Source organism: Streptomyces thermodiastaticus, assembly GCF_014656135.1.
In the GTDB taxonomy this organism is placed as follows: domain Bacteria; phylum Actinomycetota; class Actinomycetes; order Streptomycetales; family Streptomycetaceae; genus Streptomyces; species Streptomyces thermodiastaticus.
Genome location: NZ_BNBV01000002.1, coordinates 285621 through 343291, shown reverse-complemented (window position 1 = coordinate 343291; position 57671 = coordinate 285621). Strand labels below are relative to the sequence as shown.

Annotated in this window: 37 protein-coding genes (2 of these 37 cut by a window edge); 25 read left to right on the top strand and 12 right to left on the bottom strand. The window is 71.1% G+C overall.

Annotation, left to right across the window (positions count from 1 at the left end):
• Positions 1 to 347 carry the 5' portion of a type I-E CRISPR-associated protein Cse2/CasB gene (gene casB, locus IE286_RS03435; RefSeq protein ID WP_189795071.1) on the bottom strand. The gene continues 505 nt to the left of window position 1, outside the view, so the window shows 347 of its 852 coding nt (coding positions 1–347); its start codon is at positions 345 to 347; its stop codon lies beyond the left edge, outside the window.
• Positions 344 to 5125 carry a type I-E CRISPR-associated protein Cse1/CasA gene (gene casA, locus IE286_RS27565; protein ID WP_189795070.1) on the bottom strand — a complete coding sequence of 1594 codons (4782 nt, stop codon included), beginning with the start codon at positions 5123 to 5125 and terminating at the stop codon, positions 344 to 346. Before casA ends, casB begins: the two co-directional genes overlap by 4 nt.
• Positions 5126 to 5510: 385 nt before the next feature.
• Between casA and IE286_RS03425 the strand changes: the two genes are divergently transcribed.
• The 11 genes from IE286_RS03425 to IE286_RS03375 all read left to right on the top strand — a co-directional run bounded on the left by IE286_RS03425 (position 5511) and on the right by IE286_RS03375 (position 21216).
• Positions 5511 to 6785, top strand: a complete 1275-nt coding sequence (locus tag IE286_RS03425; RefSeq protein ID WP_189795069.1) for an MFS transporter — start codon at positions 5511 to 5513, stop codon at positions 6783 to 6785.
• Between the two features lie 513 nt (positions 6786 to 7298).
• Entirely contained in the window at positions 7299 to 8171 is an 873-nt protein-coding gene (locus IE286_RS03420; RefSeq protein ID WP_189795068.1) for an IclR family transcriptional regulator, read from the top strand.
• A 376-nt stretch (positions 8172 to 8547) separates the two neighbouring features.
• Positions 8548 to 12372, top strand: coding sequence for a non-ribosomal peptide synthetase family protein (locus IE286_RS03415; RefSeq protein ID WP_229861930.1), 3825 nt, complete (start codon positions 8548 to 8550; stop codon positions 12370 to 12372).
• A gap of 109 nt (positions 12373 to 12481) precedes the next feature.
• Positions 12482 to 12715, top strand: coding sequence for a tautomerase family protein (locus IE286_RS03410; protein WP_189795066.1), 234 nt, complete (start codon positions 12482 to 12484; stop codon positions 12713 to 12715).
• A 63-nt stretch (positions 12716 to 12778) separates the two neighbouring features.
• Positions 12779 to 13525, top strand: a complete 747-nt coding sequence (locus tag IE286_RS03405; protein WP_189795065.1) for a maleate cis-trans isomerase family protein — start codon at positions 12779 to 12781, stop codon at positions 13523 to 13525.
• A gap of 120 nt (positions 13526 to 13645) precedes the next feature.
• On the top strand, positions 13646 to 14869 hold the full coding sequence (locus tag IE286_RS03400; RefSeq protein ID WP_189795064.1) for an MFS transporter: 1224 nt from the start codon (positions 13646 to 13648) through the stop codon (positions 14867 to 14869).
• A gap of 114 nt (positions 14870 to 14983) precedes the next feature.
• On the top strand, positions 14984 to 15562 hold the full coding sequence (locus IE286_RS03395) for a TetR/AcrR family transcriptional regulator (RefSeq protein WP_189795063.1): 579 nt from the start codon (positions 14984 to 14986) through the stop codon (positions 15560 to 15562).
• Between the two features lie 94 nt (positions 15563 to 15656).
• A complete protein-coding gene (locus IE286_RS03390; RefSeq protein WP_189795062.1) occupies positions 15657 to 16859 on the top strand; it encodes a Cmx/CmrA family chloramphenicol efflux MFS transporter in 1203 nt (400 codons plus the stop codon).
• Between the two features lie 78 nt (positions 16860 to 16937).
• Positions 16938 to 17819: an NAD(P)-dependent oxidoreductase gene (locus IE286_RS03385; protein WP_229861929.1), complete on the top strand. Its 882-nt coding sequence runs from the start codon at positions 16938 to 16940 to the stop codon at positions 17817 to 17819.
• 134 nt (positions 17820 to 17953) lie between these two features.
• Entirely contained in the window at positions 17954 to 19486 is a 1533-nt protein-coding gene (locus tag IE286_RS03380) for an FAD-dependent monooxygenase (protein ID WP_189795061.1), read from the top strand.
• A 71-nt stretch (positions 19487 to 19557) separates the two neighbouring features.
• On the top strand, positions 19558 to 21216 hold the full coding sequence (locus IE286_RS03375; RefSeq protein WP_189795060.1) for an FAD-binding oxidoreductase: 1659 nt from the start codon (positions 19558 to 19560) through the stop codon (positions 21214 to 21216).
• A gap of 83 nt (positions 21217 to 21299) precedes the next feature.
• Here the strand turns inward: IE286_RS03375 and IE286_RS03370 are convergent, their stop codons facing one another.
• Complete coding sequence (locus IE286_RS03370) at positions 21300 to 22829, bottom strand: helix-turn-helix domain-containing protein (protein ID WP_189795059.1); 1530 nt, start codon at positions 22827 to 22829, stop codon at positions 21300 to 21302.
• A gap of 678 nt (positions 22830 to 23507) precedes the next feature.
• Between IE286_RS03370 and IE286_RS03365 the strand changes: the two genes are divergently transcribed.
• Positions 23508 to 26324, top strand: a complete 2817-nt coding sequence (locus tag IE286_RS03365) for an aconitate hydratase (protein WP_189795058.1) — start codon at positions 23508 to 23510, stop codon at positions 26322 to 26324.
• Between the two features lie 395 nt (positions 26325 to 26719).
• Here IE286_RS03365 and IE286_RS03360 read toward each other — a convergent pair whose 3' ends face one another.
• On the bottom strand, positions 26720 to 30523 hold the full coding sequence (locus IE286_RS03360) for a GH92 family glycosyl hydrolase (RefSeq protein WP_189795057.1): 3804 nt from the start codon (positions 30521 to 30523) through the stop codon (positions 26720 to 26722).
• A gap of 463 nt (positions 30524 to 30986) precedes the next feature.
• Here IE286_RS03360 and ngcE point away from each other — a divergent pair, with 463 nt between their 5' ends.
• The 9 genes from ngcE (at position 30987) to IE286_RS03315 (ending at position 43249) form a co-directional block, all read left to right on the top strand.
• Positions 30987 to 32432: an N-acetylglucosamine/diacetylchitobiose ABC transporter substrate-binding protein gene (ngcE, locus tag IE286_RS03355; RefSeq protein WP_189795056.1), complete on the top strand. Its 1446-nt coding sequence runs from the start codon at positions 30987 to 30989 to the stop codon at positions 32430 to 32432.
• A 79-nt stretch (positions 32433 to 32511) separates the two neighbouring features.
• Entirely contained in the window at positions 32512 to 33438 is a 927-nt protein-coding gene (locus IE286_RS03350) for a carbohydrate ABC transporter permease (protein ID WP_189795055.1), read from the top strand.
• Between the two features lies 1 nt (position 33439).
• A complete protein-coding gene (locus tag IE286_RS03345) occupies positions 33440 to 34363 on the top strand; it encodes a carbohydrate ABC transporter permease (RefSeq protein ID WP_189795054.1) in 924 nt (307 codons plus the stop codon).
• A gap of 289 nt (positions 34364 to 34652) precedes the next feature.
• Complete coding sequence (locus IE286_RS03340) at positions 34653 to 35864, top strand: ROK family transcriptional regulator (RefSeq protein ID WP_189795053.1); 1212 nt, start codon at positions 34653 to 34655, stop codon at positions 35862 to 35864.
• 134 nt (positions 35865 to 35998) lie between these two features.
• Positions 35999 to 37108, top strand: a complete 1110-nt coding sequence (locus tag IE286_RS03335) for an ABC transporter substrate-binding protein (RefSeq protein WP_189795116.1) — start codon at positions 35999 to 36001, stop codon at positions 37106 to 37108.
• 196 nt (positions 37109 to 37304) lie between these two features.
• Entirely contained in the window at positions 37305 to 38096 is a 792-nt protein-coding gene (locus IE286_RS03330; RefSeq protein ID WP_189795052.1) for an ATP-binding cassette domain-containing protein, read from the top strand.
• The gene (locus IE286_RS03325; protein WP_189795051.1) at positions 38093 to 39385 is read left to right on the top strand and encodes a sugar ABC transporter permease; all 1293 of its coding nucleotides are present in this window, start codon (positions 38093 to 38095) and stop codon (positions 39383 to 39385) included. The genes IE286_RS03330 and IE286_RS03325 overlap by 4 nt, the downstream gene beginning before the upstream one ends.
• A gap of 206 nt (positions 39386 to 39591) precedes the next feature.
• Positions 39592 to 41544 (top strand): 1-deoxy-D-xylulose-5-phosphate synthase, encoded by a 1953-nt coding sequence (gene dxs / locus IE286_RS03320; protein ID WP_189795050.1) that lies wholly within the window; start codon positions 39592 to 39594, stop codon positions 41542 to 41544.
• Positions 41545 to 41737: 193 nt separating this feature from the next.
• Positions 41738 to 43249, top strand: a complete 1512-nt coding sequence (locus tag IE286_RS03315) for an amino acid permease (protein WP_189795049.1) — start codon at positions 41738 to 41740, stop codon at positions 43247 to 43249.
• A 103-nt stretch (positions 43250 to 43352) separates the two neighbouring features.
• On the opposite strand, the gene IE286_RS03310 is transcribed toward IE286_RS03315, so the two are convergent.
• A complete protein-coding gene (locus tag IE286_RS03310) occupies positions 43353 to 43724 on the bottom strand; it encodes a PIN domain-containing protein (RefSeq protein ID WP_189795048.1) in 372 nt (123 codons plus the stop codon).
• 127 nt (positions 43725 to 43851) lie between these two features.
• On the opposite strand from IE286_RS03310, the gene IE286_RS03305 reads away from it, so the two are divergent.
• Positions 43852 to 44871 carry a PLL family lectin gene (locus IE286_RS03305; protein ID WP_189795047.1) on the top strand — a complete coding sequence of 340 codons (1020 nt, stop codon included), beginning with the start codon at positions 43852 to 43854 and terminating at the stop codon, positions 44869 to 44871.
• Positions 44872 to 45134: 263 nt separating this feature from the next.
• On the opposite strand, the gene IE286_RS03300 is transcribed toward IE286_RS03305, so the two are convergent.
• From IE286_RS03300 to IE286_RS03280, 5 genes are all read right to left on the bottom strand, one after another.
• Entirely contained in the window at positions 45135 to 47264 is a 2130-nt protein-coding gene (locus IE286_RS03300; RefSeq protein WP_189795046.1) for a 3-hydroxyacyl-CoA dehydrogenase NAD-binding domain-containing protein, read from the bottom strand.
• Positions 47261 to 48478 (bottom strand): thiolase family protein, encoded by a 1218-nt coding sequence (locus tag IE286_RS03295; protein WP_189795045.1) that lies wholly within the window; start codon positions 48476 to 48478, stop codon positions 47261 to 47263. Before IE286_RS03295 ends, IE286_RS03300 begins: the two co-directional genes overlap by 4 nt.
• Before the next feature lie 353 nt (positions 48479 to 48831).
• On the bottom strand, positions 48832 to 50121 hold the full coding sequence (locus IE286_RS03290; RefSeq protein ID WP_189795044.1) for a ribonuclease D: 1290 nt from the start codon (positions 50119 to 50121) through the stop codon (positions 48832 to 48834).
• Positions 50122 to 50425: 304 nt separating this feature from the next.
• Complete coding sequence (locus IE286_RS03285; protein WP_189795043.1) at positions 50426 to 51082, bottom strand: response regulator transcription factor; 657 nt, start codon at positions 51080 to 51082, stop codon at positions 50426 to 50428.
• Positions 51083 to 51639: 557 nt separating this feature from the next.
• Positions 51640 to 52326: a DUF3000 domain-containing protein gene (locus IE286_RS03280; RefSeq protein WP_189795042.1), complete on the bottom strand. Its 687-nt coding sequence runs from the start codon at positions 52324 to 52326 to the stop codon at positions 51640 to 51642.
• A gap of 124 nt (positions 52327 to 52450) precedes the next feature.
• On the opposite strand from IE286_RS03280, the gene hemE reads away from it, so the two are divergent.
• A complete protein-coding gene (hemE, locus tag IE286_RS03275; RefSeq protein WP_189795041.1) occupies positions 52451 to 53521 on the top strand; it encodes a uroporphyrinogen decarboxylase in 1071 nt (356 codons plus the stop codon).
• Positions 53522 to 53557: 36 nt separating this feature from the next.
• Here hemE and IE286_RS03270 read toward each other — a convergent pair whose 3' ends face one another.
• Complete coding sequence (locus tag IE286_RS03270) at positions 53558 to 54385, bottom strand: rhomboid family intramembrane serine protease (protein WP_189795040.1); 828 nt, start codon at positions 54383 to 54385, stop codon at positions 53558 to 53560.
• A 147-nt stretch (positions 54386 to 54532) separates the two neighbouring features.
• Positions 54533 to 55963 (bottom strand): FAD-dependent oxidoreductase, encoded by a 1431-nt coding sequence (locus tag IE286_RS03265; RefSeq protein ID WP_189795039.1) that lies wholly within the window; start codon positions 55961 to 55963, stop codon positions 54533 to 54535.
• A 187-nt stretch (positions 55964 to 56150) separates the two neighbouring features.
• Between IE286_RS03265 and hemG the strand changes: the two genes are divergently transcribed.
• Together hemG and hemQ are read left to right on the top strand one after the other, a co-directional pair.
• Positions 56151 to 57620 carry a protoporphyrinogen oxidase gene (gene hemG, locus IE286_RS03260; RefSeq protein WP_189795038.1) on the top strand — a complete coding sequence of 490 codons (1470 nt, stop codon included), beginning with the start codon at positions 56151 to 56153 and terminating at the stop codon, positions 57618 to 57620.
• A 4-nt stretch (positions 57621 to 57624) separates the two neighbouring features.
• Positions 57625 to 57671: the beginning of a hydrogen peroxide-dependent heme synthase gene (gene hemQ, locus IE286_RS03255; protein WP_189795037.1), read on the top strand. It continues 685 nt past the right edge of the window; only the first 47 of its 732 coding nucleotides appear in the window; the start codon lies at positions 57625 to 57627; its stop codon lies beyond the right edge, outside the window.

The following is a 57671-nucleotide window of genomic DNA, read 5'->3' as shown; positions in this document are numbered from 1 at the left end:
TCGCGTTCCTCCCGCCGCTCCTGCTCCATCCGGTGACGGGACGACAGGTACCGCGACGGGGCGCTGCTGTCGCCCTCTTCCTGCTCGCGCTCCTCCCGCAGCCGGGCGAGATCGTCCAGGTAGTCCAGACCCCAGCTGGAGGGTGAGGCGAAGACGTCCTGGCCGGCCGCGCGCCGCAGCTGCGCGACCGCGGCGACCGCGGCGGCGTCGTCGCGGCGGTAGCCGCTCTGCAGCCGGCCGACCGTCGACCGGGCGACCCTGCGGGGCAGGGAGTGGCGGCGGTTGTCGTCGCCGTTCTGCTGCGGCACGGCGTGAGCGGGTTCGGTGTGGGGTGTCGTTGTCGTCATCGTGCGCTCTCCGCGCGGTCGGGAACGGCGAGTCGAGGACCTGCCTGGGCCGGCACCGGGAGGGTGGCAGCCCGGCTCTGCGGCGGTCCCAGGACGTGGTACAGGCGGGCGCTGAACACATGCTCGGCGCGGCCGGCGTCCATCAGCTGACGGCCCTTCTCGGGGACGTCGATCATGCGCCCCTCGTCCGCGGCGGGGCCCGCGGAGTCGAGCAGGTGCCGGCCGATCCGTTCGAGATGGCCGCGGACCGTCGCCCGCCACTGCCGCTGGGCCGTCTGCAGGTCCGGGAAGCCCAGCAGGTTGCGCAGCCAGGCCCGGTAGGGGCCGTCCAGGGCGCCGAAGCCCAGATCACGGGCGGTGGCGGCGGAGGCTGCCGGGTCCCTCCCCGCGGCGCGCGCCAGATTGCCGGCGAGGTGGCCCAGGGCCTCCACGGCCTCCTCGGCGTCGCTGACCGCGTCGACGGCGGCAGCGCCGTACTCCTGGTTGACCTCGTGCAGGGTGATCACCGGGAGGAGCACCGAGTCGTCCACGATCTCGTCGATCACGGACTGTTGCGTGCCGTAGACCGCACCCACCAGGCGCAGCCTGACCAGTTTCCCGGGGTCGATCTCACTGGTCGTGGTCAGTTGGGTGAACCACCGGACGACACCGGACCGCAGCGTCTTGGCAGGCTCGCCCGGTGCGCCGCGGTTCACCGCCCGGCCGCTGGCCGGAAGCAGGGCTGCGAGCCCACGCCAGGCTGCCTTGCTCGGGTCGTGCTGTTGCGGCATGTAGACCGGGGTGCGTCCCTGCTTCTTCTCCTGCGCCCGGCTGCGTCGCCAGCTCGTCATCGGCTCCAGCGTCCACGGTGCCTCCAGGGCCAGCGGGTCGCCGTAACCGAGCACCACTCCGGTGACCGCACCGTCCTCGGTGTGCAGCCGGATCCTGCGGGACTGCCAGGTGTACAGATCGCGCAGCCCCGCGGGCCGGGCCCGGCCCCTGCCGTCGCGCTCACCGGGACCCAGGGGGACGGGGCGCCGCCAGACAGGCATGTCCGTTCCAGCGGATGCGTCCCGTTCCGCCCCTGTCTCCTCCAAGGCGATCAGGTTGAGCAGCAGGGTCGATCGCAGCGTCGCACCTTCGGCGAAGACACCGCCGAGGGTGCCCAGGGAACCCACCCCCAGCGGGTAGACCTTGCCCGCCTTGCCGCGTGTGTCGCCGGCCATGGCGGACTTGATGCCGGAGGTGTCGAAGGCGTGGGCGTGCAGCAGCCACCGGGCGGCCTCCGCATACGTCAGTCTCTCAACGCCGGGCCGCCGCATGGCGAAGAAGGGTTCCCCCACCGGCACATCGGCCACGATCCGGGCGAGCGGCGCCACCTCTCCCTTGTCCGTGCGCAGGCCCGCGACCTGGTAGAACGGCCGCTCGGGATGGAAGAGATCGAACCGGTCCCGGTGACGCTCCAGGTATGCGGCAACCGGAGCGAACGGCTGGGGTGACAGCCACAGGTCTTCCCAGTCCTCGATCGTGGCCGGACCGTCCAGCGCGTCGTACAGGACCGCCAGTAACACCCGCAGCAGCGCGATCTCCTGGGTGGGCACGTCCCCCACCAGCCGCCGCAGCCCGTCCGCCTGGTCGAACAGGGCGAGGAGGGAGACCTCCTCCACTGTTCCGTCCGCGCGCTGCACCGGCAGCCACGGCATCTCCACCAGGTTGAACGACGGCGGCTCGCCCGGCCCGGAACCGCGCGCGCTCACCACGCCGGCCTCGGCAGTTGCCGTACGGCCCGTGACGGCGGCAGCGGCGCCGGCCGCACTCTCACCTTGCTCACTCTTACCCCCCTTGTGCTGGTGGTCCTCTCGTAACGCCTGCGCGCTTCCCCCCGCTGCGTCACCCCCGGCCGCGGGCACGCCAGGACCCGTCACCCGCAGGCCGTCGGTTCGGCTGTAGGTGATCTGAAAGCCTGCCAGACGGCACTGACAATCGGGGTCGAGCACGAGGATCAGCTCGCCTGCCAGCCAGGGGCAGTCCCGCGCCTGCCAGGCAGGGACCATGAACTGCTCCAGCTCGGCGATCGTCTGGTCGATCAACCACGGTGAGCTGAAACGCCCCGGCAGCGTCAGGGCGCTCGCGGCCACCGCCTCGGCGGCGCGCCGGGACGGGGCGAAGTCGGTCGGCAGCTCCAGCCCGCCCCGGCCGTCCGCGCGGCCGTCGTCCAGCCACGGCACCGTGGTCAGCCGCCCGTCGGCCTGGCGCTGCACGATCAGCACCTCCAGGGTCTCGGCGCTGTCCCGCACCTGAGCCCGTCCCGTGGAGGTGTCGTCCGCGTCCCCGACCGACGCCTCCAGCCAGCCGTACACCGGCCGCCCCGGCCGCCCGACCCTGTCGAGGAGGAAGGCGCCCGCCTTCTCCCGTTGCCCATCGAGCAGTTCCTCGTGCGCGTCCCGCAGTTCGCTCAGCCGCTCGGCCCACGCCTGCGGGCCTACGGGCTGATCGCCGTAGACCTGCTGCACCAGCGGACTGATGCCGTCCGGCAGGTGCAGGGCGGCACCGTCGAGATACGGCTGCAGTACGGCGATCGACCGCAGCAGAACGTACTCGCTCCGGTACACCGCACAGGTCCCCTTGACCGGCTGCGGAGGCGCGGCGGACCAGTCCACCCCGGTGATCAGGCAGCGGGGCCGGGCCAGCGGAGCAGGCCGGGGGCGCCGATGGCGGTGCAGGCGTCCCATCCTCTGCAGCACCAGGTCCACCGGAGCCAGATCCGTCACCAGCAGATCGAAGTCGATGTCGAGCGACTGCTCCGCGACCTGGCTGGCCACGACCACATGACGCGCGGGACGCTCCCGCCCGTCCGGTCCGAACCGGCGCAGCAGCCAGGCATCCTTCGCGGCCCGGTCCGCGGCGAGGAAACGCGAGTGCGCCACGGTGACCACGTCCTCGCCCAGGCGCTGCCGCAACGCGTCCGCGGTCTGCAGGACCCGGTCCACGGTATTGCGGACGACCAGCGCGCAGCCCCCGTCCGCCAGCTCCCGCTCCAGACGGTCCGCCAGTGCTTCCAGGTCGTCGTCCAGCCGCTCCAGCACCACTTGCGTCCGCCGGCCGGAGGCAGCCGGCGGACGTGCCGAGAGAACCGGCCGGCTCGGACAGGCGGCAGTGATCAGGGGGTAGGCGTCGCTCCCCGTCTCCACTTCCTTCGCCGCCTCGGCACCGGCGTACGCGGCCACCAGTGCCCGGCGCCGCTCCTGCGGCAGCGTGGCCGACAGCAGCACCACCGGAACCCGGTACGCCGCCAGCCACTCCAGCACACGGTCGAGGTAACGGCCCATATAGGCGTCGTAGGCGTGCACCTCGTCGATCACCACGACCTTGCCGGCCACTGCCAGATGCCGCAGCGCCAGGTGACGGCTCTTCAGCCCGGCGAACAGCACCTGGTCGACGGTCGCCACCGCGAAGGACGCCAGCAACTGCTTCTTGCGGCCGCGCAACCACTGGTGGGCGTGCAGGGCGGACGGCTTGACGTCCGCGTCCCCTTGCCGCTGCCGCTGATCCGCGTCGACACCGAGGAGGGACGGTTGCCTGCGGCGCAGCAGCCCGGCCCAGACCTCGTTGAGCGCCGCCTTGGCGTGAGCCAGAACGACCGTACGCCGACGGTCCTCCTTCAGGCCGGCCGGGAGTCGTTCCAGCCACCGCAGCAGGCGAGGGAACATGGCGTCCCCCGTGGCACGTGTGGGCAGAGCCACCAGCAGCCCGCCGGCACCGGACCGTGCGGCCAGAATCTCCGCCGCGGCCAGCGCCGCCTCGGTCTTCCCCTCGCCCATGGGCGCTTCGACGATCAGCAGCCCCGGCTCGGGCATGGAGCGTGCCATCTCCACGGCCTCGGACTGCACCGGCCGGATCACCGCGTCCGCGAGCCCGGGGAAGCGGTGCGCGAACAGGTCGGCCGGGGAGTCTTCGGGCTCCTCGGGATTCCACGGCTCCGGCAGATCCAGGTCGTCCCAGGCGGCACGAAGCCTGCGCCGCTCGCCCACCGGGCCGGCCGGCTGCCAGCTCTGCGGGTCGTACGGGAACAGCTCGGGCGCGCTGGCGATCCAGTCCGCGAGGATCACCACCGCCGTCAGAACCACCTGTACCGTCTGCGGAAGCCGGACCGTCCCCCACTCGGGCAGCCGGCTCGCGGCCCCGGTCGCCTCGGCACAGGCGTCCATCAACTCGTACTGGACCTGACGCCACAGGCTCTCGCCGGCTCCCGGATGCCGCAGCAGACGGGGGCGCAACTGCAGGTCGTGCATCTGCCCGTGATCCGGCGGAACCCCGTGATGGCCGCCCGCGACCACAGCGAACTGCCCCGACACCCGCCCGCGCAGACCGAAGCGGCCGTCCATCCACTCCTGCAGCAGCAACTGCCCGGCCAGCCCGTGCGGAGCGAGCCGCCGGTCCTCGCCGTACTCACGGAGCGTGGGCATGCCGAGACCGGCATCCCTCATCGGACCCGCCAGGGACTCCACTTGGCAGGCGAAGGCAGGCGTGGCTTTGCCGATGTCATGGACGGCGGCGAGAAAGCGCACCAGGACGCGGGCGTCCTCCTCACCGCCCGGCAGGACCTCACTCACCAGCCCGCGGACAGACCGCGGCAGCCAGCGCTCCCACAGCAGCCCGGCCACGGCACCGCTGTCCGCCATGTGCCGCCACAAGGGCAGCCAACTGTCCGTCTTCCGGTCGTGCTTCGCCCACACCCGCCGCGCCGCCGCCGACAGCCGGTCGACCGGTAACAGAACGGGGTCCAGCCATGAACTCATGTCCCTATGACACACGCTTTCCTCTTCCTGCGGGGACGAAGCGGCAAATGGGTCCCGACCTGCGGGATGGCGTGGTAGTGGGCGGTCGGTGCGGTCGGTGCGAGGGGAGCGCGGAGCGCTCACCGCGGCGGACCCCGGGTGAGCGCTCCGCAGTACTTGCGCGTCAGGCCAAGCGGCAGCGGCATGCACCGCGCGGCCGCAGCAGCAGTACGACCGTCACGATGACCACCAGAACCCACACCCACGGTGCAGGTGCGGAGGGAACATCCCGCCGCGCGCTACGCTCGCTGCCGACATCGCCGTCATTCACCGCCCTGGGCCACCAGTCGGCGCAGCCGAATCCCCCGGCCCGCCTCCTGTACGTCGGAGAGATCGGTTCACGGAAGTGACTATTGCCCCTCAGGAAGCGACTGCTCGGTCGACCCGCAGCGGAAGGTGGCTGCTCACCTACTTCTGCACCAGCAGTGTCGCCGAGACCGTGCAAGCGGTCAGCATCATGTGGGCCTCCTACCGCCTGAGCCACAACGCGCTGGTCACCGGGGCGATGAACGCCGCGGCCTATCTGCCGGGCGTCGTCCTGGGGCTGCTCATCCGCAAGAGGGCCGACAACGGGGACCCGGCCCACCGGCTGTCCCTGACGAACTGGGTGCTCTTCGCCGGGTCCGCCTTGCTCACCCTGGTGTGGATGGCCGGCTCGCCTCCGGGACCCGCGCTGGGTGCCTTCGCCGTCGTGCAGTGCAGCTTGAGCTTCGTGAAGACGATGAACAAGGCCCACGCCGGCCGCTTCATCCGTCAGGGATACCCGGCCTCGGAGGCCATACGGCTGCGGCAGCGCTCCACGTCGCTGGGGCAGGTGGGCGGGGCGGTCGGCGGCGGGGCGGCCGGTGTGCTGCTGGGGATCGGGGCAGTGGGCTGGTGCTTCGCCACCGCTGCCCTGCTCTACCTGGCGGGACTCGTGGCGGTACGCCTCGCCACCCCCTCGACGCCGCGCGACGAGGAGAAGCCGACGGCGGCCGCGGAGCCGGCGACGAAGGACACCGGTCAGGCCGCTGCGCCGGAGATGCGCAAGCCGATGCAGAGCCCCTCGGACGGCTCACGGGTGCTGCGCGCCATCCTGCTGTACTCGTTCCCCAGCAGCGGCTCGCTTCCGTTCCTCTCCACCGTCGCCGTTCCCTTGGCGCAGACGGTGGCGCCCGGATCCGGTGACTTCTACGCGGTGCTCAGCGTGGCCGCCATGAGCGGCGGATTCCTGGCGGGTACGGCACTGACGAGCAGGCGGCTGTCGTCCGGCCTCGTCCTGCGGGCCGCCTTTCCCGTCGCTGCGGCGCTGGCCGCCGGGACCGCGCTCACCCGCTGGCCGGCTGCCGTCGTTGTGCTCTTCCTCGTGCTCAACGCCGTCCTCACCGCGCATGTGATGGTGATGCAGGTGCTGACCAACCAGGCGCCGCCCGAGGACCAGGTGGGTCGCTTCGCGGTGGTGCGCAACGCCGTGGCGGGGACGGCCAAGTTCACCGCCTCGCTCCTGGCCGGCTGGCTGGTGGAGTCCCTCGGCCTCGTCGGCGCCTGGATCGCGCTCGCCGTCGTCCTGGCAGCGGCCGGGCTCCGGTGGCGGAGCCTGGGACGGAGCAGGGAGATGGAGACACTGGTCGGTGCGAACTGAGACGGCGTCGACGGCCTCGCAGGGACGCACGCGCCGTCGGGAGCTGTTGCGTGCCGACGTGCTTCAGCAGGGCAGCCCACCCTGGTCCCGACCGCGCGCTGCCCAGGCGCCGACCCGCGTCGGTGCCGAGCCGCCGCAGCGGATCGTCGCGGACCAGGCCGTATACGAGCCGTACGCGTCACTGCGGCACCCCGCTTACTGCGGGGCAGGGCACGTATGACAACGCCGTATGGACACCGCACGACATCTGCGTGGGATGTGACGGCTTTCATGGTGTGCCGCCCTGTTCTCGGGTAGGAAGAGCAGGTGGTGTGTTCACGCACGGTCATGTCTTGGCGAGACAAAGCGCAGCTTGTGTCTTGACATGCTGGTGACCCAGTGAAAAGCGCCGACCGAACGGGGGAGGGAAGCCGTCGTGCGCGCCATCAATTCCTCTGGTCCTCCAGTGGGCCGGCCGATGCCGGCCACCTCCGGCCAGCTGTCCCCACTGCTTCCAGAGAGGACTCCTGTTTCATGACCAGCACTCCCATCTACGACACGACCAGGCCGGCGGAGATCCCGGCTCGCGCCGGCCGTGTCACGCCGCCCCGGCGAGCCGTCCGGCGCGGCGGCGGAACCAGTCATGCCGAGCGGGTCTTCCGGGTCCAGCAGGCCTTCGCCGAACTCGGCGGCGGACCGCAAGGACTGGCCGAACTCTCCCGCGCCGCGGGCATCGACGACTCCGCCGTCCATCGCATCCTGCGTTCCGGCGTGGCGCACGGCACCTTTCAGCAGGTGGGGCGAGGACGGTACCGGCTCGGCCCGCAGGCGGCGATGCTCGGGCTTGGCGCCCTGGAACGGGCGGTGAGCGATGACGCGCTGCGCGGGATCCTGGAGCGGCTGCGGCTGAGTATCGACGGCAGTCTCGTCTTCCTCTACGGGCTGAGCTCCTTCGCCGGCATGCAGCGCCAGTGCATCGAGATGGCCGTCGGCACGTCCGACCTGTCCGAGCTCGGGTTCGGCCCGCGTGAACTGGTCTTCTCGCACCGCTCCTTACGCATCGGGGCGTCCGGACGGGCCATCCTCGCCCATCTGCCGGAGTCCGTGCAGCGTCGGGTGGCCGCGGAACCGGTCCCCGCGGGCATGGGGCCCGGCGCCTTCCACGACAGCCACCGGATGCTCGCCTCGCTGGCGGAGATCCGTGCCCACGGCTATGCGCTCGGGCTCGAAGAGTGCGTGGCGGGCTGGGACTCCATCGCGGTCCCGGTGTTCTGGGGTGGCCTCGTCGTCGGCGCGGTCACCGTCATCGCCCCGGGCGCGCTCACGCCCACCGAGCGTGCTCCGCACATCGCCGCCACCCGGAAGGCCGCGCAGGAGGTACGGCGTCTGGTCGCCCTCGACGACTGAGCCGCGTCTGCCCGACGGTCGTGCGACCACCGTCCCGCCGTCTCGCACCTCAAAGCGCCGGCCGGAACCCTGTACCGCGGTTCCGGCCGGCGCTGTTCGGCATGCCCGTTCAGCGGCCGGTGGAACGGTACTTTCCGTTCGTTCAGACTCTCCTTTTCTCGCCTGACGGGAATGAGGTCCTTGTCACAGAGGATTTGACGCCGAGTTTTCTCTTGGTGCGAGAAAGTGCAGGCCAGGGGCGCATTGCCAAGAGTTGACACAAGAATTTGCCGCTTGTTTGATAGGGGCTCCGGGGTTCTTCTGGGCAGTCTGGCGCGATCGATCGAATTCCGTCCAGGTCTGTTCAGCACTTCGTCCGAAAGCAATGGGGGATGCTTTGACCAGTGCGCCGTCGCTTTCCCGGATACACGACATACGCCCGACCACCTGCCTGACCGGCCTGCTCGACCAGCAGGTGCAGGCCCGGCCCGACGAGGTCGCCGTCGTCTGCGGCGATGTGCGACTCACCTATCGCGAACTGCGCAGCGCCTCCGGCGAACTGGCGGCGCACCTGCACGCCCTCGGCGTCGCCGCCGACGACTGCGTGGGCCTGTACGTCGAGCCCTCCGCGGACCTGGTGACCGGCGTGTGGGGCATCCTGCGCGCGGGCGCCGCCTACCTGCCGCTGTCGCCGGAGTATCCCGAGGACCGGCTCCGCTACATGCTGGACGACAGCCGCGCCCGGGTCCTGCTGACCCAGGAGCACCTGCGGCACCGGCTGGCCGGACTCGTGCCCGCCGGCACCCGCATCGTCACCCTCGCCGACGCCCGGGGCGCCGCGGGCCCGGTGCCCGCGGGTCCGCGGCCGGACTCACTGGCGTACGTCATCTACACCTCCGGCAGCACCGGCCGGCCCAAGGGTGTGATGATCGAACACCGCAGCATCGTGTCCCAGATGCGCTGGATGCAGGCCTGCGGTCACCTCGACGCCGGTGTGACCGTCATCCAGAAGACACCCATGAGCTTCGACGCCGCCCAGTGGGAGATCCTCGCCTGCGCCCAGGGCGCCCGTGTGGTGGTGGGCGCGCCCGGCATCTACCGCGATCCCGAGGCGCTCATCGACACCATCGTCGCGCACGACGTGACCGTGCTCCAGGGTGTCCCCACCCTGCTCCAGGCCCTGCTGGACACCGAACGCCTGGCCTCCTGCACCTGCCTGCGCAAGGTGTTCTCCGGCGGTGAGGCGCTGTCCCGGCCGCTGGCCCGCGCCCTGTGCGAGGCGCTGCCGTGGGCGAACCTGATCAACCTGTACGGGCCGACCGAGTGCACCATCAACGCCACCGCTCACCTGGTGGACCCCGGCGAACTGGGGGAGGGCGCCGGCGCGGTGCCGATCGGTGTGCCCGTCGACAACACCCAGTGCTACATCCTCGACGAGCAGCTCGCCCCCGTCGACATCGGCGAGGCCGGCGAACTCTACATAGGCGGCGTGCAGCTGGCGCGTGGCTACCTGAACCGCCCGGAGCAGACGGAGGAACGCTTCGTCCCCTCTCCGTTCATCCCGACCGAGCGGCTCTACCGCACCGGCGACCTCGCCCACTGGAACCCCGACGGCTCCATCCAGTTCGTCGGGCGCGCCGACAACCAGGTCAAACTGCGCGGCTACCGGGTGGAGCTGGACGAGATCGCCCTCGCGATCGAGGAGCACACCTGGGTCCGGCGGGCCGCGGCCGTGGTCACCGACGACGAGCGCACCGGATTCCAGAACCTCGTCGCCTGCGTCGAGCTGAACCCCAAGGAAGCCGCCCTGATGGACCAGGGCAACCATGGCGCCCACCACCAGTCGAAGGCCAGCCGCCTGCAGGTGCGTGCCCAGCTGTCCAACCCCGGCCTGCGCCCGCCGGAGCAGACCCGGGGCCTGCCGGTGCTCGCTCTGCCGGGCCGCCAGGAGACCGCACGGCAGCGCCGCGAGGTCTTCGCCCGCAAGACGTACCGCTTCTACGAGGGCGGCCCCGTCCGCCGTGACGAGCTGGCCGCCCTGCTCGCGCCCCGCCCGGCCGGCACGCTCCGGCGCGACCCGGCCGACCTGACCTTCGACCAGCTCGGGGAAGTGCTGCGGTGGTTCGGCCAGTACCACAGTGACGAGCGCCTGCTGCCCAAGTACGCCTACGCCTCGCCGGGAGCCCTGTACGCCACCCAGCTGTACCTGGAGACCGGTGGCGTGGCCGGACTCGGCGCCGGCGTGTACTACTACCACCCCGCCGACCACACGCTGCTGCGCGTCACCGACCGCACCGGCACCCCGGCCGGGCGCCTGCTGGTCCACTTCAGCGGCCGGAGGCAGGCCATCGAGCCGGTGTACAAGAACAACATCGTCGAGGTGCTGGAGTTCGAGACCGGTCACATGGTGGGCGTCTTCCAGGAGATCCTCCCCGAGTACGGCCTCACCATCCGGCCGCTGACCCACGATCCGCGGGTCAAGGACCGTCTGGCGGTCGCCGACGAGGACCACTGCCTCGGCACCTTCGAGATCCGCGGCAACGACGGAACACCGGATGCCGACCCGACCGAGCTGTTCGTGCAGGCCCATCCCGGCCGTGTCGACGGCCTGCCGGCGGGCCAGTACCGCTGGCGCGACGGCGACTTCGAGCGGATCTCCGACGAGCTGGTCGAGTCCAGGCACGTCATCGCCATCAACCAGGCGGTGTACGCACGAGCGGGCTTCGGCATCACCGCCGTCAGCCGTGCCGCGGAGCCCTGGCTCGAGTACGTCGTACTGGGCACCAAGCTGCACCATCTCCAGCGCAACGGCCTGGGATTCGGGTTCATGTCCTCCGGCTACAGCTCCAAGACCGGGCACCCGCTGCCCGCCGCCCGCCGGATCGACGACATCCTCACCACGGCCGGCCTCACCACCGGCGCCTCGTACTTCTTCCTCGGCGGCAAGGTCTCCGAGGAGCAGATCCGCAGCGAGGGCATGCACGAGGACAGCGTCCACATGAAGGGCCCCGCCGAGATCATCAAGGACGAGCTGGCCGCGTTCCTGCCCGACTACATGCTCCCCAACCGGGTGCTGATCATGGACCAGCTGCCGCTGACCGCCAACGGCAAGGTCGACGTCAAGGCGCTGGCCGCCCTGGACACGGTGCGCGACGCCGGCCGGGACACTCCCTACGTCGCACCCGCCACCGAGCACGAACGCCGGCTGGCCGGGGAATGGGGCCGGGCGCTCAGGTACGACAACGTGTCCGTCGAGGACGACTTCTTCGCCTGCGGAGGGAATTCGCTGATCGCGGTCTCCCTGGTCAACCGGATCAACCGCACCTTCGGCACGAGGCTGCCGCTCCAGGTCGTCTTCGAAAGCCCGCGCCTCGCCGATCTCGCCGCCCGCATCGCCGACGGCTCCGGCGCGCCGTCCTCCCGGCTCGTGCCGCTGGTCGCCGAGGGCACCGGCGCCCCGGTGTTCTGCTGGCCCGGCCTCGGCGGCTACCCGATGAACCTGCGGCTGCTGGCCCGCGAGACGGCGCTGGGGCGCCCCTTCCACGGTGTCCAGGCCCATGGCATCAACCCCGGTGAGACGCCCTACCCGACGGTCCGCGAGATGGCGGCCGCCGACATCGCGCAGATCCGCCGCGTGCAGCCGGAGGGCCCCTACACCCTGTGGGGCTACTCCTTCGGCGCCCGCGTCGCCTTCGAGGCCGCCTGGCAGTTGGAGCAAGCCGGCGAGGTGGTGGAGAACCTGCTGCTGATCTGCCCCGGCAACCCCCGGGTGCGGGCCGCCGACGCCGAGCGTCACGGCCGCGAAGCCAGTTACGCCAACCCCGCGTACGTCACCATCCTGTTCTCCGTCTTCACCGGCACCATCAGCGGCCCCGACCTCGACGCGTGCCTGGCCACCGTCCGCGACGAGGACGGCTTCGTGGCCTTCGTCGCCGAGCGGCTGCCGGCCCTCGGCGAGGAGCTGATCCGGCGGATCACCCGCATCGTCGCGCAGACCTACGAGTTCGAGTACAGCTTCCGTGAGCTGGCCGAGCGGCGGCTCGACGCCCCCGTGACGATCTTCAAGGCGGCAGGCGACGACTACTCCTTCATCGAGGGCAGCTCCGGCTGGTCCGCCGCCCCGCCGGCGGTCGTCACCCTCGAAGGCGACCACTACGCCGTCCTGAAGGAACACGGCGTCGGTGAACTCGCCGCGGCGATCCGCGCCCGGCTGGAGACCTGACGGCGCACGCCCGGCGGGCCGCCCGGCACGACGACCGTCCCGGCCCGCACGGACCCGCCCCGACCATCCTGTCCGTGCCCCGTCCACCCGCAGCACCCGGAGGAGCACCGTGCCACACGTCCACATCAAGCACTTCCCCCGCGACTTCACCGACGAGCAGAAACAACGTCTCGCCGACGCGATCACCGCGGTCGTCACGGACCACTTCGACACCTATGACGGAGCGGTCTCCATCGCCCTGGAGCCCGTCACCGCCGACGACTGGGACCGTGCGGTCCTCGTCCCGGACATCCAGGGCCGCGCCGGCCTCCTGATCAAGAAGCCCGACTACCGCAGCAGCTGACGCATCCGCGGGGCCCCGCCCGCCCGGCGGGGCCCCGCCGGCCACCCAGGAGAGGAAGAGCCCATGACCGACATGCTCGGCCCCCGCCTCAAGGTCGGCGTCGTCGTCCCGTCGACCAACACCTCGGCACAACCGGAACTGGACGCCCTGCGCCCGGCCGGCGTCACCAACCACATCGGCCGCATGGTGATCAATGACGACTCCATGGAGGACGAGCCCGGTTTCGACCATGTGATGCACAGCATCCGCACGTCCACCCACCCCGCGATCCGCAGCGTCGTCAGCTGCTCCCCGGACTGCGTGGTCATCGGCGTCTCACCGGAGAGCTACTGGGACGGCCCCCGATCCCACACCACGGTCCTGGAGTCGATGCGGTCGGTCGCCGGCGGACTGCCCGTCGTGATGAGCCCCGACGCGATCAAGGCCGCACTGACGGTCCTGGACGTCCGCCGCGTCGGCGTCATCACCCCCTATCTGCCGCTCGGTGACGACTCCGTGAGCCGCTTCTTCAAGGACAGCGGCTACGACGTCGTCGCCATCCAGGGGCTCGGCATGCCCAGCCCCGCGAAGATCTCCCATGTCACCGAGGCCCAGCTGCGCGACGCCGTGCGGACGGTGGACAGTGCCGATGTCCAGGCCATCGTCCAGGTCGGCACCAACGTCCCGATGATGCGCTTCGCCACCGTCGCCGAGACCTGGCTCGGCAAGCCCGTTCTCTCCAACAACGCCGTCCTGTACTGGCACGCCCTGCGTACCTGCGGGATCGAGGACCGCCTGGCCGGCTTCGGTACGCTCCTCGCCCGTCACTGACCGTACCGGGCGCGGTCCGCGCGGCCGCGCCCGACGACGACACGTCGGAAACCGCACACCTTTGGGGGACCCGGCCTGTCCGGATCCCCCGGCATCCGCTTCTTGCTTGGAGACACACCTGTGAGCAGTCCTGGCACCACCGAGACGACCGTCCTGAGTCCCGGCCGGACGGAGACCGGGAACCGGCTTCCCGTGGGACGCCTGCTGGCGTTCACGACGGCCGGGTTCCTCGCCATCATGACCGAGACGATGCCCGCCGGTCTGCTGCCGCGGATCGGCGACGGCCTCGGCGTCACGGAGGCGTGGGCCGGCCAGCTCGTCACGCTCTACGCCATCGGCTCGACCGTCGCAGCCATCCCCGTCATCGCCGCCACCCGCAGCATGAACCGGCGGCCCCTGCTGCTGTGGGCCGTGGGCGGCCTGCTGGTGTTCAACACCGTCACCGCACTGTCCGCCCTGTACGGGCTGACCCTGTTCGCCCGCTTCGTCGCCGGCATGGCCTCGGGTGTCATCTGGGGCGTGCTCGCCGGCTACGCCCGCCGTCTGGTCCCGGCCGCCCTGCAGGGCCGTGCCCTGGCCGTCGTCGGGGTCGGCCAGCCCATCGCGCTGACCTTCGGCGTCCCACTGGGCACCTGGCTCGGTTCGCTGTTCGACTGGCGGGGCGTGTTCTGGATCATGTCCGCCGTGGCGCTGCTGCTCATGCTCTGGGTGCGCGCCCTGGTGCCCGATGTGCCCGGCCAGAGTGCCGCCGAACGTCTGCCCATCCGGCGGATCTTCACCACGCCCGGCGTTCGTCCGGTCCTCGCCGTGGTCTTCTTCTGGATCCTCGCCCACAACATCCTCTACACGTACATCGCCCCGTTCCTGGAGAAGGCCGGGCTGAAGGACCGTGTCGACGTGGCCCTGCTGGTGTTCGGCGCCTCGGCCATCGTGGGCATCTGGGCCACCGGCGTCCTGGTCGACCGCATGCTGCGCACCGTGACTCTGGTCAGCCTCGCCGCGTTCGCGGCCGCCGCAGTGGTGCTGGGCATCGGGCACGAGTCGCCCTGGGTGGTCTTCCCCGGCATCGTCGCCTGGGGCCTGACCTTCGGCGGGGCGCCCACCCTGCTGCAGACCGCGATCGCCGACGCCGCGGGGGAGGGGGCCGACGTCGCCCAGTCGATGCTGGTGACGGTCTTCAACCTCGCCGTCGCCGGCGGCGGCCTGGCCGGCGGCCTGCTGCTGGAGACCGCCGGAGCGGCCGCCTTCCCGTGGGCGCTGCTCGTCCTGGCCCTGGCCGCCCTGGCCGTCGTGGCGGGCGCCAGGTCGCACGGTTTCACGCCGGGACACCGCGTCGCCCCGTAAACGGCGCACCGCCCGGAAGCGGCTGACGCCGCCCCGGGACGGACAGCCAAGGGCAGCCGGAGCATTCTGCTCGAGTATTTGACCGACCGTTCCAGAAGGTGACATCCTCCCACCATGGCCCGTCCCAAGCAGTTCGACCCCGAGCACGCCCTCGACGCCGCCATGGACGCTTTCTGGCGCAAGGGGTACGCGGCGACCTCCGCCCAGGATCTGGTGGACAGCACCGGACTGGGGCGTGGCAGCCTCTACAACACCTTCGTCAGCAAGCACCGCCTCTTCGAGGAGGTGCTCCGCCGGTACGAGGAGCAGTGGACGACCCGTCAGGAGGCGATCCTGGAGGGGCCGGAGGCGGTCCGGGAGCGGATCCGCGCGGTGATGATGACCGTCGTCGACGAGGAGACCGCCGCTCAGGACGGCCGCCGGGGCTGTCTCGCGGTCAACGCCGCCGTGGAGCTGGCCGGACTCGACGCGGACGTCACCCGTCTGGTGCGCCGCATCTTCGGCCGCGTGGAGGAGGCGCTGTACGGTGCGCTCGCCCGCGCCCGGCGGGACGGTGAGATCGACGCGGACAAGGATCCGCGGGCGCTCGCGCAGTTCGTGCTCAACGCGATGTACGGCCTGAGGGTGCTGGGAAAGACCGCGGACCGGCACACCCTCACCGGCATCGTCGACACGACGCTGGCCGCTCTCTGAGAGGTCTTTGCCGTGCCGGAGTCGTCTCCGGCTGCCCTCATTCTTTAACGACTGTTCCAGAACGACCGAAGCGACGACCGTCCCAAGGAGTGCGATGCCTGTCGCGGTCTACATCCTCGGCCTGACCGTGTTCTGCATCGGAACGACCGAGTTCATGATCTCCGGACTCTTACCGGACCTGGCCGCCGGCCTGTCGGTGTCGATCCCCGCCGTGGGCTGGCTCATCTCCGGGTACGCCCTCGGCGTGGTGGTCGGCGGGCCGGCCCTGACCGTGGCGACCCTGCGGATCAACCGCAAGACCTCGCTGCTCGCCCTCATGGCGCTGTTCATCGCCGGGCAGACCGTCTGCGCCCTCGCCCCCGGCTACGGCGTGCTCATGGCCGGCCGGGTGCTCGCCGCGCTCGCCCAGGGCGCGTTCTTCGGCATCGGCTCCGTCGTCGCCGTCGACCTCGCCGGGCCCGAACGCCGCGGCCGGGCCCTGGCCATCATGTTCGCCGGACTGACCGTGGCCAACGTGGCCGGTGTCCCGGCCGGCACCTACCTCAGCCAGCACGCCGGCTGGCGCCTGAGCTTCTGGGTGGTCGACGGCCTCGCCGTGGTGGCGCTGCTCGGCGTCGCCGTCCTCGTCCCGCGCCGGCCGACCCCGCCGTACACCGGACTGGGCGCGGAGTTCACCGCGTTCCGCAACCCGCGTGTCTGGGTGGCGCTGAGCACCTCCATGCTCACCCAGGCCGCCGTCTTCTGCTGCTTCAGCTATCTGTCGCCGCTGTTCACCGACGTCACCGGGTTCTCCGAGGGCGCGGTGCCGCTGCTGCTGGCGCTGTTCGGCGCGGGCTGCTTCCTCGGCAGCGTCATCGGCGGCCGCTTCGCCGACCGGCATCTGCTGCCCAACCTGTACGCCGGCATCGTCGCGATGGGCGCGGTGCTCGCCCTGTTCCCGTTCGCCGCCGGCGACAAGACCGCCTGCGTCGTCGCCGTGGCCGCCTTCGGCATCGCCGCCTTCTCCATCAACCCGGCCCTGCAGGCCCAGGTGATGCGCGAGGCCGGTGACGCGCCGACGCTGGCCACCACCACCAACACCTCGGCCTTCAACATAGGCAACACGCTCGGCCCCTGGGTCGGCGGCAGCGTCATCGACGCCGGGTACGGCTTCACCGCCCCGCCCCGCGCCGCCGCCCTGCTCGCCGCGGCGGGCCTGCTCGCGGCCGTCACCTCGGGCGTCCTGCGCCGCCGTGCCCGCGCCGGCCAGGACACACCCGCCCGCGAGACCGCACCCGCACCGTCCGCCGTCTCCTGACCCGTCACCACACGTCCGGCCGTCCGGCCATCCCGGTGGCGTCCGGACCCGTCCACACCGAACCGGAGGAACACACCCATGACCAGCACCACGCCGAAGCCCACCGTCGCCGTCCTCGGCACCGGCATCATCGGCTTCCCCGTCGCCCGCAACCTCGCCCAGGCAGGCTTCCCGGTCCGGGCCTGGAACCGCACCCGCGCCAAGGCCGAACCGCTCGCCGAGCACGGGGTGCACGTCGCGGACACCGCCGCCGAGGCCGTCGAGAACGCGTCGGTCGTCCTCACCGTCGTCAAGGACGGCCCCGCCGCCCTGGAAGCCGTCACCGCGGCCGCGCCCTCGCTCGCCGAAGGCACCGTGTGGGTGCAGATGAGCACCGTCGGCGACGCCGTCGAGTCGCTGGCCGCGTTCGCCCGCGACCACTCCCTGGTCTTCGTCGACGCCCCCGTGCAGGGCACCCGCCAGCCCGCGGAACAGGGCCAGCTCGTCGTCATGGCGGCCGCCGCGCCCGAGGTGCGGGACACGCTCGCCCCGCTCTTCGACGCCATCGGCAAGCGGACCCTGTGGGTGGCCGACGACGGCGAGAGCGGCGCCGCCAGCCGTCTGAAGCTGGTCCTGAACACCTGGGTCATCGCCCTCACCCACGGCGTCGGCGAGGCCCTCGCCCTCGCGCAGGGCCTCGGCGTCGACCCCCGGCACTTCGTCGAGGTCGTCAGCGGCGGCCCGATGGACAGCGGCTACTTCCAGGGCAAGTCCGCCGCCGTCCTCTCCGGCGACTACACCACCAGCTTCTCCGTGGACAACGCGGCCAAGGACGCCGGCCTGGTCCTCGACGCCGCACGGCGCGCCGGCATCCGCATGGACGTGGTCGAGGCCGGCCACGCCCGCTTCCTGCGCGCCTGTGAACTCGGCCACGGTGACAAGGACATGGCGGCCGGCTACTTCGCGAGCTTCGACAAGTAGCCCCTGCGCACGGCGACCCGGGGCGGTGGGCTGCGGAAAGGATCCGCCGCGCACCGCCCCGCACCGTGCCGCGCCCGCCTCGCACACCCCCCTACGAACCTCGTCCCTCGCGTCGCCGCCAGGAGCCCGTGCCCATGAGCACCCCCTACGAGCACACCACCGTTGTCGTCGTCGGCGGCGGACCCGTCGGCATGCTGCTGGCCGCCGAACTGGCCCAGCAGCGCATCGACACGGTGGTGGTGGAGGAACAGCCGCAGCCGCGGGACATCCCCCGGGCCGGCACCCTGCACGCCCGCACCGTGCAGTCGCTGCTGCGCCGCGGATACCTGCGCACTCCCTTCCCCGGCAGCCTGACCTCCCGTCACACCACCGGCTTCCACTTCGGCGGGCTGCCGGTGCTGGAGATATCGGCGCCCACCGCCGAGGGCGTCCCGGTCTTCCACCGCTCCCAGGAGGAGCTGGAGGCCCTCTTCGAGGCCCGCGCCCGCAGCCTGGGCGCGGACATCCGCCGCGGCCAGCGCGTCGAGACCGTGCACCCCGGCCCCCGTGGCGTCCGCGTCGGCATCGCCACCGGGGACGGAGAACACACCCTGGAGGCCGACTGGGTGGTCGGCTGCGACGGCGCCCGCAGCACCGTCCGCGAACAGGCCGGCATCACCAGCACCACCACCCCGCCCACCTTCAGCGCCCTGATCGGCCGTGTCCGGCTGCTCGACCCGCTCCACGTGCCCCCGGGCTGGACCCACGGCCGGGACGGCTGGACCCTGATCAACGTCAACCCGCACGGGCACAGCCGGGTCCTTACCCACGACTTCCGCCGGCCGCTGCCGCCACGGCACGCCCCCGTCCGCCTGGACGACCTGCGGGCCGCCGCCGAGCACATCCTCGGCCGGCCCGTCCCCATGGACGAACCCACCTATCTGTCCCGCTTCAGCGACTTCACCCGCCTCGCCGACACCTACCGCACCGGACGTGTCCTGCTCGCCGGGGACGCGGCCCATGTGCACGCCCCGCTCGGCGGCCAGGGCCTCAACACCGGCCTGCAGGACGCCTTCAACCTGGGCTGGAAACTCGCCCTGGTGGCCCGCGGTGACGCACCGGCCGAGCTGCTGGACAGCTACACACGGGAACGGCGCGCGGTGGCCGCCTCCGTGATCGCCAACACCCGGGCGCAGGCCGCCCTGATGCGCCCCGGCCCGGAGAACGACCCGCTGCGCGCCCTCGTGGCCGACCTGCTGCGCACACCCGAGGGCGGCCGCCGGGTCGCCGACGAGATCAGCGGCCAGTCCATCGCCCACCCCGACCCGGACGCCACCTCCCCGCTGCAGGGCAGCTTCCTGCCCAACCACCGCTTCGACACCCCGGACGGGCCGCGCACCACCGCCGAACTCCTCACCCCCGCATTGCCGTTGCTGCTGCTCACCCCGAACGCGGACCCGGCCCTCGCGGCCGCCGCCGAGCCGTGGACGGACCGCCTGCTGGTGGTGCCGGTCGACAGCCCGGACTTCCTGGAGTGGCAGGCCCTGCTCTGCCGCCCCGACGGCTACACCGCCTGGGCGGCCACCGGCGCCGACGCGAACCCGCGAGCGCTGACCACCGTGCTCACCCGCTGGCTCGGCCCGGCCCGCACGGCACCGCTGCCCCGCACGGCATCCGTCTCCGGCTGAGACACCCGTCCCTGTCCTACCCCGCTCGGTGACCAACTGCCGCCGAGCAGAAGAGAAAGGACGTCTCCCAGATGAGCACGATCGACCGTCGACGCCTGCTCACCGGCGCGGGGGCGGCCGCAGCCGGCGCCGCCCTCACGGCTGCCGCCCCGGCCGCCCCTGCGAGCGCCGCCGCACCCGCACCCCGCCCGGCCGGCGACACCATACGGCCCGGTGATCCGCGGTACGAGATGCTCACCACCGGCAACAACAAACGGTTCGTCGCCGCCCCCGACTACGTGCGGATGATCCGCTCCACCGAGGACGCCGAACAGGCGGTACGGGAGGCGGTCCGCTCCGGCCGGCGCGTCTCCGTGCGCAGCGGCGGCCACACCTTCGCCGACCTGGTCTGCAACCCGGACGTCGACGTCATCCTCGACCTGTCGGAGATGACCGAGGTGAGATACGACGCGAGCCGCCGCGCCTTCGCCGTGCAGCCCGGTGTACGCCTGCTCACCCTCTACGAGGCCCTCTACAAGGGCTGGGGCGTCACCATACCCGGCGGCATGTGTTACAGCGTCGGCGCGGGCGGACACGTCGCCGGAGGCGGGTACGGGCTGCTGTCCCGCGCCCACGGCCTGGTGGTCGACCACCTCTACGCCGTCGAGGCCGTCGTCGTCGACCGGGACCGTACCGTGCGCACCGTCGTCGCGACCCGCGAGCCCGACGATCCCCACCGTGACCTGTGGTGGGCGCACACCGGCGGAGGCGGCGGCACCTTCGGCCTGGTCACCCGCTACTGGTTCCGGTCCCCGGACGCCACCGGCGACGCACCCTCCCGCCAGCTGATGCGGCCGCCGTCCACCGTGCTGGTCAGCGCGCTCTCCTTCCCCTGGCAGGACCTCGACGAGCGCCGGTTCTCCCGGCTGCTGAAGAACTTCGGCGCCTGGCACGAACAGCACAGCGCCCCGGACGCGCCCGAGACGGCCATCGGCACCGTCTTCAACGTCTGCCACCGCGCCCACGGCACCCTCGACCTGTTCGTCCAGGCCGATGCCGAGGCTCCCGGCGCGGACCGCATGCTCGACGACTACCTCGCCGCACTCACCGCGGGAACCGGACTGCGCACCACCGCGATGACCCGGGCGTCCGGTGACCTGCCCGCGATGCCGCAGCTGGCCGCCCCACGCCGGATGCCCTGGCTCGACGCCACCCGCCTGGTCGGCACCAGCAACCCCACCATCACTCATCCCGCGCTGCGCGGCGCCCACAAGTCCGCGTACATGCGCCGCAATTTCACCGACCGGCACACCGCCGTCCTCTACCGCCACCTGACGTCCGAGGAGTACGCCAACCCGGACACGATGGTGGTGCTGTTCTCCTTCGGGGGCCGGGTCAACGCCGTACGCCCCGAGGACACCGCTGCCTCCCAGCGGGCGTCGGTGTTCAAGATGCTCTTCCAGACCTTCTGGCCGGACCCCTCCGGCGATGCCGCCGGGCTCGGCTGGGCTCGCGCCGTCTACGAGGACTTTCTCGCCGACACCCACGGCGTCCCGGTACCGGGCGAGCAGTACGAGGGCTGTTACATCAACTACCCCGACACCGACCTGAAGGACCCCGCGCGCAACCGCTCCGGTGTGCCCTGGCAGACCCTGTACTACCAGGGCAACCACGACCGCCTGCGCCGCATCAAACGGGAATGGGACCCGACCGGCTTCTTCCGTCACTCCCTGTCGGTGGACCCGGCGTAGCACGCCGCCGCGCCCGAGGGCGACAGGACGCCCTGGCCGGGTGCGCGGCGTCGCATGCCGCGCACCCGGAGCCGTGCGGTGCCTCAGATGTCCCGGAAGATCTCGATCTGCGCCCCGATCGAGTTCAGGCGCTCCGCGAGGTCCTCGTAACCGCGGTTGATGACATACACGTTGCGCAGCACGGACGTGCCCTCGGCCGCCATCATCGCCAGCAGGACGACCACCGCGGGCCGCAGCGCCGGCGGGCACATCATCTCGGCGGCACGCCAGCGGGTCGGGCCCTCGACCAGGACACGGTGCGGGTCCAGCAGCTGCAGGCGCCCGCCGAGGCGGTTCAGGTCGGTGAGGTAGATGGCCCGGTTGTCGTAGACCCAGTCGTGGATGAGGGTCTTGCCCTGGGCGGTGGCCGCGATCGCCGCGAAGAACGGGACGTTGTCGATGTTCAGCCCCGGGAACGGCATCGGGTGGATCTTGTCGATGGGGGCCTCGAGCTTGGACGGCCGGACCGTCAGGTCGACCAGCCGGGTACGGCCGTTGTCGGCCACGTACTCCGGTGAGCGGTCATGGTCGAGGCCCATCTCCTCCAGCACCGCCAGCTCGATCTCCAGGAACTCGATCGGCACCCGGCGCACGGTCAGCTCCGACTCCGTGACCACGGCCGCGGCCAGCAGGCTCATCGCCTCCACCGGGTCCTCGGAGGGGGAGTAGTCCACGTCGACGTCGATGTCCGGCACCCCGTGCACGGTGAGCGTGGTGGTGCCGATGCCCTCGACCCGCACCCCGAGGGCTTCCAGGAAGAAGCACAGGTCCTGGACCATGTAGTTGGAGGAGGCGTTGCGGATGACGGTCACCCCGTCGTGGCGGGCCGCCGCCAGCAGCGCGTTCTCGGTCACCGTGTCGCCGCGCTCGGTCAGCACGATGGGGCGGTCGGGGCGGACCGAGCGGTCCACCCGGGCGTGGTACTGGCCCTCGGTGGCCGCGATCTCCAGGCCGAACCGGCGCAGCGCGATCATGTGCGGCTCGATGGTGCGGGTGCCCAGGTCGCATCCGCCGGCGTAGGGCAGCCTGAAGCGGTCCATGCGGTGCAGCAGCGGACCGAAGAACATGATGATGGAGCGGGTGCGGACGGCCGCCTCGGCGTCGATGGAGTCCAGGTCCAGCTCGGCCGGCGGCACGATCTCCAGGTCGACGCCCTCGTTGATCCAGCGGGTGCGGACCCCGATCGAGCCCAGCACCTCCAGCAGCCGGTAGACCTCCTCGATCCGGGCGACCCGGCGCAGGACCGTGCGGCCCTTGTTGAGCAGGGAGGCGCACAGCAGGGCCACACACGCGTTCTTGCTCGTCTTGACGTCGATGGAACCGGACAGCCGGCGTCCGCCGACCACCCGCAGATGCATCGGGCCCGCATAGCCCAGGGACACGATCTCGCTGTCGAGGGCCTCGCCGATGCGGGCGATCATCTCAAGGCTGATGTTCTGGTTGCCGCGCTCGATGCGATGGACGGCGCTCTGGCTGGTACCGAGCGCTTCGGCGAGCTGCGCCTGCGTCCAGCCACGGTGCTGCCGGGCATCTCGGATGAGCTTGCCGATGCGTACGAGGTAGTCGTCTGCCATGAGGTTGAGGTTATCTCAGATATGAGATGGCGCCTGTTATGGGGGGCCATTGGAGTGATGTCTTGTCAGTCGCTCTGTGGTCAGGTGTTGTTCGCAGAGGCTCCGTAAGGTGACCGAATCCTTTCGGCAATTGTCCCTTTTTGGGGTGCTGATGAGTGATGCAGCGGGACATGTCGAGTGCTGCGCGAAGCGCCGCGGAGTGCTGCGGAGTGCCGGGGGTGGTGCGTGTCCGTCGTCGGCGGGGTGGCGTGATGCGGCACCGGGGCGGGAGCGCGGCACACCGGGTGCGGTGCCGGCGGGAGGGTTGCGGTCGCCTGCGGGGAACTGCGGCTCCGTGAGTCCCGTCCTGCCTATGAGAAGAGGGTGTCGTCCGGAGGGCCGGCGGAGGGCGGTGTCCGGCCCTGAGAGGGTGGTCGTCGGCGAGTGCCGCTCCTCGCGGTCGGCGGCGTGAGGCATGCCACTGCGCCCCGGCGAGCCCGGTGCGCTCCGGGCATGACCATCCGGCCCCCATGTACTAGAGTTATCTCGACATCGAGATATCTGCCGAGAGCACCGCAGTCGCCACCCCGGGTAAGGGTCGCCTAACTAAGGTTTACCTTAGCGGACCGGCCGAGACGCCGTGGCGGCACCCTCTTCGGGGGCCGCCTATGGTTGCGGTGTGGTGGTACGCGCACATCAATGAAGGAGACTGTCGTGTCGGCGAACAGCTTCGACGCCCGCAGCACGCTGCAGGTGGGCGACGAGTCGTACGAGATCTTCCGGCTTGACAAGGTCGAGGGCTCGGCCCGGCTTCCTTACAGCCTGAAGGTCCTCCTGGAGAACCTTCTCCGCACCGAGGACGGCGCGAACATCACCGCCGACCACATCCGCGCCCTCGGCACCTGGGACTCCCAGGCCCAGCCGTCGCAGGAGATCCAGTTCACGCCGGCCCGCGTGATCATGCAGGACTTCACCGGTGTGCCCTGCGTCGTCGACCTCGCCACCATGCGTGAGGCCGTCAAGGAGCTGGGCGGCGACCCGGCGAAGATCAACCCGCTGGCCCCGGCCGAGCTGGTCATCGACCACTCCGTCATCGCCGACAAGTTCGGCACCCCGGACTCCTTCAAGCAGAACGTCGAGCTGGAGTACGGCCGCAACCGCGAGCGCTACCAGTTCCTGCGCTGGGGCCAGACCGCGTTCGACGAGTTCAAGGTCGTCCCGCCCGGCACCGGCATCGTCCACCAGGTGAACATCGAGCACCTGGCCCGTGTCGTCATGGTCCGCGACGGCAAGGCCTACCCGGACACCCTGGTCGGCACCGACTCGCACACCACCATGGTCAACGGTCTCGGTGTCCTCGGCTGGGGCGTCGGCGGCATCGAGGCCGAGGCCGCCATGCTCGGCCAGCCGGTCTCCATGCTCATCCCGCGCGTCGTCGGCTTCAAGCTCACCGGCGAGCTGCCCACCGGCACCACCGCCACCGACCTGGTGCTCACCATCACCGAGATGCTGCGCAAGCACGGTGTGGTCGGCAAGTTCGTCGAGTTCTACGGCGAGGGCGTGGCCAAGACCTCCCTGGCCAACCGCGCCACCATCGGCAACATGTCGCCGGAGTTCGGCTCCACCGCCGCGATCTTCCCGATCGACGAGGAGACCATCAACTACCTGCGCCTGACCGGCCGCTCCGAGAAGCAGATCGCGCTCGTCGAGGCCTACGCCAAGGCGCAGGGCCTGTGGCTGGACCCGAACGCCGAGCCGGACTACTCCGAGAAGCTCGAGCTGGACCTGTCCACGGTCGTGCCCTCCATCGCCGGCCCGAAGCGCCCGCAGGACCGCATCGTCCTGTCCCAGGCCGCCGCGCAGTTCACCACCGACGTCCTCAACTACGTCCAGGCCGGCACCACCGGCACCGCCGAGGGCACCCAGGCCTCCCCGGTCGACGAGGCCAGCGTCGAGTCCTTCCCGGCCAGCGACGCCCCGGCCTACGGCCACCAGGAGAACGGCGCCGGCGCCCCGTACCACTCCGCGGTCGTCCCCGGCCCCGGCCCGTCCAACCCGGTGACCGTCACGGCCGCCGACGGCACGGCCTACACGCTGGACCACGGTGCGGTCACGGTCGCGGCCATCACCTCCTGCACCAACACCTCCAACCCGTACGTCATGGTCGCCGCCGCGCTGGTGGCCAAGAAGGCGGTGGAGAAGGGCCTGACCCGCAAGCCGTGGGTCAAGACGACCCTGGCGCCGGGCTCCAAGGTCGTCATGGACTACTACGAGAAGGCCGGCCTGACCCCGTACCTGGACAAGCTGGGCTTCAACCTCGTCGGCTACGGCTGCACCACCTGCATCGGCAACTCCGGCCCGCTGCCGGAGGAGGTCTCCAAGGCCGTCAACGACAACGACCTGGCGGTCGTCTCGGTCCTGTCCGGCAACCGCAACTTCGAGGGCCGGATCAACCCGGACGTCAAGATGAACTACCTGGCGTCCCCGCCGCTGGTCGTCGCCTACGCCATCGCGGGCTCCATGAAGGTGGACATCACCAAGGACGCCCTCGGCACCGACCAGGACGGCAACCCGGTCTACCTGAAGGACATCTGGCCGAGCGAGTCCGAGGTCAACGACGTCGTCGCCAACGCCATCGGCGAGGACATGTTCGCCAAGTCCTACTCCGACGTGTTCGCCGGCGACGCCCAGTGGCAGTCGCTGCCCGTCCCGACCGGCGACACCTTCGAGTGGGACGCGGAGTCCACCTACGTCCGCAAGCCCCCGTACTTCGAAGGCATGGGCCTGGAGCCGGAGCCGGTGAAGGACATCACCGGCGCCCGGGTGCTCGCCAAGCTGGGCGACTCGGTCACCACCGACCACATCTCCCCGGCCGGTGCCATCAAGGCCGACACCCCGGCGGGCCGGTACCTCACGGAGCACGGCGTCCAGCGCCGCGACTTCAACAGCTACGGCTCCCGCCGCGGCAACCACGAGGTGATGATCCGCGGTACGTTCGCCAACATCCGCCTGCGCAACCAGATCGCGCCGGGCACCGAGGGCGGCTACACGCGTGACTTCACGCAGGAGGGCGGCCCGGTCTCCTTCATCTACGACGCGGCGCAGAACTACCAGGCCGCCGGCGTCCCGCTGGTCGTCCTGGCCGGCAAGGAGTACGGCTCCGGCTCCTCGCGCGACTGGGCCGCGAAGGGCACCGCGCTGCTCGGTGTCAAGGCCGTCATCGCCGAGTCCTTCGAGCGCATCCACCGCTCGAACCTGATCGGCATGGGCGTGCTGCCGCTGCAGTTCCCCGAGGGCGCCTCCGCCGAGTCCCTCGGCCTGACCGGCGAGGAGACCTTCTCCATCGCCGGTGTGACCGAGCTGAACGAGGGCCGCACCCCGCGCACGGTGAAGGTCACCACCGACACCGGCGTCGAGTTCGACGCGGTCGTCCGCATCGACACCCCCGGTGAGGCGGACTACTACCGCAACGGCGGCATCCTGCAGTACGTGCTGCGCAGCCTGATCCGCAAGTAACGGATCGCCTGAGGCGATTGGGCCGCATCTCCGGCGACGGGGATGCGGCCCTTCGCCTGTCCGTGCGCCCCGCGCTCATCCGGAACGCATTACCTGGTCGTGCGCAAGGCGTTTACAGCCGCCTCCGTACGCGCTACCGTCGGCCACACGCGAGGTGGGAGCGCTCCCATGAGCGGCGGACCGGAACCCGCCGTCACGGTCGTTGCCGCCTCGCTCCCTGCCGCGGTGTGCGCCGGTGTCGTGGGGAGACGGCGGGGTGCCGCTTGGCAGGGGTGCTCGCGCGGACGGTGGCCGGAGCGGACCGGCCACCACAGGCGCGGGCCGGACACGCCCGGCCGGGCATGCGGAAGGGGCGGGCCCCACCCGGGACCCGCCCCGACCGCACGGGGTGCGCGTCAGGCCAGCAGCTCCACCTCCGCCAGCGTCGACGTCCCGTCCAGGACCAGCCGGTACTTCTGGTACGTGCCCGGCGAGGCGATGGTGAACGGACGGGTCTGCTTGTCCCAGGCGAAGGACTCGCCCGAGCGCCGGTCCACCGTCGTCCAGTGCGTGCCGTCGTCCGACGCCTGCAGCGACCAGCCCGTCGGGGCCTTGGTGCGGTCGCCGGACGAGGTCAGGGTGTACTGGACGGCCTTGGTGGCACCGGGAACCGGCAGGTCGGCCTCGGACACCGTGGCGTCGGTCGCCGAGGTGTCGTCGAACAGCGCACCGTCGCCCTTGAGCACGTCCGACCGCGGGGACGGCACCGTGTCGTCCTGCGTGATCGACACCGGCGCCGCGTTCTTGCCGGTGCCCCACGCCGAGGGCCGCGGACCCATGTCGAACTGCAGCACACCGCCCTTGGCGAGCAGCGAGTGGGGCAGGCTGGTGGAGTTCCACGCCTTGCCGTTGAACCGCACGCCCTGCACATAGACGTTCTTCGCGCTGTTCTTCGGCGCGCTGATCACCAGGTCGCGGCCGTTCTCCAGGTGGACGGTGGCCTTGGTGAACAGCGGGGAGCCGATGGCGTACTCGCCGCTGCCCATGACCAGCGGGTAGAAGCCGAGCGCGGAGAACAGGTACCACGCGGACTGCTCGCCGTTGTCCTCGTCGCCGTGGTAGCCCTGGCCGATCTCGCTGCCGACGTACAGCCGGGAGAGCACCTCGCGGATCTTCTCCTGTGCTTTCCACGGCTGCCCGGCCGCGTCGTACATGTACAGCACGTGGTGCGCGACCTGGTTGGAGTGGCCGTACTGGCCCATCCGCACGTCCCGCGCCTCGGTCATCTCATGGATGACGCCGCCGTAGGAGCCGGTGAACTCCGGGGAGGCCGTCTCCGGCGTGGCGAAGTAGGTGTCGAGCTTCTGCGCCAGGCCCTTCTGCCCGCCGTAGAGGTTGGCCAGGCCCCGGCTGTCCTGCGGGGCGGTGAAGGCGTAGCCCCAGCCGTCGGTCTCCGTGTAGTCGTAGCCCCACACGCGCGGGTCGTACTTCGCCGAGTCGACACGCCAGTTGCCCTTGGCGTCCCGGCCCTGGAAGAAGCCGGCCTTCGCGTCGAAGAGCTTCACATAGTCCTGGGCGCGGTTGAGGAAGTACTGGGCCTCCTCCTGGTAGTGCTTCTCGCCCGTCTTGCGGTACAGGGCCTGGGCCATCTGCGCGATGCCGTAGTCGTTGACGTAGCCCTCCATCGCCCAGGACAGACCCTCGGGGGTGTCCGTGCTGGTGTACCCGAGGAACGGCGAGGTGGTCATGCCCTTGCGGCCCACACCGGAGGACGGCGGCACCACGGTGGCGTTCTTCAGCGCCGCCTCGTACGCCGCCTTCGCGTCCATCGGGACACCCTTGATGTAGGCGTCGGCGAAGGCCACGTCCGAGGAGGTGCCCGTCATCAGGTCGGCGTAGCCGGGGGAGGACCAGCGGGAGGTCCAGCCGCCGTCCTTGTACTGCTGCACGAACCCGTCGACCATCTCACCGGCCTGAGTGGGCGTCAGCAGCGAGTACGCCGGCCAGGTGGTGCGGTAGGTGTCCCAGAAGCCGTTGTTGACGTACACCTTGCCGTCGACGATCTTCGCGCCGGTGTGCGTCGGCGTGTCCTCACCGGTCATCGGGGAGAAGGGGGAGGCGTACTTGTCCTTGCCGCCCACCTTCTCGAAACCGGAGTTCGGGTACAGGTACAGCCGGTACAGGCTGGAGTACAGCGTGGTCAGCTGGTCCGGCGTGGCGCCCTGGACCTCCACCTTGCCCAGCAGCTGGTCCCAGGCGCGCTGGGCGCGGGCCTTGACGGTGGCGAAGGAGGTGCCGGCCGGGATCTCCTGGCGCAGGTTGTCCGCGGCCTGGTCGACGCTGATCAGCGAGGTGGCCAGGCGCAGGGTGACGGTGCGGTCCTTGCCCGCGTCGAAGCGCAGGTAGCCCTTGACGCCGCTGGAGGAGCCGTCGGTGACCGGCTTGTCGAAGACGCCGTAGACGAACAGCCGGGTCGCGCCGGTCGACAGGCCGGACTTCACGTCCGAGTAGCCGGTGACGACGCCGTGCTCCTTGTCCAGGGTGAGCCCGGCCTGCTCGGTGACATTGTCGAAGATCACGCTCGCGTCGTCGCCGGGGTAGGTGAAGCGCAGCACGGCGGCGTGGTCGGTCGGGGCCATCTCGGCCTTGAGCCCGTTGACGAACGTCACCCCGTAGTAGTAGGGGCGGGCGGTCTCGTTCTCGTGCCGGAAGGCGAGGGCGCGGGCGGTGCGGCCGGTGTCCGGGGTGCCGGACGCGGCCGACGGCATCACCTGGAAGGTCTGCCGGTCACCCATCCACGGGCTCGGCTCGTGGCTGGCGCTGAACGCCTGCAGCTCCGGCAGGTTGTCGTCGTTGTTCGCATGTGCGTACTCGTACAGCCAGCTCAGGGAGGACGCGTTGGTCACCGGCGTCCAGAAGTTGAAGCCGTGCGGTACGGCGGTGGCGGGGAAGTTGTTGCCGCGCGAGAAGCTGCCGCTGGAGTTGGTGCCGCGGGTGGTCAGCGCGTAGTCGGACAGGTGTGCCTTCGGCTTCTCGGGCGGCACCGGCTTGATCGACACGTCGTCCAGCCAGCCGCGGAACTTCGCCGGGCCGGTGGGGGAGTCGTAGGCGATGAGGATCCGGTCGATCGTCTTGCCGGCCGCGACCGAACCGATCCGCGAGACGACGTTGTTCCACTGGTTGACGTACAGCGTCTTGGCCGCGCCCTGCCCCTGCGGGCTGAGAGCGAAGCCGTGCTGGTCGGTGGCGCCGAGCCGGCTGAGATAGGTGCCGTCGGTGAAGACGAGGTCGACGGCGACGTTGGTGGCGTCGTAGTCGCGGTCTCCGTCGGCCATCGCCGGGTAGATCCGGTACGACAGCTGGGTGTCGCGCGACACCTTGACGTTCACATCGAAGATCTTGTTGTACGAGTAGGCCCGGCCCTTGGCGGTGTGCCGGCCGGCGTAGCGCAGCGCCCGCTTGCCGGTGAAGCCGGCGCCGGATTTCGCGGTCGGCGAGCCGCTCGGGCCGCGGTCGACGAGCGAGAGCATGTCCTGCGGGACGCTGCCGCCGTCGTCGCCGGTGGAGAACTGCACGTCGGCGATCTGCAGGCTGTCGGAGGCGGCGGCGGTCTTCGTGACCTCCAGCCGGAAGTGCTGGTACTCGGCCGGCTGTGCCAGGTCGTAGGTCTTGGTCTGGAACCGCTGGGCGAAGCTCTCGCCGGAGCGGGTGTCGACCGTCGTCCAGTCCTTGCCGTCGGCGCTGGCCTGCAGGGTCCAGTCGGCGGGGTCCCGCTCGGCGTGGTCGTTGGCGGAGGTGAGGGCGTACCGGGTTATCTTCATCGGCTTGTCGAGGTCGAACTCGACCCAGCCGGTGTCGGCGAACGTCAGCCACTTGGTGCCCGGCTCGGCGTCGACCAGGTTCTCCTTGACCTCGCCCGCGCCGGTGTTCTCGCCGCTGGCCCGCAGCTCGGTGACATGGTCGTCCACGTTGCCCGGGATGCCGCTGCTGTAGCCGCCGTCCACGCCCGAGGCGCGTTTGCTGCCGTCCGGGGCGGTGTCGACCGTGTTCAGCCAGTCCGGTGCCGGATCGCCGGACTCGAACGAGGACGCGAACTCCCGCTCTGCCGGGCGGGGCTTGCCGGGCAGGGCGACCGCGGCCCCCTGGGATCCCGCGGCCATGACGACGGCGGCCGCGAACGCGACCGCCGTGCCCCATCTGTGCCGTGCTCTGCGCTGCATGCGAGGGCACCCTCCCTGGTTCGTCGGACGTCGGACAACGTTGTCAGTCACGACGCTTGCTCCAGTAGGGAGGCAAGTGCCCAGTGCTGTCAAGGGTGTTGGAGGTGGTGTCCGGCAGTGAAGTCACGGATATTTTGGTCACGGAAGCAGTTCGCGGCTTGTATTTCCGCGAGGTCTCAACTCGGAAAAGACCCACAGGGAACCATGCCCTCGATCTTGCTCCCGCCGATGGAAGTGGACTATACCGGTCGGCGTCCGGGAAGCCTCTCCATCGGTGGTACACGGACGCCGGGGAGAGGCCGGAAAGGTGGTTCGGCGCGCGAAACGCGTCCGCCTCCTTGTATTCCCAGCGATCCCGGTGGAAGACGCACACAGTACTTCTGCACCACCCAGCTCGGCCCACCGCGGTGCCGGTAAGGATCCGGTTCACCGCTTGAGTCCTGGAGAAGGCGAGGACTTGCGCATGGGATCCACTTCCGCCGACAACCACGGGGGCGTCGGCCGCCGTGATCTGATCAAACGGTCCGCGGCGCTCGGCCTGGCGTCCGTACCCGCCCTGGGCTTGTTGTCCGCGTGCGCCAGCGGCGGCGGTGGCGGACAGAGCAAGGCGAAGGCCGGAAAGAAGACCGCGAAGAATCCGCTCGGCGTCAACGACACCGCGCAGATGGAATTCGTGCTGTTCGACGGCGGTTTCGGCCGGGAGTACGCCGAGGACGCCACCAAGATCTATCAGAAGAACTTCCCGAAGGCGAAGGTGAAGTTCTCGGCGACCCAGAAGATCCAGTCCACTCTCCAGCCCCGTTTCAACCAGGGCAACCCGCCGGACCTCATCGACAACTCCGGCGCCGAGCAGATGGACATGGGCGTCCTCGTCGGCAAGAACCAGCTCGCCGATCTCACCCCGCTGCTGGACGCGCCCTCCTACGACGACCCCGCGAAGAAGGTCCGCGACACGCTGCGGCCCGGCATCGTCGAGATGGGCCAGTTCGACGGAAAGCCCGTCTGGATCCTCTACTACGCCTACACCGTCTACGGCGTCTGGTACTCGCGCAAGGCCCTGGCCTCGCTCGACGCGGAGTACCCGAAGACCTGGGACGAGATGCTCAAGGTCTGCGAGAAGGCCAAGAAGAAGGGCATCGCCGGCTGGACGTACGCCGGCAAGTACCCCTACTACATCCCCTTCTCGCTCTACCCGATGATCGGCAAGGTCGGCGGCCGCGAGGTGCTGGACGCCATCGACAACCTGGAGCCGAACGCCTGGAAGCACCCGGCGGTCAAGACCTGCTTCGAGGCGTACTACGAGCTGTACCGCAAGGGCTACATCCTCAGGGGCACCCCCGGCCTGGACCACATCCAGTCGCAGACGGCCTGGGCCCAGGGCAAGGCGCTGTTCATCCCCAACGGCTCCTGGGTGGAGAACGAGTCCGCGAGCGTCATCCCGAAGGACTTCGACCTGGCGGTCTCCGCGCCCAGCGGCATCGACTCCTCGGACAAGATGCCCTTCGGCACCATCTGGGCCTCCGGCGGCGAGCCGTTCATCGTCCCGGCCAAGGCGGCGAACCCCGAGGGCGGCATGGAGCAGTTGCGCATCATGCTCTCGGAGGCGTCCTCCAAGAACTTCACCACCAAGGTGAAGTCGCTGACCGCCTACAACGGCGGCACCGACGGCATCGAGCTGACCCCCGGTCTGAAGTCCGGTGTCGCGGCGCTGGAGCTGGCCGGCTCCAACGTGGTGAACCCGCGGCTGCAGGACTGGTACGTGCAGCTGGAGAAGGAGAAGATCGGTGTGGCGGGCCTCGGCGAGATGATGGCCGGCCGGCTCACCCCGGCGGAGGCGGTCAAGCGCATCCAGGGTTTCGCCGACGAGGCCGCGAAGGACACGTCGATCAAGCATTACAAGCACCAGTGAGGGGCCGTCACCAGGGTCCGTCCGGCCGCCGGGCGGACCCTGGTGACACCGACCGCCCTTCAGATCGGGGACGCTGGCAATGCAGCACGGCAAGTACCGGTTCATCGTGGGGTTCCTGGCGGTACCCCTGGGGCTGTACGCGCTCTTCGTCGTCTGGCCGTTCATCCAGTCCATCTACTACTCGTTCACCGACTGGACCGGCCTGAGTCCCGACTTCGCCATGGTCGGCTTCGACAACTACACGAGGATGTTCCACGACGACATCTTCTGGAAGTCGCTGGAGCACAGCCTGCTGTTCGCGGTGCTGCTGCCGGTGGTGACGATCGGGCTGGCCCTCTTCCTCGCCTTCATGATCAACGTCGGCGGGCGGCGCAGGAGGGGCGGACCCGTCGTCACGGGCGTCCGCGGCTCCTCCTTCTACAAGATCGTCTACTTCTTCCCGCAGGTGCTGTCGATCGCCATCGTCGCCCTGCTGTTCGCGTTCGCGTACAACCCGGACAGCGGAGCGATCAACGCGGTGCTGCGCGGCATCGGCCTGGACGGCCTCCAGCCGCTGTGGCTGGGCGACCCGCATCTGGCGCTGTGGTGCGTGATGGCCGTCCTGGTGTGGTCCACGACCGGCTTCTTCGTGGTCCTGTTCTCCGCCGGCATGGCCTCCATCCCCGCCGACCTGTACGAGGCCGCGCTGCTGGACGGCGCCAGCCGGTTCACCACCTTCTTCCGGATCACCCTGCCGCTGCTGTGGGACACCGTGCAGTCCGGCTGGGTGTACATGGGCATCCTCGCCCTCGGCGCGGAGTCCTTCGCGGTCGTCCAGATCATGACGACCGGACCGGGCGGCCCCGACTACTCGACCACCGTCATGGTCCTGTACGTCTACCAGAAGGCGTTCCGTGACGGGCAGGCCGCCTACGCCACCACCATCGGCGTCGCTCTGCTGGTCGTCACGCTGGCCTTCGCGGCGATCGTGATGCGGCTGGGCCGGCGCGAGCGGCTGGAGTTCTGAGATGAAGACCACCGAGACCCCCGCCCCCGTCCCGGCCGAGCCCGGCCTCCCCGTCACCAAGACAGGCGCTCCCCCGGCCCGCCCGCCCCGGCAGACGCACGAGGGCGGCGTCCTCAACGTCTTCTCCCACGGCATCCTGGTCATCTGGGCGATCATGGTGGTCATGCCGCTGGTGTGGGCGGTGATGACCTCGTTCAAGGACGACCGGTCGATCTTCAGCTCGCCCTGGTCGCTGCCGGACCGGCTGCACTTCGACAACTGGGCGAGGGCCTGGACCGACGCCCACATGAGCGAGTACTTCCTGAACACCGTCCTGGTGGTGGGCGGCTCGCTGATCGGCACCTTGGTGCTCGGGTCGATGGCGGCCTATGTGCTGGCCCGCTTCGACTTCCCCGGCAACCGGTTCATCTACTACCTGTTCGTCGGCGGGATGAGCTTCCCGGTGATGCTGGCCCTGGTGCCGTTGTTCTACGTCGTGAACAACATGGGGCTGCTGAACACGATCCACGGGCTGATCCTGGTCTACATCGCGTATTCGCTGCCGTTCACGGTGTTCTTCCTGACGGCGTTCTTCCGGACCCTGCCGGCCTCGGTGGCGGAGGCCGCCTTCGTCGACGGGGCCTCGCACACCCGGACGTTCTTCCAGATCATGCTGCCGATGGCCCGGCCCGGCCTGATCAGCGTGGGCATCTTCAACTTCCTGGGCCAGTGGAACCAGTACATGCTGCCGACGGTGCTCAACACCGACCCGGACAAGCACGTGCTCACTCAGGGGCTGGTGCAGCTTGCGGTCAGTCAGGGATACAAGGGCGACTGGTCCGGTCTCTTCGCCGGTCTCGTCATGGCCATGCTGCCGGTGCTGGCCGCGTACATCGTCTTCCAGCGTCAGGTCGTCCAGGGGCTGACGGCGGGCGCCCTGAAGTGATCCGCACGGTTCCGGGCGCGACGCCCGGAACCCGGCGCACCTGCACGTTCGCCGCCTCCGCAGTGCCCGGGGGCGGCGTCGTCACGCCCGGGCGGACGCGAGAGCGCGGAGGTGTCCGGTGACTGCGGCATGACGCTGCGCAGCGGTCCGGTCACGGCCGGCGCGGACGTCACACCCGGCGGAAAGGGTTCTACCTCTTGACGGGAGCCAACCCGAACGGCTCATCTTAGAGTTCACTTGTTGGATATACGGGGCCTCACCGGAGCGGCCCCGCGCTCAGGAGGTCGTCGTGGAGACTCCAGGGTCGCAGTCGTCGCTGCACCGAGCCAACCTGGAGCGGGTCGTACGCGCCGTGCGTCTTGCCGGATCCCTCACCCAGGCGGAGATCGCGCGGGCCACCGGTCTGTCCGCGGCCACCGTCTCCAACATCGTGCGCGAGCTGAAGGACGGCGGCACGGTCCAGGTCACACCCACGTCGGCGGGCGGCCGCCGGGCGCGCAGCGTGTCCCTGAGCGGGGACGCCGGGATCGTGATCGGTGTGGACTTCGGGCACGCGCATTTGCGGGTCGCGATCGGGAATCTCGCCCACCAGGTGCTGGCCGAGGAGTCCGAGCCGCTGGACGTGGACGCCTCCTGGAGCCAGGGCTTCGACCGGGCCGAGGAGCTGGTCAACCGGCTGGTCGAGGCCACCGGGGTGGACCGGGCCAAGATCGCCGGCATCGGTCTGGGTGTACCCGGCCCGATCGACGTGGAGTCCGGCACCCTGGGCTCCACCGCGATCCTGCCGGGCTGGGGCGGCATCAAACCCGCCGAGGAGCTGCGGGGGCGCCTCGGCGTGCCGGTGCACGTGGACAACGACGCCAACCTCGGCGCCCTGGGCGAGCTGGTCTGGGGCAGCGGACGCGGGGTGCGCGACCTGGCCTACATCAAGATCGCCAGCGGTGTGGGCGCGGGATTGGTGATCAACGGCAAGATCTACCGCGGCCCCGGCGGCACCGCGGGCGAGATCGGGCACATCACCCTCGACGAGGGCGGCCCGGTGTGCCGCTGCGGCAACCGCGGCTGCCTGGAGACCTTCACCGCCGCCCCGTTCGTCCTGCCGCTGCTGCAGCCCAGCCACGGCCCGGGCCTGACGATGGAGGGCGTCGTCCGGCTGGCCCGGGAGGGCGACCCGGGCTGCCGCCGGGTGATCGCCGATGTCGGCCGTCACATCGGCAGCGGCGTCGCGAATCTGTGCAACCTGCTCAACCCCAGCCGGGTGGTGCTCGGGGGCGATCTCGCGGAGGCGGGCGAACTGGTCCTCGGACCCATCCGGGAGTCCGTCGGCCGCTACGCCATTCCCAGCGCCGCGCGTCAACTCACCATACTCCCCGGGGCACTTGGCGGCCGGGCGGAGGTGCTCGGGGCGCTTGCGCTCGCACTGAGCGAAATGGGCGATTCGACGCTTCTGGACGGATGTGCGGCCGACGGTGCGCGCTCCGCGACACCTGCCTTCACTTAGAGAACGTATGGCACCGTTGCCATCTCGTTAAGGATTTACTTCTTGACGTCGTACGTATGGCCGAGTTGACTTCCAGCCACCTCGGCCGCAACGACGCGGCCTCGTCAGGGAGGTTTGAGGAAGTGAACACGCGTATGCGTCGTGCGGCCTTCGGTGTTGCCGCTGCTGCCATGGCCGTCTCGCTCGCCGCCTGCGGCAGTGCCAAGGAGGCCGGAGACAACAACAACTCCTCCTCTTCGTCGTCGTCCGCGAACAAGGGCGACGACATCAAGATCGGTCTGCTGCTGCCGGAGAACCAGACCGCTCGGTACGAGAAATTCGACCGTCCGCAGATCGAGAAGAAGGTCGCGGAGCTGACCCACAACAAGGGCAAGGTCGTCTACGCCAACGCCAAGCAGGACGCCACCCTGCAGAACCAGCAGGTCGAGACGATGATCACCAACAAGGTGGACGTCCTCATCGTCGACGCCGTGGACTCCAAGGCGATCCGCAACTCCATCCAGAAGGCCAAGGACGCCGGGATCAAGGTCGTCGCCTACGACCGTCTGGCGGAGGGCCCGATCGACGCGTACACCTCGTTCGACAACGTGACCGTCGGAAAGACCCAGGGCGAGGCGCTGCTGAAGGCGCTCGGTTCCAAGGCGAAGTCCGGCAAGATCGTCATGATGAACGGTTCCGCCACCGACCCGAATGCCGCGCAGTTCAAGCAGGGTGCCCACTCCGTGCTCGACGGCAAGGTGAACATCGGCAAGGAATACGACACCAAGGAGTGGAAGCCGGAGAACGCCAACTCCAACATGGAGGGCGCCATCTCCGCGCTGGGCAAGAAGAACATCATCGGTGTCTACTCCGCCAACGACGGCATGGCGGGCGGCATCATCACCGCCCTGAAGGCGGCCGGCATCTCCGACATCCCGGTCACCGGCCAGGACGCCGAGCTGGCGGGTGTGCAGCGCATCATCACCGGCGAGCAGTACATGAGCGTCTACAAGTCCTACCCGCAGGAGGCGAGCGTCGCCGCGGAGATGGCCGTGAACCTCGCCCAGGGCAAGTCGCTGGACTCGGTCGCCAAGGACAAGGTGGACAGCGCGACCACCAAGGGCATCCCGTCCGTCATCGTCCCGGTCGTGTCGCTGACCAAGGACAACATCAAGGACACGGTCATCAAGGACGGCATCTACACCGTCGCCGAGATCTGCACCCCCCAGTACAAGGCCGCCTGCGACAAGATCGGCCTGAAGTGACGGCCTGTCACGGCACGGCACGCACCTGACGATGCGGCGGGCGGCCCGAGAAACGGCCCACCGCACCGAGGTGCCCCACGCTCCGCCGGCGCCCCGCGCCATCGGACAGCCCCGCAAGCTCGCCTGCGGGGCGCCGGACGGAAACAGTCCCCCACCGACTTCTGCAAACCTCCCGCCGGGACAGGCGGCGAAGGAGATGGTTCACGTGTCCGCTACGCCTGTGCTGGCGTTGCGCGGGGTCTCCAAGCGGTTCGGCGCCGTCCAGGCGCTCACCGACGTAGAGCTGGAGGTCCACGCCGGTGAGGTGGTCGCCCTGGTGGGCGACAACGGCGCCGGCAAATCCACGCTGGTCAAGACAATCGCCGGCGTGCACCCCATCGACGACGGCGTCATCGAATGGGAAGGCAAGGCCGTCCAGGTCGGCAAGCCGCAGGACGCCCAGGCCCTGGGTATCGCGACGGTCTATCAGGACCTCGCGCTCTGCGACAACATCGACGTGGTCGGCAACCTCTTCCTGGGCCGGGAGATCCGCCGGCGCGGGGTGCTCGACGAGGTGGAGATGGAGCGCCGCTCGCGCGAGCTGCTCGACCAGCTCTCCATCCGCATTCCCAGCGTGCGCATCCCGATCGCCTCCCTCTCCGGTGGCCAGCGCCAGGTCGTCGCGATCGCCCGGTCCATGCTGGGCGACCCCAAGCTGGTCATTCTCGACGAGCCCACCGCGGCCCTCGGCGTCGAGCAGACCGCCCAGGTCCTGGACCTGGTCGAGCGGCTGCGCGACCGCGGCCACGCCGTCATCCTCATCAGCCACAACATGGCCGACGTCAAGGCCGTCGCCGACAAGGTGGCGGTGCTGCGGCTGGGCCGCAACAACGGTGTCTTCGAGGTCAAGTCGACCTCGCAGGAAGAGATCATCTCCGCCATCACCGGCGCCACGGACAACGCCGTGACCCGTCGTGCGGCGCGCAGCAATGGGGAGAGCAAGAAGTGAGCATCGACAAGACCTCCGCACCCCCCGAGGACGGCGTCGTGGAGAACCCGGAGGCGGCGGCCGGCGCGGCCACCGCCGTCGACCCGCGCCTGCTGGTGCGCGAGCAGGGCTTCGCGGGCTACGTCGCCGAGTTCAAGCGGAAGCTGAAGGCCGGTGACCTGGGCTCCATCCCGGTCGTCCTCGGCCTGGTGATCATCTGGATCATCTTCCAGAGCCTGAACTCCAACTTCCTCACTGCGGGCAACCTCTCCGACATCTCCGTCGCCATGGTGGGCACGGGCATGATCGCCGTCGGCATCGTGTTCGTCCTGCTGCTCGGCGAGATCGACCTGTCGGTCGGTTCGGTCTCCGGTGTCGCGGGCGCCGCCTTCGCGGTGCTCAACATCACACACGGCATGAACGAGGTGCTGGCCTTCGTGCTGGCCATCCTCACCGGCACGGTCGCCGGAGCCATCCACGGCTTCTTCTTCGCCAAGGTGGGTGTGCCCGCTTTCGCCGTCACGCTGGCCGGTCTGCTGTTCTGGAACGGCTTCATGCTGAAGATCCTCGGCGACAACGGCACCATCAACCTCAACGCCGACGGCCTGGTCGCCAACCTGACCAGCTACTACTTCTCCGACGTGGCCGCCGCCTACGGCCTGGCCGCCGTGGTGACGGTGCTGTACTTCCTCAGCGCGTACTTCGGCAACAAGCGCCGCGAGGCCGCCGGGGTGCCGTCCCGGCCGCTGAGCGAGACGATCCTGCGCACCGTGCTGCTGGCCGTCGTCTCCTTCGCCGCGGCGTTCATCTTCAACCAGTACAAGGGCCTGCCCCTGGCGGTGCTGATCTTCGTCGCGGTGCTGTTCGTCACCGACTTCGTGCTGCGCCGCACCTCCTACGGCCGCAAGGTCTTCGCGCTCGGCGGCAGCGTCGAGGCCTCCCGCCGCGCGGGCATCAACGTCACGATGGTGCGGATCTCGGTGTTCGCGATCTCCGGCACCTTCGCGGCCCTCGGCGGCCTGTTCATCGCCTCCAAGATCGCCTCCGCCAACCAGGGCGCCGGCGGCGGTGACCTGCTGATGAACGCGATCGCGGCGGCCGTGATCGGCGGCACGTCCCTCTTCGGCGGCCGCGGCCGCACCTGGAACGCGCTGCTCGGCGTGCTCGTGATCGTCTCCATCCAGTACGGCCTCGCCCTGGAGGGCATCGCCTCCCCGGTCCAGTACATGATCACCGGTGGCGTGCTGCTGGCGACCGTCGTCATCGACGCCGTCACCCGCAAGACCCAGAAGACGGCCGGCCGCGCCTGACCCGGCCGGCCCGGGGCCGACGGGTCCCCGTGTGTGCCCGGCACCGCCGACGGTGCCGGGCACACACGCGTCACACACGGGCCGCGCACACGGTACGGCCGTACGTGTGACCCGTGACCTACCGCCCGGACACTCGGCGCTCGGGCGGAACATTAGACTCGTCGAGCCGCTGAAAGCTCGATCAGCTCTACTGCAAGGAGGCACGGGTGCCGCTGCTGACCCGCATCACGGGACCGCGCGATCTGGACCGGCTCAGCCTGGAGGAGCTGGATCAGCTGGCAGAGGAGATCCGGACCTTCCTGGTGGACGCCGTCTCCAAGACCGGCGGCCACCTCGGCCCCAACCTCGGTGTGGTCGAGCTGACCATCGCCCTGCACCGGGTGTTCCACTCCCCGAAGGACAAGGTGCTGTGGGACACCGGCCACCAGTCCTATGTGCACAAGCTGCTCACCGGCCGGCAGGACTTCTCCCGGCTGAAGATGAAGGGCGGTCTGTCCGGTTACCCCTCCCAGGCCGAGTCCGAGCACGACGTCATCGAGAACAGCCACGCCTCCACCGTGCTGGGCTGGGCCGACGGCATCGCCAAGGCCAACCAGATCCTGGGGCGCGACAGCCATGTCGTCGCGGTCATCGGGGACGGCGCCCTGACCGGCGGCATGGCCTGGGAGGCGCTCAACAACATCGCCGACGCCAAGGACCGCCCGCTCGTCATCGTCGTCAACGACAACGAGCGCTCCTACGCGCCCACCATCGGCGGCCTCGCCAACCACCTGGCCACCCTGCGCACCACCGACGGCTACGAGAAGTTCCTCGCCCGCACCAAGGAGCTCCTCGAGCGCACCCCGGTCGTCGGCCAGGCCCTCTACGACACCCTGCACGGCGCGAAGAAGGGGCTGAAGGACTTCATCGCCCCGCAGGGCATGTTCGAGGACCTGGGCCTGAAGTACGTCGGCCCGATCGACGGCCACGACATCGAGGCCCTGGAGTCCGCGCTCACCCGCGCCAAGCGCTTCAACGGTCCCGTCATCGTGCACTGCCTGACCGAGAAGGGCCGCGGCTACCAGCCCGCCCTGCAGGACGAGGCCGACCGCTTCCACGCCGTCGGCAAGATCCACCCCGACACGGGCCTGCCGATCTCCACCTCCGGCGCCGACTGGACCAGCGTCTTCGGCGACGAGATGGTCAAGCTCGGCAAGGAACGCAAGGACATCGTCGCCATCACCGCCGCGATGCTCCAGCCGGTCGGCCTGGACAAGTTCGCCAAGGCCTTCCCCGACCGGGTCTTCGACGTCGGCATCGCCGAGCAGCACGGCGCCGTCTCCGCGGCCGGTCTCGCCCACGGCGGACTGCACCCGGTCTTCGCCGTCTACGCCACCTTCCTCAACCGCGCCTTCGACCAGGTGCTGATGGACGTCGCCCTGCACAAGTGCGGCGTGACGTTCGTCCTGGACCGGGCCGGCATCACCGGCACCGACGGCCCCTCCCACAACGGCATGTGGGACATGTCGATCCTTCAGGTCGTCCCCGGGCTGCGGCTGGCCGCCCCGCGCGACGCCGACCAGGTCCGCGCCCAGCTGCGCGAGGCCGTCGCCGTCGAGGACGCACCGACCGTGGTCCGCTTCTCCAAGGGCAAGGTCGGCCCGGCGGTGCCCGCCGTGGGCCGGGTCGGCGGCATGGACGTGCTGCGCGAGCCCGGCACCGACACCCCGGACGTGCTGCTGGTCTCCGTCGGCGCGCTCGCCCCGATGTGCCTGGAGATCGCCGACCTGCTCGACAAGCAGGGCATCTCCACGACCGTCGTCGACCCCCGCTGGGTCAAGCCGGTCGACGAGGCGATGGCCCCGCTGGCCGAACGGCACCGGGTGGTCGTCACCGTCGAGGACAACTCGCGGGTCGGCGGTGTCGGCTCCACCATCGCCCAGGCCCTGCGGGACGCCGGCGTGGACGTGCCGCTGCGGGACTTCGGCATCCCGCCGCGCTTCCTCGACCACGCCTCCCGCGCCGAGGTCATGGCGGAGATCGGCCTGACGGCGCCCGACATCGCCCGCCAGGTCACCGGTCTGGTCGCCAAGCTCGACGGCCTGCCGCACACCCGGCTGCGCTCCACCGGGCAGTCCGACGGCGAGATCGATTCGGCGGTGGAACCCGCACGCGACTGACCCGCGCGCAGGGTACGCGCCCACCGGAACATCGTTACCGCTCGGTGCCCTAAACGGGCCGGATTCGACACCCTCCTACGGGTGGCGCATCCGGCCCGTCTGCGTGAACCTGCCAGTGCCGGGGCATACGCATTCCCCAGCCCTCTCGATCATGTCGAGCCACCGCGAGGCGACGAGCGTGGAAGGTAGGCCTGTGAGCAACACGCTGTTCCGGACGAAGAACGTCGAACAGTCGATCAGGGACACCGAGGAACCCGAACACGCGCTACGGAAATCGCTCTCGGCCCTCGATCTGACGGTCTTCGGAGTCGGTGTCATCATCGGCACCGGCATTTTCGTGCTCACCGGCACGGCCGCCCGGAACACCGCCGGACCCGCGGTGGCCGTGTCCTTCGTGGTGGCCGGTGTGGTCTGCGCACTGGCCGCGCTGTGCTACGCGGAGTTCGCGTCCGCCGTGCCGGTCGCCGGATCGGCGTACACCTTCTCCTACGCCTCTCTCGGCGAGTTCCCGGCCTGGATCATCGGCTGGGACCTGGTGCTGGAACTCGCGCTCGGCACGGCGGTGGTGGCCGTCGGCTGGTCCGGCTACATCCATTCGCTGCTGGACAACGCCGGCTGGCATCTGCCCGAGTATCTCAGCGGCCGGGACGGCGCATCCGGGTTCGGTTTCGACATCCTCGCCGCCGCCCTGGTCCTGGTGCTGACCGCCATCCTCGTGGTCGGCATGAAGCTTTCGGCACGTGTGACCTCGGTCGTGGTCGCGATCAAGGTGGCCGTCGTCCTGGTCGTCATCATCGCGGGTGCCTTCTTCATCAAGAGCGGCAACTACGACCCCTTCATCCCCAAGGAGCAGCCGGTCACGGCGGGCGGCAACCTCAAGGCACCGCTCGTGCAGCTGATGTTCGGCTGGGCACCGTCGAACTTCGGCGTCATGGGCATCTTCACCGCCGCGTCCGTGGTGTTCTTCGCCTTCATCGGCTTCGACGTGGTCGCCACCGCCGCCGAGGAGACCCGCAACCCGCAGCGCGACGTGCCGCGCGGCATCCTCGGCTCCCTCGTCATCTGCACCGCGCTGTACGTGGCGGTGTCGATCGTCGTCACCGGCATGCAGAAGTACAGCAAGCTGTCCGTGGACGCCCCCCTGGCGGACGCCTTCAAGTCCACCGGCCACCCCTGGTTCGCCGGCCTGATCAGCTTCGGCGCGGCCGTCGGCCTGACCACCGTGTGCATGATCCTGCTGCTGGGCCAGTCCCGGGTGTTCTTCGCGATGAGCCGTGACGGCCTGCTGCCCCGGCTCTTCTCCCGCACCCACCCGCGTTTCCGCACCCCCTACCGCTCGACCATCCTCCTCGGCGTCGTCATCGCCGTGATCGCGGGCTTCACCAGCCTGAGCGAGCTGGCGGAGCTGGTGAACATCGGCACGCTGTTCGCCTTCGTCGTCGTCGCCCTCAGCGTGATCATTCTCCGCCGGACCCGTCCGGACCTGCACCGGGCCTTCCGTACGCCGCTGGTGCCGCTGGTGCCGATCCTGTCGGTGCTCGCCTCGCTGTGGCTGATGCTGAATCTGCCCGCCGAGACCTGGCTGCGGTTCGCCATCTGGATGGCGATCGGTTTCCTCGTCTACTTCCTCTACGGCCGCACCCACAGCCGTCTGGCCCGCGACGAACAGCCGGCCCAGGCCGAGGGCGCGTCCGGCACGCCCTGACGGAGGGCGGAGCCAGCACACACGGGCCCACACGGAACACACACGGGCCGGGGCCGGGCCGGGCGAGACCGGCTCCGCCCCGGTCCGTCCGTGTGCCGCCCGCTCAGTCCCGTACCGCCCGCGGCCCGGTGACCTCGGCCCCCAACTCCGTGACCCGGCGCCGCAGTTCGCGGTCGGCCGTGACCACCAGGGTGGGCCGGCCCGCCGCCCGGCCGACCAGGCCGACGATGTGGTCGTCCCCGCTGCCGGGCGCATCCTCCACCCGCACTCCCGGCACCGTGCGCACCCCGCGCGCCGCACCCTCGACGACCAGCACGATCTCCGCCCGTTCGGCCAGGCGGGGCACACCGCCGGCGGCCAGCCGGTCCCGCAGGCGCTCGGTGGCTCCCCGGCGGTCCCGCCACCAGCCGTCCGGTACCGACCCGACGACATTGGCACCGTCGACGATCACGAGCAGATCCGGGGTGGCATCCATGCGACCAGGGTGGCACGTGCCGCCGGGGCACGGCAGACACCGGCCGCACCCGGCCGGGGCGGGGCCCCGGTGCGGGGATGCGGGGCCCGGCCCGGGCGCGGTCCGGGGTGCCGCATAGAGTGAGCGCGTGAACGGCGACTGGCTCCTCCGCGGCCGCGACGGCCGCCTTCATGTCTACTTCCTCTCGGGCGACGCCGTGCTGTGCCGGGCCGAGCGGTGGCCCGACGGCCCCTGGGACGCGCCCCGCCGCATGGGCGGCGACCAGCGGGTGCACCCGGTGCTCGCCCTCGGGCAGGGCAGCGACCGCTACACCCATCTGGTCTCCTGGCGGCCCACGGTGCCGGGCGAGTCGGGACTGGTGCACTCCACCCACTTCCGCCCGCTGCTGGCGGCCCTGGACTGGATGCCGGTGGGACATCCCAACAACAAGGGGGACCGCACGGGCACACCGGCCGTCGCCGTCGACGCGGAGGGACGAGCCCACCTCTTCGTCCGCAACGCGGGCGGCGGGGTGAGCATGCGGGCCCAGCGGACCAAGGGCGGCTGGTCGCCCTGGTGGGATCTGCGGGGCCAGGGAACGCACCGGGACGGCCTGGCGGCGGTCACCGCCGAGTCCGGCAGGGTCGAGCTGTACGCGGCCGTACGCGGCGGAGTGCAGCACTGGCAGCAGGAGGAGCCCGGCGGCCGCCTGGTGCCGGGGGAGAAGATCACCGCCGAGCCGCAGCCGGGCTCCCTGTACGCCCTGGCCACGTCGCCCGGTGCCACCACGCTCTTCTACACCGACTCCGTGGGCGACCTGTGCGCCTGGCGGCCCGGCGGCAAACCGGTGACCGTGCTCGGCGCCGCCGGCACCGGCCCGGTCGCCGCCGTCCGCTGCGTCCTCGACGGCCACGACTGCACGGTGCTCGCCCAGTGCTCCGGCAGCGGCCGGGTCGCCTTCGCCGCCTATCCGACCGAGGAGGAGTCGGCGGGTGCCTGGTGGACCGAGTCCGGCCCGCAGCTCCCGCCGGACGCCCGGGTCTGCCTGACCACCGGCGCCGGGGGCCGCATCGTCGCGGCCGTCTCCTCCCCGGCCACGGGCCGGCTGCTCGTGACCCGCGGCAAGGACGAGCCGGGGCTGGCCCTGGAGGCGTGGCGCGAGGTGTGAGCGGCGAGGACGAGCCGGGGCTGGCCTTGGAGGCGTGGCGCGAGGTGTGAGCGGCGAGGCGGCGACGGGCGGGTTGGAGCGCCCGCCCGTCGCCGCCGGTGACGCACGCCCCCGCCGCCCTGCCCGGTCCGATCGACGCCCCCTGACGCCCCGTCCGCTTCCCTGTCGTCACCGCCCGTCGCATGGCGGGCCGTACGACGCCGATGCCCGGCACACCCACCGGTGTGCCGGGCATCGGCGTCAGCCGGGGACGGCGGCGTGCGTCACGCCGGGACCGAGGCCACCCCCGCGGGCAGGAACCGCTTGCCGTTGACCCGCTCGCTGATGCCCTCGCGGTCCAGGTACGGCGTGATGCCGCCCAGGTGGAAGGGCCAGCCGGCGCCGGTGATCAGGCACAGGTCGATGTCCTGGGGCTCGGCGACGACGCCCTCGTCCAGCATCAGGCCGATCTCCTGGGCGACCGCGTCCAGGACGCGGGCGCGGACCTGGTCCTCCGTCAGGACCGTGTCGCCCTGCTTCAGCAGCGCGGCTACCTCCGGGTCCAGCTCGGGCTTGCCGCTGTCGTAGACGTAGAAGCCGCGCTTGCCGGCCTCCACGACCGCCTTCAGGTTGGGGGAGACGGTGAAGCGGTCCGGGAACGCCTTGTTCAGGGTCTCCGAGACGTGCAGACCGATCGCCGGGCCGACCAGCTCCAGCAGGACCAGCGGGGACATCGGCAGACCCAGCGGCTCGACGGCCTTCTCGGCGACCTCGACCGGCGTGCCCTCGTCGATGACGTTCTGGATCTCGCCCATGAAGCGGGTCAGGATGCGGTTGACGACGAACGCCGGGGCGTCCTTGACCAGCACCGCGGTCTTCTTCAGCTTCTTGGCGACGGCGAACGCGGTGGCCAGCGAGGCGTCGTCCGTCTTCTCGCCGCGCACGACCTCCAGCAGCGGCAGGACCGCCACCGGGTTGAAGAAGTGGAAGCCGACGACCCGCTCGGGATGCTTCAGCTTCGAGGCCATCTCCGTCACGGACAGCGAGGAGGTGTTCGTGGCGAGGATCGCGTGCTCGGGCGCGACCGCCTCGACCTGAGCGAACACCTGCTGCTTGACGCCCATCTCCTCGAAGACGGCCTCGATGACGAAGTCGGCGTCCGCGAAGCCCTCCGCCTTGTCCAGGACACCGCTGACCAGCGCCTTGAGGCGGTTGGCCTTGTCCTGGCCGATGCGGCCCTTGCCGAGCAGCTTGTCGATCTCGGTGTGGACGTAGGCCACACCCTTGTCGATGCGCTCCTGGTCGATGTCGGTCAGGACGACCGGCACCTCGAGGCGGCGCACGAAGAGCAGGGCCAGCTGGGAGGCCATCAGACCGGCGCCGACCACGCCGACCTTGGTCACCGGACGCGCCAGGTTCTTGTCAGGGGCGCCCGCCGGGCGCTTGCCGCGCTTCTGCACCAGGTTGAAGGCGTACAGGCCGGCGCGCAGTTCGCCGCTCATGATGAGGTCCGCCAGGGCCTCGTCCTCGGCGTCGAACCCGGCCTGCAGGTCACCGCTCTTGGCGGCGGCGATGATGTCCAGGGCCCGGTAGGCGGCCGGCGCCGCGCCGTGCACCTTCGCGTCGGCGATGGCCCGGCCCCGCTGCACGGCCTGGTCCCAGGCCTCGCCGCGGTCGACGGCCGAACGCTCGACGGTCACCTCGCCCTTGAGGACGGACGCCGTCCACACCAGCGACTGCTCCAGGAAGTCCGCGCCCTCGAAGAGCGCGTCGGCGATGCCGAGCTCGTAGACCTGCTTGCCCTTGAGCTGCCGGTTCTGGTTGAGGCTGTTCTCGATGATGACGGTGACGGCCTTGTCGGCGCCGATCAGGTTCGGCAGCAGGGTGCAGCCGCCCCAGCCGGGGACCAGGCCGAGGAACACCTCGGGCAGCGAGAAGGCGGGCACGGCCGTGGACACCGTGCGGTAGGTGCAGTGCAGGCCGACCTCGACGCCGCCGCCCATGGCCGCGCCGTTGTAGTACGCGAAGGTCGGCACCGCGAGCTTCGACAGCCGCTTGAAGACGTCGTGGCCGCCCTTGCCGATGGCGTGGGCGTGCTCGTGCTCCTTCAGCAGCTCCACGCCCTTCAGGTCGGCGCCGACCGCGAAGATGAACGGCTTGCCGGTGATGCCGACGCCGACGATCTCGCCGTCCGCTGCCTCCTTCTCCACCTGGTCGATCGCGGCGTCGAGGTTCGCCAGCGAGGCCGGGCCGAAGGTGGTCGGCTTGGTGTGGTCCAGGCCGTTGTCCAGCGTGATCAGCGCGAAGCGGCCGGCGCCCAGCGGCAGGTCGAAGTGGCGTACGTGGGCCTGGGTGACGACCTCGTCCGGGAACAGGTCCGAGGCCTGCTTCAACAGCTCGGCGGTGGTGCTCACTTGTCCCCCTCGAAGTGCGGGTTCTCCCAGATGACCGTCGCGCCCATGCCGAAGCCGACGCACATGGTGGTCAGGCCGTAGCGGACGTGCGGCTGCTCCTCGAACTGGCGGGCCAGCTGCGTCATCAGGCGCACGCCGGAGGAGGCCAGCGGGTGGCCGAAGGCGATGGCGCCGCCGTACTGGTTGACGCGCTCGTCGTCGTCGGCGATGCCGTAGTGGTCCAGGAACGCCAGGACCTGCACGGCGAAGGCCTCGTTGATCTCGAACAGGCCGATGTCGGAGATGGACAGACCGGCCTTGGCCAGCGCCTTCTCCGTGGCCGGGATCGGGCCGTAGCCCATGACCTCCGGCTCCACGCCCGCGAAGGCGTAGGAGACCAGGCGCATCTTGACCGGCAGCCCCATCTCGCGGGCGAACTCCTCGCTCGCGATGACCGACGCGGTGGCGCCGTCGTTCAGGCCGGCCGCGTTGGCCGCGGTGACCCGGCCGTGCACCCGGAACGGCGTCTTCAGGTCGGCGATGGCCTCCAGGGTGGTGCCCGGGCGCATCGGCTCGTCGGCGGTGACCAGGCCCCAGCCGGTCTCGCCGGCCTCGGGGTTGGTGCGGCGCACCGCGATCGGCACCAGGTCCTGCTGGATCTTGCCGTTGGCGTACGCCTTGGCGGCCTTCTCCTGCGAGCGCACCGCGTACTCGTCGGCGCGCAGCTTGGTGATCTGCGGGAAGCGGTCGTGCAGGTTCTCCGCGGTCATGCCCATGAACAGGGCGGACTCGTCGACCAGCTTCTCGGACACGAACCGCGGGTTCGGGTCGACGCCCTCGCCCATCGGGTGGCGGCCCATGTGCTCGACACCGCCCGCGATGGCGACGTCGTACGCGCCGAAGGCGATGGAGGCGGACACGGTGGTGACGGCGGTCAGCGCGCCCGCGCACATGCGGTCGATCGCGTAGCCGGGGACCGAGCTCGGCAGGCCCGCGAGGATGCCGGCCGTACGGCCGATGGTCAGGCCCTGGTCGCCGATCTGCGTGGTCGCGGCGATGGCGACCTCGTCGACCTGCTTCGGGTCGAGGCCGGGGTTGCGGCGCAGCAGCTCCCGGATCGCCTTCACGACGAGATCGTCGGCACGGGTCTCGTGGTAGATGCCCTTCGGGCCCGCCTTGCCGAACGGGGTGCGGACGCCGTCGACGAAGACGACGTCCCTGACGGTACGAGGCACGATGGCTCTCCTCCAGGGTGCGGGGTGGCACTGCTGCGGCGCGCAGCGCTGAGCGCGCGCTCAGTCCTCATGCTACTCGCGGGTAATGTCACTGCCCAGCCCCCGCGCCCCAAGCGGCGAACGTCACACACGTCCGGCGGCACCTGGAGGCGGGGAAGACGGTGCGCGGACGCCGCGAGGCGCACTTCCCGCCGGCTGTTCCGACGTGGAAGTGCGCCTCGGTGGACGTGCGACTCGCGCACGGGGGAATCGGCCCCGGGTGCTCGTGTGCCCCCGGGGCGGGCGGCCGTCTTCTCGGATCTGGCCGTCTTTCCGGGGCCGGCCGTCTTCTCAGGTCTGCGGTCGCGCGGTGCTCAGGCGCCGGTGCCCCTGAGCACGTCCGCCAGTGCGGGCGCCACCTGTTCCACCTGCCACGGACGTGCGCCGTACCCGGCGAGCGCGGCCCCCACGGACTCCGGGTCGATGACCCGCGGCGGCTCCCAGCACAGCCGACGCACCGCGTCCGGCGCGACCAGGTTCTCCTGCGGCATGGTCAGCCGCTCGGCCAGCGCGGTCACAGCGGCGCGCGCCGCGGCCAGCCGGGCCGCGGCCGCCGGGTCCTTGTCGGCCCAGGCGCGGGGCGGCGGAGGGCCGGTCACCTGCTGGCCCTGCTGCGGCAGCGCGGACTCCGGCAGCGCCTTGGCCCGGTCCACCGCGGCCTGCCACTGCTCCAGCTGGCGCCGTCCGGTGCGGTGCCCGAAGCCGTTCAGCGCGGCCAGCGCGTGCACATTGGACGGCAGGGCGAGCGCGGCCTCCACGATCGCGGCGTCCGGCAGCACCTTGCCCGGCGCGACGTCCCGCCGCCGGGCGATGCGGTCCCGGGTCTCCCACAGCTCGCGCACGACCGCCAGCTGCCGTCGGCGCCGCACCTTGTGCATCCCGGAGGTGCGCCGCCAGGGGTCCTTGCGCGGCGCGGGCGGCGGAGCCGTGGCGATGGCCTCGAACTCCTGCAGGGCCCACTCGAGCTTGCCCTGCCGGTCCAGCTCCTTCTCCAGCGCGTTGCGCAGGTCGACGAGGAGCTCCACGTCCAGGGCGGCGTAGCGCAGCCAGGGCTCGGGCAGCGGCCGGGTGGACCAGTCGACGGCGGAGTGGCCCTTCTCCAGCACGTAGCCGAGCACGTTCTCGACCATCGCGCCGAGGCCGACCCGCGGGAAACCGGCGAGCCGCCCGGCCAGCTCGGTGTCGAACAGCCGGGTGGGCACCATGCCTATCTCGCGCAGGCAGGGCAGGTCCTGGGTGGCGGCGTGCAGCACCCATTCCGCGTCCGACAGCACCCGGCCGAGGGCGGACAGATCGGGGCAGGCCACGGGGTCGATCAACGCGGTCCCGGCGCCCTCGCGGCGCAGCTGCACCAGATAGGCGCGCTGGCCGTAGCGGTAGCCGGAGGCGCGCTCGGCGTCGACGGCGACGGGACCCGAGCCCGCGGCGAACGCGGCGACGACCCGGTCGAGCGCCTCGGCGTCGGCGATCACGGGCGGGATGCCCTCGCGTGGTTCGAGCAACGGGATCGGCGCCCCGGTGTCAGAGGTTCCGCCATCGTCCGGAGGGGCGCCTCCGGTGGTGCGCAGTGAGCTGTCTGCTGCGGGTTCTCGGGCGTCGGTCACATGTCAAGAGTATCCGCGGCGGGCCGGCGCCTGCCGGGGGAACGGTCCGTCGGCAGGCGCCGGGGGGTCGTGAACCGGTCAGGCCGGTGACACGTCCGGTTCACGACCGGCAGGGGAAAGGCCGGGCCGGCGCTGCGCTCGGGGGACAGGGTGCGGCCGGTGGGGTGAGGGGGAGGGCCGGCGGGGTGAAGAGGGAGGGAGGCGGGGGACGAGGGGTGCCAACGGGTGACGGGAGGGGGACCGGTCGGGGGCCGGTGTGCGGCGAATCGGGGAGGGGGCCGGGGTCGGGGTGCCTCGGCGTGGATCAGTGGATGATGCCGGTGCGCAGGGCCACGGCCACCATTCCGGCGCGGTCGCCGGTGCCGAGCTTGCGCGCGATGCGGGCCAGGTGGCTCTTGACGGTCAGCGCGGACAGGCCCATCGAGACGCCGATCGCCTTGTTGGACTGGCCCTCGGCCACCAGCCGCAGCACCTCGACCTCGCGGCCCGACAGCTCGCGGTAGCCGCCCGGGTGGCTCGGGGCCCCCGGCGGACGGCGGTGCAGCCGGGCGGCGCCGATGGGTGCGGCGCCCGGCCGGGTGGGCAGTCCGATGTTGGTCCGTGTGCCGGTGACGACATAGCCCTTCACACCGCCCGCGAGCGCGTTGCGGACGGCGCCGATGTCGTCGGCGGCGGACAGGGCCAGGCCGTTGGGCCAGCCTGCGGCGCGGGTCTCGGAGAGCAGGGTGAGTCCGGAGCCGTCGGGCAGGTGGACGTCGGCGACGCAGATGTCCCGCGGGGTGGCGATGCGCGGACGGGCCTCCGCGATGGACGACGCCTCGATGACATCACGGACTCCGAGCGCCCACAGATGACGGGTGACGGTGGAGCGGACGCGCGGGTCCGCCACGACGACCATGGCGGTCGGCTTGTTCGGGCGGTAGGCGACCAGGCTTGCGGGCTGCTCGAGGAGAACGGACACCAGGCCTCCTGGGGGTGGGGGGACGGGGCCGGCTTGTGGGGATGAAGCCGGAACGAACCGTGCTTGCAAGGTCACACTCGTCTTCGGCAGCAAACCTGGTGTCCTTTAGAGAATGATCACGATCTAGTGAGTACCAATGCGCGCAAATCGGACACGCTCTCGATCACGAGAAGGCTGAAACAGTTCGCTGGGAGTCAGATAGATGTCAGAAAGTGGTCGTATCGACAAAGACACGGAAAGGGGACGGTAAGAGGCGCGTGGCGGACGGGCCCCCGGCCGGGGCGGCGGGGGAGAGTCCGGGCAGTACGGCGCGGGTGACGGCTCCGAGCGGGCGCGGACAGGCCGGCCGCGCGGCGGATCAGCAGGACACGAGCGGGCCGATCGGCACGGCGGTGGACGGGGAGCCCGGGCCCGGTCCCGGCCGCCGGGTGCGCGGGCGGCAGGACCGGCGGGCGCGCGGCAGACGGGAAGACGGGGGTGAACGGTGAAGGAAGGTGTGACCGCGAGGCGTGCGTGGCGGCGGGTGTCCGGGCGGGCAGGTGTCTGCCGCGGGTGTCTCAGTGCGGCTGCGGGCCGCGCCGCTGCGGCAGGGTCACCACGGACGCGTCGCCCGGACCGGCCGGGGGCAGGCCCGCGACCTGGGCGAGCAGGTCGCACCAGGACGCCAGATGGGCCCCGGTGTCCGGGACCCCGCCCAGGCCCTCGCGCGGTGTCCAGGACGCGCGGATCTCGATCTGCGAGGCGGGAGGCCGCGCCGCCAGACCGCCGAAGTAGTGCGAGCCGGCGCGGGTGACGGTGCCGCTCGGCTCGCCGTAGGTCAGGCCGCGCGCCTGCAGCGCGCCGGTCAGCCAGGACCAGCACACCTCGGGCAGCAGCGGATCGACCGCCATCTCCGGCTCCAGCTCCGCCCGCACCAGCGTCACCAGGCGGAACGTGCCGCGCCAGGCGTCGTGCCCGGCCGGGTCGTGCAGCAGGACCAGACGGCCGTCGGCGAGTTCCTGCTCGCCGTCGACGACCGTGGCCTCCAGGGCGTGCGCGAAGGGTGCGAGGCGCTGCGGCGGCGGCACCTGCTCGATCTCGACCTGCGGCCGCAGCCGCGCGGTGCGCATCGCCTCGACGGCGGCCCGGAACGGCAACGGAGTCTGCTCCGTCACCTGATCCGTCCTGCTCGCACGCGCGTCCCCCTCCTTCGCGTCGTCCATTCCGCCACCGCCGTCCGACAGTCGTCCCTGAGCCGCAGCCATGCCGGGAAGATTAAGGGGAACCGGGCCGTCGTGCAGGGCAAGACACCCCGCCGCCGGCGGTGCCGGCCCGCGGGGCACGCACACCGCGGCCGTGGCGTCACCGGCGCCATGGGAGACTTGTCCCGTGAGTGCCAACGACACGCCCGTCCGTCACCAGCCGCCCACCGCCACCTACGACTCCGCCTTCCTCAAGGCGTGCAGGCGTGAACCGGTGCCCCACACCCCGGTGTGGTTCATGCGGCAGGCCGGGCGTTCCCTGCCGGAGTACCGCAAGGTGCGCGAGGGCATCCCGATGCTGGAGTCCTGCCAGCGCCCGGAGCTGGTCACCGAGATCACCCTGCAGCCGGTGCGCCGGCACGGCGTGGACGCGGCGATCTACTACAGCGACATCGTCGTTCCACTGAAGGCCATCGGCGTCGAGCTGGACATCGAGCCAGGCGTCGGCCCGGTCGTCGAGCGGCCGTTCCGCACCCGCGAGGACCTGGACCGCCTGCGCGACCTGACCCCCGAGGACGTCCCCTACGTCACCGAGGCGGTCGGTCTGATCACCCGCGAGCTGGGCGCCACCCCGCTGATCGGCTTCGCCGGGGCGCCGTTCACCCTGGCGAGCTACCTGGTCGAGGGCGGCCCGTCCCGGACGTACGAGAACGCCAAGGCGATGATGTACGGCGACCCGCAGCTGTGGGCCGACCTGCTGGACCGTCTCGCCGGCATCACGGCCGCCTTCCTGAAGGTGCAGATCGAGGCGGGCGCCAGCGCCGTGCAGCTCTTCGACTCCTGGGCCGGTGCGCTCGCCCCGGCCGACTACCGCCGCTCGGTGCTGCCGGCCTCCGCGAAGGTGTTCCAGGCCGTCGCCGGCTACGGCGTGCCGCGCATCCACTTCGGCGTCGGCACCGGCGAGCTGCTGGGCCTGATGGGCGAGGCCGGCGCGGACGTCGTCGGTGTCGACTGGCGTGTTCCGCTGGACGAGGCCGCCCGCCGCGTCGGCCCCGGCAAGGCGCTGCAGGGCAACCTCGACCCGGCCGTGCTCTTCGCGCCCCGCCGGGCCGTCGAGGAGAAAGCCCGCGAGGTGCTCGACGCCGCCGCGGACCTGGAGGGTCACGTCTTCAACCTCGGCCACGGTGTGATGCCGTCCACCGACCCCGACGTCCTGACCCGGCTCGTGGAGTACGTGCACACGCAGACCGCCCGCTGACGCTCCGGGCCGGGCGGCCCGCCGCCCGGCCCGCGGTCACCAGCCCGACCAGCGCGGCCGGGCCCGCCGCCCGACCAGCAGGCCGCGCGGTTCGGGCGGGGGCGGGGTCCCGGGCCGAAGCGGCAGGGCGATGAGCAAGCCGGCGACGAAACCGACGACATGCGCCGCGTACGCCACCGTGCCCGCCTGGGCGACACCCTGGCCCGCGGAGTAGAACGCCTGCAGCACGAACCAGAAACCCAGCACCAGCCAGGCCGGCAGCCGCAGCGGCAGGAAGATCAGGAACGGCACGAGCACCCAGACCCGGGCCCGCGGATACAGCACCAGATAGGCTCCGAGCACACCCGCGATCGCACCCGACGCGCCGATCAGCGGCTGGCCGGAGTCGGCGTCGAGCAGCGCGAAACCGTACCCGGCGGCATACCCGCACACCACGTAGAACAGCAGGAACCGCACATGTCCCATGCGGTCCTCGATGTTGTTCCCGAAGATGAACAGGAACAGCATGTTGCCCAGCAGGTGCACCCAGCTGCCGTGCAGGAACATCGCGGTGAACACCGACAGCTCGGCCGACTTGTCGTACGTGGGCGAAGCCAGCACACAGCCCGGCCCGTGCGGGCCGATCCCCACCGTGCCCGTCGGCACCAGCGACGGCATGCGGTGGCCGATCAGTTCCCGCGGGATCAGCGCCCAGTGATGGGTGAACGCCTCCAGATCGCACAGCTGGGCCAGTGAGCCGCTGCCCGTGACGGACGTGGCGATGCCGGGCGTGGACAGGAACACCACGATGTTCGCGACGATCAGCGCGTACGTCACCCACGGGGTGCGCCGGACCGGGTTGACGTCATGGACGGGGATGACCACGAAGGGAGTACTGCCCCCGATGCGCCCGGTGAATCCCGCACGCCGCCGTCCGGCCCGCGCACGTCCGGCCCGCGCACGTCCGGCCCGCGCACGTCCGGCGGGCCGCCCCTGCCCGCCGTCGGCCGGCCGACGGATCCGGGGCGCCGGTCAGGGCGCGCCGGCGCGGACCTTCGCGGCGGCCTTCCGGGCCGCCACCAGCACCGGGTCCCACACCGGTGAGAACGGCGGTGCGTACCCCAGGTCCAGGGCCGTCATCTGCTCCACGGTCAGCCCGGCGGTGAGCGCGACCGCGGCGACGTCGACGCGTTTCGCCGCGCCCTCCCGGCCCACGATCTGCATGCCCAGCAGCCGCCCGGTGCGGCGCTCGGCGAGCATCTTCACCGTCATGGGCAAGGCGCCCGGGTAGTAGCCCGCCCGGCTGGTCGACTCCACGACCACCGTCTCGAACTGCAGGCCCACGCGGCGGGCGTCCTTCTCCCGCAGGCCGGTGCGCGCGATCTCCAGGTCGCACACCTTGCTCACCGCGGTGCCCACCACCCCGGGGAAGGTGGCGTAGCCGCCGCCGGCGTTGGTGCCGATGACCTGGCCGTGCTTGTTGGCGTGGGTGCCGAGCGGGACGTACCGCTGCTGCCCGGAGACCAGGTCGAGGACCTCCACGCAGTCCCCGCCCGCCCAGATGTTCTCCTGGCCGCGCACCCGCATGGCCCGGTCGGTGAGCAGACCGCCGTACGCGCCGAGCGGCAGCCCGGCCGCCCGCGCCAGCGTGGTCTCCGGGCGCACCCCGATGCCCAGCACCACCACGTCCGCCGGGTACTCGGCGTCCTCGGTGGCCACCGCGCGGACCCGGCCGTCCTCACCGGTGAGCACCTTGGTCACCTCAGCACCGCCGACCACGGTGATGCCGAGCCCCTCCATGCCCTCGCGCACCAGGCGGCCCATGTCGGCGTCGAGGGTCGCCATGGGCTCCGCGCCCCGGTTGACGACCGTCACCTCGTAGCCGCGTCTGATCAGCGCCTCCGCCATCTCGACGCCGATGTAGCCCGCGCCGACCACCACGGCCCGCCGGCCGCCGCGCCCGCCGTCCGTGGCGGCCAGGCTGCCGAGCAGCAGCTCGCCGTCGCCCAGGGTCTGCACCCCGTGCACCCCCGGCGCACCGGCACCGGGCATGTCCGGGCACACCGGCCGCGCCCCGGTCGCGATCACGAGTTTGTCGTACGACGTCCAGGACTCGGTGCCGGAGTCCAGGTCCCGCGCGCGGACCCGGCCCGCCGCCACGTCGATCTGTGTCACCTCGGTCCGCATCCGCACGTCGATGCCGCGGGACCGGTGCTCCTCGGGTGTGCGGGCGATCAGCGCGTCCCGGTCGGGCACGTCGCCGCCGATCCAGTAGGGGATGCCGCACGCCGAGTACGAGGTGAAGCCGCCGCGTTCGAACGCCACGATCTCCAGCTCGTCCGGCCCGCGCATCCGGCGCGCCTGCGACGCCGCCGTCATGCCCGCGGCGTCACCGCCGATCACGACCAGCCGCTCCCGCGCGGTCCGTGTGCCGCGCCCGCCGTGCGCACCGCCGAAGTCCATGCGCACACGCTACGAGCCCCGCGGGCGGAAGGCTCCCCCGCTGCGAGTCTCGTCGCTCTCCGTGTCCGGAAAGGGGCAGGGGCCGGCGTGCCCCGGTGTGTGCTCGTCCGCCAGGCAGGCCCGGCGGGACGTGGCCGGCGGGCACTGCCTCGTCGCCGTGTCCGAGGCGTCTGAGAGAGTGGGGGACATGAGCGGAACGGGTACGGAGACGGGCGCGGCCCCGGCACGGGTCGTGGTCATCGGAGCCGGGATCGCGGGGCTGGCGGCCGCGCACCGGCTGCTGCGGCGCGGGGCACGGGTGACCGTGCTGGAGGCCGGGGACCGGGTCGGCGGCAAGCTGCTGCCCGGCGAGATCGCGGGCGTACGGGTCGACCTGGGCGCCGAGTCCCTGCTGGCCCGCCGGCCCGAGGCCGTCGGCCTGGCGCGCGAGGCCGGCCTCGGGGACCGGCTCCAGCCGCCCGCCACGGCCAGCGCCTCGATCTGGACCCGCGGCGCCCTGCGGCCCATGCCCAAGGGGCACGTCATGGGGGTGCCCGGGACCGCCTCCGCGGTGGCCGGAGTCATCTCCGACGAGGGCCTGGAGCGCATCGAGCGGGAAGCCGCCCTGCCGCGCACCGAGGTCGGCGACGACGTGGCGGTCGGCACCTACGTGGCCGAGCGGCTGGGCCGCGAGGTCGTCGACCGCCTGGTCGAGCCGCTGCTCGGCGGCGTGTACGCCGGCGACGCCTACCGCATCTCGATGCGCTCGGCGGTCCCGCAGCTCTTCGAGGCGGCCCGGCGGCACGACTCGCTCACCGAGGCGGTCCGCTCCCTGCAGGCCGGCGCGGCCGCGGCCCCGCAGACCGGCCCGGTCTTCATGGGCATCGAGGGCGGTGTCGGCCGGCTGCCGCTCGCGGTGGCCGACGCGGTGCGGGCGCGCGGCGGGGAGATCCTGACCGGGACGCCGGTGACCGAGCTGCGCCGGGAGGCGGGGGAGACCTGGCGGATCGTCGCCGGGGACCGGGTGCTGCACACGGACGCCGTGGTCGTCGCCACGCCGGCCCCCGCCGCTGCCGCCCTGCTGGCCGCCGAGTCGCCCGGCGCGGCGGCCGAGCTGCGGCAGATCGAGTACGCCTCCATGGCCCTGATCACCCTCGCCTACCGCCGGGCCGACGCCGCCGCGCTCCCCGAGGGCAGCGGCTTCCTCGTGCCGCCCGTCGACGGGCGCACCATCAAGGCGGCCACCTTCGCCTCCCGCAAGTGGGGCTGGATCGCCGACGAGGACCCGGACGTCGTCGTGGTCCGCACCTCCGTCGGCCGGTACGGCGAGACGGAGATCCTCGGCCGGGAGGACGCCGAGCTGGTGGAGCTGTCCCGGCACGACCTGCGCGAGGCCACCGGCCTGGACGCCGCGCCCCTGAAGACCCGCGTCACCCGCTGGAGCGACGGCCTGCCGCAGTACCCCGTCGGCCACCGGGCCCGCGTGGTTCGCGTCCGGGAGCACGTCGCCAAGCTGCCGGGCCTGGCCGTGTGCGGCGCGGCCTACGACGGAGTGGGCGTCCCGGCGTGCATCGCCAGTGCGTACGCGGCCGTGGACCAGCTCGGCGGTGACCTGCGTGCCGTGCGGCAGCTCACCGCCCACCCGGTGCAGAGTCTGCACGGCGGGGCGGGAGAATAGTTCCATGAGTGACGACGCCCCCACCACCGAGTCCGGCAGGGTCCCCAACAA

Excerpts from the sequence above, each read along its gene's own strand:
- casA (WP_189795070.1), bottom strand. The coding sequence starts at position 5,125 with ATGAGTTCATGGCTGGACCCCGTTCTGTTACCGGTCGACCGGCTGTCG.
- IE286_RS03420 (WP_189795068.1), top strand. The coding sequence starts at position 7,299 with ATGACCAGCACTCCCATCTACGACACGACCAGGCCGGCGGAGATCCCG.
- IE286_RS03405 (WP_189795065.1), top strand. The coding sequence starts at position 12,779 with ATGACCGACATGCTCGGCCCCCGCCTCAAGGTCGGCGTCGTCGTCCCG.
- IE286_RS03395 (WP_189795063.1), top strand. The coding sequence starts at position 14,984 with ATGGCCCGTCCCAAGCAGTTCGACCCCGAGCACGCCCTCGACGCCGCC.
- IE286_RS03390 (WP_189795062.1), top strand. The coding sequence starts at position 15,657 with ATGCCTGTCGCGGTCTACATCCTCGGCCTGACCGTGTTCTGCATCGGA.
- IE286_RS03385 (WP_229861929.1), top strand. The coding sequence starts at position 16,938 with ATGACCAGCACCACGCCGAAGCCCACCGTCGCCGTCCTCGGCACCGGC.
- IE286_RS03380 (WP_189795061.1), top strand. The coding sequence starts at position 17,954 with ATGAGCACCCCCTACGAGCACACCACCGTTGTCGTCGTCGGCGGCGGA.
- IE286_RS03375 (WP_189795060.1), top strand. The coding sequence starts at position 19,558 with ATGAGCACGATCGACCGTCGACGCCTGCTCACCGGCGCGGGGGCGGCC.
- IE286_RS03370 (WP_189795059.1), bottom strand. The coding sequence starts at position 22,829 with ATGGCAGACGACTACCTCGTACGCATCGGCAAGCTCATCCGAGATGCC.
- IE286_RS03365 (WP_189795058.1), top strand. The coding sequence starts at position 23,508 with ATGAAGGAGACTGTCGTGTCGGCGAACAGCTTCGACGCCCGCAGCACG.
- IE286_RS03360 (WP_189795057.1), bottom strand. The coding sequence starts at position 30,523 with ATGCAGCGCAGAGCACGGCACAGATGGGGCACGGCGGTCGCGTTCGCG.
- ngcE (WP_189795056.1), top strand. The coding sequence starts at position 30,987 with ATGGGATCCACTTCCGCCGACAACCACGGGGGCGTCGGCCGCCGTGAT.
- IE286_RS03350 (WP_189795055.1), top strand. The coding sequence starts at position 32,512 with ATGCAGCACGGCAAGTACCGGTTCATCGTGGGGTTCCTGGCGGTACCC.
- IE286_RS03345 (WP_189795054.1), top strand. The coding sequence starts at position 33,440 with ATGAAGACCACCGAGACCCCCGCCCCCGTCCCGGCCGAGCCCGGCCTC.
- IE286_RS03335 (WP_189795116.1), top strand. The coding sequence starts at position 35,999 with ATGCGTCGTGCGGCCTTCGGTGTTGCCGCTGCTGCCATGGCCGTCTCG.
- IE286_RS03330 (WP_189795052.1), top strand. The coding sequence starts at position 37,305 with ATGGTTCACGTGTCCGCTACGCCTGTGCTGGCGTTGCGCGGGGTCTCC.
- IE286_RS03310 (WP_189795048.1), bottom strand. The coding sequence starts at position 43,724 with ATGGATGCCACCCCGGATCTGCTCGTGATCGTCGACGGTGCCAATGTC.
- IE286_RS03280 (WP_189795042.1), bottom strand. The coding sequence starts at position 52,326 with ATGGCTGCGGCTCAGGGACGACTGTCGGACGGCGGTGGCGGAATGGAC.
- IE286_RS03265 (WP_189795039.1), bottom strand. The coding sequence starts at position 55,963 with ATGGACTTCGGCGGTGCGCACGGCGGGCGCGGCACACGGACCGCGCGG.
- hemG (WP_189795038.1), top strand. The coding sequence starts at position 56,151 with ATGAGCGGAACGGGTACGGAGACGGGCGCGGCCCCGGCACGGGTCGTG.